The organism is Curtobacterium sp. SGAir0471, from assembly GCF_005490985.1.
Taxonomy (GTDB): domain Bacteria; phylum Actinomycetota; class Actinomycetes; order Actinomycetales; family Microbacteriaceae; genus Curtobacterium.
The window spans coordinates 3309251-3366921 of sequence record NZ_CP027869.1; the positions used below are offsets into that span (position 1 = coordinate 3309251).

At 71.1% G+C, this 57671-nt stretch carries 52 protein-coding genes (2 of these 52 running past the window's edge); 16 read left to right on the forward strand and 36 right to left on the reverse strand.

The genetic code is table 11. From position 1 onward, the window contains the following. From rplB to C1N91_RS15520, 25 genes are all read right to left on the reverse strand, one after another. Positions 1–743: the 5' portion of a 50S ribosomal protein L2 gene (gene rplB / locus C1N91_RS15400; protein ID WP_058728264.1), read on the reverse strand. 97 nt of this gene lie to the left of the window's left edge; the window shows 743 of its 840 coding nt (coding positions 1–743); the start codon lies at positions 741–743; its stop codon lies off the left edge, out of view. Between the two features lie 18 nt (positions 744–761). Beyond that, positions 762–1061, reverse strand: a complete 300-nt coding sequence (rplW, locus tag C1N91_RS15405; RefSeq protein WP_022903283.1) for a 50S ribosomal protein L23 — start codon at positions 1059–1061, stop codon at positions 762–764. Then, complete coding sequence (gene rplD, locus C1N91_RS15410) at positions 1058–1717, reverse strand: 50S ribosomal protein L4 (protein ID WP_137768414.1); 660 nt, start codon at positions 1715–1717, stop codon at positions 1058–1060. The genes rplW and rplD overlap by 4 nt, the downstream gene beginning before the upstream one ends. Positions 1718–1719: 2 nt before the next feature. Next, the gene (gene rplC, locus C1N91_RS15415) at positions 1720–2373 is read right to left on the reverse strand and encodes a 50S ribosomal protein L3 (protein ID WP_022903285.1); all 654 of its coding nucleotides are present in this window, start codon (positions 2371–2373) and stop codon (positions 1720–1722) included. A 13-nt stretch (positions 2374–2386) separates the two neighbouring features. Further along, on the reverse strand, positions 2387–2695 hold the full coding sequence (gene rpsJ, locus C1N91_RS15420; RefSeq protein ID WP_022903286.1) for a 30S ribosomal protein S10: 309 nt from the start codon (positions 2693–2695) through the stop codon (positions 2387–2389). Between the two features lie 732 nt (positions 2696–3427). Next, positions 3428–4243, reverse strand: coding sequence for a DarT ssDNA thymidine ADP-ribosyltransferase family protein (locus C1N91_RS15425; protein ID WP_175416056.1), 816 nt, complete (start codon positions 4241–4243; stop codon positions 3428–3430). 81 nt (positions 4244–4324) lie between these two features. Then, positions 4325–5302, reverse strand: a complete 978-nt coding sequence (locus C1N91_RS15430) for a DNA topoisomerase IB (protein WP_137768416.1) — start codon at positions 5300–5302, stop codon at positions 4325–4327. A 156-nt stretch (positions 5303–5458) separates the two neighbouring features. Continuing rightward, positions 5459–6646, reverse strand: coding sequence for an elongation factor Tu (gene tuf / locus C1N91_RS15435; RefSeq protein ID WP_058728450.1), 1188 nt, complete (start codon positions 6644–6646; stop codon positions 5459–5461). A gap of 136 nt (positions 6647–6782) precedes the next feature. Continuing rightward, positions 6783–8897: an elongation factor G gene (gene fusA, locus C1N91_RS15440; RefSeq protein WP_058728451.1), complete on the reverse strand. Its 2115-nt coding sequence runs from the start codon at positions 8895–8897 to the stop codon at positions 6783–6785. Between the two features lie 101 nt (positions 8898–8998). After that, positions 8999–9469, reverse strand: coding sequence for a 30S ribosomal protein S7 (rpsG, locus tag C1N91_RS15445; RefSeq protein ID WP_058728452.1), 471 nt, complete (start codon positions 9467–9469; stop codon positions 8999–9001). A gap of 5 nt (positions 9470–9474) precedes the next feature. Next, on the reverse strand, positions 9475–9843 hold the full coding sequence (gene rpsL / locus C1N91_RS15450) for a 30S ribosomal protein S12 (RefSeq protein ID WP_058728453.1): 369 nt from the start codon (positions 9841–9843) through the stop codon (positions 9475–9477). 458 nt (positions 9844–10301) lie between these two features. Continuing rightward, positions 10302–11435: a hypothetical protein gene (locus C1N91_RS16800; protein ID WP_175416057.1), complete on the reverse strand. Its 1134-nt coding sequence runs from the start codon at positions 11433–11435 to the stop codon at positions 10302–10304. A 128-nt stretch (positions 11436–11563) separates the two neighbouring features. Beyond that, positions 11564–12022 (reverse strand): DUF6121 family protein, encoded by a 459-nt coding sequence (locus C1N91_RS15460; protein WP_137768417.1) that lies wholly within the window; start codon positions 12020–12022, stop codon positions 11564–11566. A gap of 52 nt (positions 12023–12074) precedes the next feature. Continuing rightward, positions 12075–12728 (reverse strand): CBU_0592 family membrane protein, encoded by a 654-nt coding sequence (locus tag C1N91_RS15465; RefSeq protein WP_137768418.1) that lies wholly within the window; start codon positions 12726–12728, stop codon positions 12075–12077. A gap of 172 nt (positions 12729–12900) precedes the next feature. Next, positions 12901–13587, reverse strand: coding sequence for a hypothetical protein (locus C1N91_RS15470; RefSeq protein WP_137768419.1), 687 nt, complete (start codon positions 13585–13587; stop codon positions 12901–12903). Next, positions 13584–14300, reverse strand: a complete 717-nt coding sequence (locus C1N91_RS15475; RefSeq protein WP_137768420.1) for a hypothetical protein — start codon at positions 14298–14300, stop codon at positions 13584–13586. The genes C1N91_RS15470 and C1N91_RS15475 overlap by 4 nt, the downstream gene beginning before the upstream one ends. Continuing rightward, complete coding sequence (pilM, locus tag C1N91_RS15480) at positions 14297–15349, reverse strand: type IV pilus assembly protein PilM (RefSeq protein WP_137768421.1); 1053 nt, start codon at positions 15347–15349, stop codon at positions 14297–14299. Before pilM ends, C1N91_RS15475 begins: the two co-directional genes overlap by 4 nt. A 20-nt stretch (positions 15350–15369) precedes the next feature. Then, positions 15370–16230 carry a prepilin peptidase gene (locus C1N91_RS15485; RefSeq protein ID WP_254678274.1) on the reverse strand — a complete coding sequence of 287 codons (861 nt, stop codon included), beginning with the start codon at positions 16228–16230 and terminating at the stop codon, positions 15370–15372. Then, positions 16197–18071, reverse strand: a complete 1875-nt coding sequence (locus C1N91_RS15490; protein WP_137768422.1) for a hypothetical protein — start codon at positions 18069–18071, stop codon at positions 16197–16199. Before C1N91_RS15490 ends, C1N91_RS15485 begins: the two co-directional genes overlap by 34 nt. Continuing rightward, positions 18068–18763: a PulJ/GspJ family protein gene (locus C1N91_RS15495; RefSeq protein WP_137768423.1), complete on the reverse strand. Its 696-nt coding sequence runs from the start codon at positions 18761–18763 to the stop codon at positions 18068–18070. The genes C1N91_RS15490 and C1N91_RS15495 overlap by 4 nt, the downstream gene beginning before the upstream one ends. Positions 18764–18768: 5 nt before the next feature. Further along, positions 18769–20229, reverse strand: a complete 1461-nt coding sequence (locus C1N91_RS15500) for a hypothetical protein (RefSeq protein ID WP_137768424.1) — start codon at positions 20227–20229, stop codon at positions 18769–18771. Between the two features lie 73 nt (positions 20230–20302). Next, positions 20303–20725, reverse strand: coding sequence for a type II secretion system protein (locus C1N91_RS17265; protein WP_137768425.1), 423 nt, complete (start codon positions 20723–20725; stop codon positions 20303–20305). A gap of 191 nt (positions 20726–20916) precedes the next feature. Further along, positions 20917–22140: a type II secretion system F family protein gene (locus tag C1N91_RS15510; protein WP_137768426.1), complete on the reverse strand. Its 1224-nt coding sequence runs from the start codon at positions 22138–22140 to the stop codon at positions 20917–20919. Next, positions 22140–23858, reverse strand: coding sequence for a type IV pilus twitching motility protein PilT (locus tag C1N91_RS16805; RefSeq protein WP_175416058.1), 1719 nt, complete (start codon positions 23856–23858; stop codon positions 22140–22142). Before C1N91_RS16805 ends, C1N91_RS15510 begins: the two co-directional genes overlap by 1 nt. A gap of 18 nt (positions 23859–23876) precedes the next feature. Continuing rightward, the gene (locus C1N91_RS15520; RefSeq protein ID WP_137768427.1) at positions 23877–25547 is read right to left on the reverse strand and encodes a GspE/PulE family protein; all 1671 of its coding nucleotides are present in this window, start codon (positions 25545–25547) and stop codon (positions 23877–23879) included. 375 nt (positions 25548–25922) lie between these two features. Between C1N91_RS15520 and C1N91_RS15525 the strand changes: the two genes are divergently transcribed. Then, positions 25923–26288: a VOC family protein gene (locus C1N91_RS15525; RefSeq protein WP_137768428.1), complete on the forward strand. Its 366-nt coding sequence runs from the start codon at positions 25923–25925 to the stop codon at positions 26286–26288. Between the two features lie 163 nt (positions 26289–26451). Here the strand turns inward: C1N91_RS15525 and rpoC are convergent, their stop codons facing one another. The 6 genes from rpoC to C1N91_RS15555 form a co-directional block, all read right to left on the reverse strand. After that, the gene (gene rpoC, locus C1N91_RS15530) at positions 26452–30333 is read right to left on the reverse strand and encodes a DNA-directed RNA polymerase subunit beta' (protein WP_058728465.1); all 3882 of its coding nucleotides are present in this window, start codon (positions 30331–30333) and stop codon (positions 26452–26454) included. 47 nt (positions 30334–30380) lie between these two features. Then, positions 30381–33869 carry a DNA-directed RNA polymerase subunit beta gene (rpoB, locus tag C1N91_RS15535; RefSeq protein WP_137768429.1) on the reverse strand — a complete coding sequence of 1163 codons (3489 nt, stop codon included), beginning with the start codon at positions 33867–33869 and terminating at the stop codon, positions 30381–30383. 404 nt (positions 33870–34273) lie between these two features. Next, on the reverse strand, positions 34274–34867 hold the full coding sequence (locus C1N91_RS15540; protein ID WP_137768430.1) for a hypothetical protein: 594 nt from the start codon (positions 34865–34867) through the stop codon (positions 34274–34276). Positions 34868–35225: 358 nt separating this feature from the next. Continuing rightward, positions 35226–35903: a response regulator transcription factor gene (locus tag C1N91_RS15545; protein WP_137768431.1), complete on the reverse strand. Its 678-nt coding sequence runs from the start codon at positions 35901–35903 to the stop codon at positions 35226–35228. Beyond that, positions 35900–37099: a histidine kinase gene (locus C1N91_RS15550; RefSeq protein ID WP_137768432.1), complete on the reverse strand. Its 1200-nt coding sequence runs from the start codon at positions 37097–37099 to the stop codon at positions 35900–35902. The genes C1N91_RS15545 and C1N91_RS15550 overlap by 4 nt, the downstream gene beginning before the upstream one ends. Beyond that, positions 37096–37596, reverse strand: coding sequence for a hypothetical protein (locus C1N91_RS15555; RefSeq protein WP_137768433.1), 501 nt, complete (start codon positions 37594–37596; stop codon positions 37096–37098). The genes C1N91_RS15550 and C1N91_RS15555 overlap by 4 nt, the downstream gene beginning before the upstream one ends. 132 nt (positions 37597–37728) lie before the next feature. On the opposite strand from C1N91_RS15555, the gene C1N91_RS15560 reads away from it, so the two are divergent. From C1N91_RS15560 to C1N91_RS15585, 6 genes are all read left to right on the forward strand, one after another. Beyond that, on the forward strand, positions 37729–38571 hold the full coding sequence (locus C1N91_RS15560; RefSeq protein ID WP_137768434.1) for a spermidine synthase: 843 nt from the start codon (positions 37729–37731) through the stop codon (positions 38569–38571). 180 nt (positions 38572–38751) lie between these two features. Continuing rightward, a complete protein-coding gene (locus C1N91_RS15565) occupies positions 38752–39546 on the forward strand; it encodes a DUF4064 domain-containing protein (RefSeq protein WP_137768435.1) in 795 nt (264 codons plus the stop codon). 211 nt (positions 39547–39757) lie between these two features. Then, positions 39758–40633, forward strand: coding sequence for a hypothetical protein (locus tag C1N91_RS15570; protein WP_137768436.1), 876 nt, complete (start codon positions 39758–39760; stop codon positions 40631–40633). Then, on the forward strand, positions 40630–41127 hold the full coding sequence (locus tag C1N91_RS15575; RefSeq protein WP_137768437.1) for a SprT-like domain-containing protein: 498 nt from the start codon (positions 40630–40632) through the stop codon (positions 41125–41127). The genes C1N91_RS15570 and C1N91_RS15575 overlap by 4 nt, the downstream gene beginning before the upstream one ends. A 47-nt stretch (positions 41128–41174) precedes the next feature. Beyond that, entirely contained in the window at positions 41175–41876 is a 702-nt protein-coding gene (locus tag C1N91_RS15580) for a CGNR zinc finger domain-containing protein (RefSeq protein ID WP_137768438.1), read from the forward strand. Between the two features lie 74 nt (positions 41877–41950). Then, the gene (locus C1N91_RS15585; RefSeq protein WP_137768439.1) at positions 41951–43240 is read left to right on the forward strand and encodes an Nramp family divalent metal transporter; all 1290 of its coding nucleotides are present in this window, start codon (positions 41951–41953) and stop codon (positions 43238–43240) included. Positions 43241–43275: 35 nt separating this feature from the next. On the opposite strand, the gene C1N91_RS15590 is transcribed toward C1N91_RS15585, so the two are convergent. Both C1N91_RS15590 and C1N91_RS15595 read right to left on the reverse strand, forming a co-directional pair. After that, positions 43276–43578 (reverse strand): DUF427 domain-containing protein, encoded by a 303-nt coding sequence (locus C1N91_RS15590; protein WP_137768440.1) that lies wholly within the window; start codon positions 43576–43578, stop codon positions 43276–43278. Positions 43579–43633: 55 nt separating this feature from the next. Continuing rightward, a complete protein-coding gene (locus C1N91_RS15595) occupies positions 43634–44260 on the reverse strand; it encodes a hypothetical protein (RefSeq protein WP_137768441.1) in 627 nt (208 codons plus the stop codon). 108 nt (positions 44261–44368) lie between these two features. Between C1N91_RS15595 and C1N91_RS15600 the strand changes: the two genes are divergently transcribed. From C1N91_RS15600 to C1N91_RS15615, 4 genes are all read left to right on the forward strand, one after another. Beyond that, positions 44369–45001 (forward strand): GNAT family N-acetyltransferase, encoded by a 633-nt coding sequence (locus tag C1N91_RS15600; RefSeq protein WP_137768442.1) that lies wholly within the window; start codon positions 44369–44371, stop codon positions 44999–45001. 61 nt (positions 45002–45062) lie between these two features. Next, positions 45063–45545, forward strand: coding sequence for a hypothetical protein (locus C1N91_RS15605; protein WP_137768443.1), 483 nt, complete (start codon positions 45063–45065; stop codon positions 45543–45545). A 172-nt stretch (positions 45546–45717) separates the two neighbouring features. Next, positions 45718–46287: a DUF1684 domain-containing protein gene (locus C1N91_RS15610; RefSeq protein ID WP_137768867.1), complete on the forward strand. Its 570-nt coding sequence runs from the start codon at positions 45718–45720 to the stop codon at positions 46285–46287. A 46-nt stretch (positions 46288–46333) separates the two neighbouring features. After that, positions 46334–46693 carry a GntR family transcriptional regulator gene (locus tag C1N91_RS15615; protein WP_137768444.1) on the forward strand — a complete coding sequence of 120 codons (360 nt, stop codon included), beginning with the start codon at positions 46334–46336 and terminating at the stop codon, positions 46691–46693. 166 nt (positions 46694–46859) lie between these two features. Here C1N91_RS15615 and C1N91_RS15620 read toward each other — a convergent pair whose 3' ends face one another. Beyond that, positions 46860–47690, reverse strand: coding sequence for an endo alpha-1,4 polygalactosaminidase (locus C1N91_RS15620; RefSeq protein WP_137768445.1), 831 nt, complete (start codon positions 47688–47690; stop codon positions 46860–46862). A gap of 278 nt (positions 47691–47968) precedes the next feature. On the opposite strand from C1N91_RS15620, the gene C1N91_RS15625 reads away from it, so the two are divergent. After that, the gene (locus C1N91_RS15625; RefSeq protein WP_137768446.1) at positions 47969–49633 is read left to right on the forward strand and encodes a DEAD/DEAH box helicase; all 1665 of its coding nucleotides are present in this window, start codon (positions 47969–47971) and stop codon (positions 49631–49633) included. Between the two features lie 258 nt (positions 49634–49891). Further along, the gene (locus C1N91_RS15630) at positions 49892–50092 is read left to right on the forward strand and encodes a CsbD family protein (RefSeq protein ID WP_058750558.1); all 201 of its coding nucleotides are present in this window, start codon (positions 49892–49894) and stop codon (positions 50090–50092) included. A gap of 82 nt (positions 50093–50174) precedes the next feature. Here C1N91_RS15630 and C1N91_RS15635 read toward each other — a convergent pair whose 3' ends face one another. Continuing rightward, entirely contained in the window at positions 50175–50717 is a 543-nt protein-coding gene (locus C1N91_RS15635) for an NUDIX hydrolase family protein (protein ID WP_058729559.1), read from the reverse strand. A gap of 73 nt (positions 50718–50790) precedes the next feature. On the opposite strand from C1N91_RS15635, the gene C1N91_RS15640 reads away from it, so the two are divergent. Further along, positions 50791–51411 (forward strand): alpha/beta hydrolase, encoded by a 621-nt coding sequence (locus C1N91_RS15640; protein WP_175416059.1) that lies wholly within the window; start codon positions 50791–50793, stop codon positions 51409–51411. Between the two features lie 168 nt (positions 51412–51579). Here C1N91_RS15640 and C1N91_RS15645 read toward each other — a convergent pair whose 3' ends face one another. Next, positions 51580–52260, reverse strand: a complete 681-nt coding sequence (locus C1N91_RS15645) for a PadR family transcriptional regulator (protein ID WP_137768448.1) — start codon at positions 52258–52260, stop codon at positions 51580–51582. Positions 52261–52410: 150 nt separating this feature from the next. Here C1N91_RS15645 and C1N91_RS15650 point away from each other — a divergent pair, with 150 nt between their 5' ends. Both C1N91_RS15650 and C1N91_RS15655 read left to right on the forward strand, forming a co-directional pair. Further along, positions 52411–57240 (forward strand): ATP-dependent helicase, encoded by a 4830-nt coding sequence (locus tag C1N91_RS15650; protein ID WP_137768449.1) that lies wholly within the window; start codon positions 52411–52413, stop codon positions 57238–57240. Between the two features lie 65 nt (positions 57241–57305). Next, positions 57306–57671, forward strand: partial view of an Fpg/Nei family DNA glycosylase gene (locus C1N91_RS15655; protein WP_137768450.1) — the 5' end (the start) only. Its footprint extends 414 nt past the window's final position; the window shows 366 of its 780 coding nt (coding positions 1–366); it begins with the start codon at positions 57306–57308; the stop codon falls past the right edge of the window.

A 57671-nucleotide genomic window follows, 5' to 3' on the forward strand; every position in this document is an offset into this window, starting at 1 on the left:
CTGACCGGGTGACGACCACCGGACGTCTTGCCCTCACCACCACCGTGCGGGTGGTCGACCGGGTTCATCGCGACACCACGCACGGTCGGGCGGACGCCCTTCCAGCGCATGCGGCCGGCCTTGCCCCAGTTGATGTTGGACTGCTCGGCGTTGCCGACCTCGCCGATGGTGGCGCGGCAGCGGGCGTCGACGTTGCGGACCTCGCCCGACGGCAGACGGAGCTGCGCGTAGGGGCCGTCCTTGGCGACGAGGCGGACCGAGGCACCGGCCGAGCGCGCCATCTTCGCGCCGCCACCGGGGCGGAGCTCGATGGCGTGGATGACCGTACCCACGGGGATGTTGCGCAGCGGCAGGTTGTTGCCGGGCTTGATGTCAGCGCCCGGACCCTGCTCGATGACGTCGCCCTGCTTCAGCTTGTTCGGCGCGATGATGTAGCGCTTCGTGCCGTCGACGTAGTGCAGGAGTGCGATGCGCGCGGTGCGGTTCGGGTCGTACTCGATGTGTGCGACCTTGGCGTCCACGCCGTCCTTGTCGTGACGACGGAAGTCGATCACGCGGTACTGGCGCTTGTGGCCACCACCGATGTGGCGCGTGGTGATGCGGCCCGAGCTGTTGCGGCCACCGGTCTTCGGCAGCGGACGAAGCAGCGACTTCTCCGGCGTCGAACGGGTGATCTCAGCGAAGTCGGCGACCGACGAGCCGCGACGACCGGGGGTCGTCGGCTTGTAGTTACGAATAGCCATGATTTATCCCTCTGGTCCTCAGCCGACAGCCGTGAAGATGTCGATCGAACCGGACTTGAGCGTCACGATGGCGCGCTTGGTGTCCTTGCGCTTGCCCATGCCGAAACGCGTGCGACGGGTCTTGCCCGGACGGTTCAGCGTGTTGATGCTGGCGACCTTGACGTCGAAGATCTTCTCGATGGCGAGCTTGATCTCGGTCTTGTTCGAACGGGGGTCCACGATGAACGTGTACTTGCCCTGGTCGATCAGGCCGTAGCTCTTCTCCGAGACGACCGGCGAGATGATGATGTCGCGCGGGTCCTTGTTGAAGCCGCTCATGCGGAGATCTCCTTCGCGGTCTTCGACGCGATGAAGGCGTCGAGTGCGCTCTTGCTGAAGACGAGGGCGTCGGACTTGAGCACGTCGTAGGCGTTGAGCTGGCCGTACGAGAGCGCGTGGACACCCGGCAGGTTGCGGACCGACTTGAGCGCGAGCTCGTCGTCCGACTCGAGCACGACGAGCACGTTCTTGACGGGCGCGACCTTCTCGATGAGCGTGCGAGCGGTCTTGGTCGACGGCACCTCGGCCGGGACGAAGGACTCGACGGCGGCGATGCGGCCACCGCGGGCGCGGTCCGAGAGCGAGCCGAGCAGCGCCGCGGCGATCATCTTCTTCGGGGTGCGCTGCGAGTAGTCGCGCGGGGTCGGTCCGTGGACGACGCCACCGCCGGTGTGCTCCGGAGCGCGGACCGAACCCTGACGGGAGCGGCCGGTGCCCTTCTGCTTGAACGGCTTGCGACCAGCACCGCGGACCTCGCCGCGGTTCTTGGTCTTGTGGGTGCCCTGACGCGCGGCGGCGAGCTGCGCGGTGACGACCTGGTGGATCAGCGGGACGTTCGTCTCGACGTCGAAGAGCTCGGCGGGCAGCTCGATGCTGCCGGCGACGGCTCCGGTCGCGTCGAGGACGTCGATCGTGGTTGCGGTCTCGGTGGCCATGATCACTTACCCTTCACGGCGGTGCGGACGAAGACGGAGCGACCGCGAGCACCGGGGACGGCGCCCTTGACGAGCAGCAGACCCTTCTCGGCGTCGACGGCGTGCACCGTGAGGTTGAGGACGGTCACGCGCTCGCCACCCATGCGACCAGCCATGCGCATGCCCTTGAAGACGCGCGACGGGGTCGACGAAGCACCGATCGAACCGGGCTTGCGGTGGTTGCGGTGGGCACCGTGCGAAGCGGACACACCGGCGAAGCCGTGGCGCTTCATGACACCGGCGAAGCCCTTGCCCTTCGACGTCCCGACGACGTCGACCTTCTGGCCGGCCTCGAAGGTGTCGACGGTGAGCTCCTGGCCGAGCGTGTACTCGGCGGAGTCGTTGGTGCGGATCTCGGTGAGGGTGCGACGCGGGGTCACACCGGCAGCCTCGAAGTGGCCGGCGGCCGGCTTGTTCACCTTGCGCGGGTCGATGGCGCCGGCGGCGATCTGGATCGCCTCGTAGCCGTCGCGCTCGACGTTGCGGATCTGGGTGACCACGTTCGGGCCGACCTCGATCACGGTGACGGGGATGAACTTGTTGTTCTCGTCCCACACCTGGGTCATCCCGAGCTTCTTGCCGAGGAGGCCCTTGACGGTCTTGGTTGAGTTCGCCATTGGTCAGTCCCCCTTACAGCTTGATCTCGATGTTGACGTCGGCCGGGAGGTCGAGTCGCATGAGCGAGTCGACGGCCTTCGGCGTCGGGTCGACGATGTCGATGACCCGCTTGTGCGTGCGCTTCTCGAAGTGCTCGCGCGAGTCCTTGTACTTGTGGGGCGAACGGATCACGGTGACCACGTTCTTCTCGGTGGGGAGCGGCACCGGGCCGACCACGGTCGCACCGGCACGGGTCACCGTGTCGACGATCTTCCGGGCCGACGTGTCGATGACCTCGTGGTCGTACGACTTGAGCCGGATGCGGATCTTCTGTCCCGCCATGTGTCTCTCTGTCCTCTCTGCGCCGCGCACCCTCGGGCCGCCTGACGCCGCCGTCACCGTGCATTCCTGCAGGGCTTGGCTGTTTTCCTGAACCAACCGGCCGCATCCTCGGGGGATGACCGCTGTTCTCCTGTCAACCGCGCAGGGCGACCGTGGCCGTCCAGCGTGGGCATGTCGCTTCCCCGCACTCCGGGCACGGCCGTGTCTCTCGACACAGCGCTGCTCATCGCGCTTCGTGGGGATTCGATCGTGTTCTGCTGCCTGCGGCCCAACCCAGCTCCGCTGGACGGAGGGGTTGTGCACTGCCAGAGCAGTGATCCTGCGCGCGCGAACGCCCGCGGAATTCGGAACCGGACAAGTCTCCCATAGGCTCGGCATCCGTGCAACCCGGGCGTGTCGCGGGATCTGAATCGCTCCAGCGGGGCGTGCCGCCCCGGAACGGCGCGGTTCTCGTCGGTCTGGAGGCTCGTCCCACCCCGGGCGCGTCGGGCACGTCCCAGGAGCGTTCGGCTCCTCCCCCGCGCGGCCTCCGGTCGGTCCCGTGCCGCGAGCGGGCACGACACGTCGCGCGGTGGGCGCCGGCCGGGTGCGATCGGTCGCGTCGCGGCGCCGAGCGTGACGGATGTCGCCCGCTCGGCGGGGGCCGGGGGGGGCGGCGGGCCTCCCCACACAGGTCGTGCCCGCTCGGACAGGCCGAGCGGGCACGACGATGCAGTGGTCCTGGGTCTGCGGTCAGGACTCCTCGGACACCGGCGGGACGAACCACGGCGGGAAGACAGCGACCCGGGGCCCGGTGACCCGGTGCTCGGCGAGCAGCGACTTGACCTGCTGCCGGACGCGGTCGTTCGGCACACCGATGACGGCGACCGACGAGAACGGCACGCGGGGGCCGGCGAGCAGCTCGAGGCCGTGCATCTCCGGGTCGGTGAAGTCCGTCCGGCGGATCAGGTTCGTCGCCGCCTCGGGTCCCACCGCGAAGCGCACGTCGTCGGCCTCGGCGTCCTGGTCCGCGACGATCACGGACGCGCCGAAGGCGGACACCGGCACGACGAGCACGACGTACTCCGTGGCACGCGTGCGACGGGCGGCGTCCGACCAGCGGGAGCCCTCGGCCCCGCGGCGGAGTTCGTCCCAGCGCGTGGCGTCGGGCGACAGCGTGAACGACACGTGACCCGACACCGGGCCGCCGTCGGGAGCGGACGCCTCATCACGCGCGGCACGCGTCTCGGCGGAGCTGACGTCGACGGACGGCGTGGCCGTGTCGGCGGCGAGGATCGCACCTTCGGCGACGATCGACGCCAGGTTGTCGACGTGGGTGGCGTGGTGTGCCCGGAGCGACGCGAAGACGCGGGGCTCGGGCAGTTCGGGAGCGGCCGGCGAGCGGAGCGACGAGGAGCCGCGCGCGGGAGCCGGGGTGGAGCGGAGGTCGGTGGTGATGCGGGTCCGACGAGGCGTCGGCGTGGTGGGGACGGCAGGCGCCTCGGCCTGTCGGGGGGAGCAGATGTCGCAGAGTTCGGTGGGGAAACCGTGGATGCACTCGTCGGTCACGACTGGGAGGGGTCCTTCCGTGCCCGGGTGGGGGAGGTCGGGCACGGTGTCCAACCGTACGTCATGAACCGTCCCCGTCCGTCACTGTCGGTAGAGCAGGGCACGCACCTCGGACTCGGCAGCGTGCAGGCGCTCGGGATCGATGGTCTCGCCGTGCTGGTACGCGTCGAGCAGCCGCGGGTCGATGTAGCTCTGCCGACACACCGTGGGGGTGTTGCCGAGCTCCTCACTGGCGGCCTTGACGGCGTGCGAGACGGCCTTCTTGCGCTTCGCCTCGCTCGGCTGTGGGCCGGTCCGTGCCAGGTCGACCGCGGCCGCAACGGTGCCGTGCAGGGTCCGGAAGTCCTTGGCCGTGAACTCGTCGCCGGCGCGTTCCTTCACGTACTCGTTGATGTCCTCGGCGGCGAGGGGCTCCCACTCGGCACCTCGTTCGGCACGGAACGACAGCAGACGGGCGTTCGGCCCGCGGCGCTTCATCCCGGCGATGACCCGCGCCAGGTCGTGGTCGTGGATGGTGGACGACCACTCCTGCCCGCTCTTGCCCGGGAAGTCGAGCTCGATGTCGTCCCCGGACACGTGGGCGTGCGCGCAGAGCAACGTCGACAGCCCGCGGCTGCCGTGCTCGGTGGCGTAGCGCTCCGACCCGACGCGGAGCGACCCCTGGTCGAGCATGCGGAACGCCGCGGCGAGGGCGCGTCGTCGATCGGGTTCCGGGCGCCGGAGGTCCTGCGTCACCATCCGACGTGCGGACGGCAGCGACTCCGCGAGGGCGAGCGCACGGTCGTACTTGATCCGGTCCATCCGTTCGCGCCAGCCCGGGTGGTACATGTACTGCCGCCGGCCGGCGCCGTCGATGCCCGTGGCCAGGATGTGCCCGTTCTCGTAGGGCGAGATCCAGACCTCGTCCCACGCAGGCGGGATCACGAGTTCGTCGAGGCGCTTCCGGACGTCCTTGTCCGTCACCGTCCTGCCGTCGGGGTCACGGTACGAGAACCCCTTGCCGCTGCGGACTCGGTGGTACCCACGACCGTTGGTCGCGGAGCGGCGGAGACGGGTCACCCGGACGATGTTGCCCGTCACTGCCTGAGACCAGTCACCGGGAGACGATCCGAGGCCGCGCCGCGGAGCGGACCGGGGCCACGCCGGGAACGACGAAGCGGGGCCGGGCCCGAAGGCCCGACCCCGCTGACGCAGTGTCTTCCGGAGAACCGGGAGTTACTTGACGATCTCCTCGACCGTACCGGCGCCGACCGTGCGGCCACCCTCACGGATGGCGAAGCGGAGGCCGGCCTCCATCGCGATCGGCTGGATCAGCTCGACCGACATGGCGACGGTGTCGCCCGGCATGACCATCTCGGTGCCCTCGGGCAGCGTGATGACGCCGGTGACGTCCGTGGTGCGGAAGTAGAACTGCGGACGGTAGTTCGCGTAGAACGGGTTGTGACGACCGCCCTCTTCCTTGGTCAGGATGTACGCGTTCGCCTTGAACTCGGTGTGCGGCGTGACCGAACCCGGCTTCACGACGACCTGGCCGCGCTCGACGTCCTCGCGCTTGAGGCCACGGATGAGGAGACCGGTGTTGTCGCCCGCCTCCGCCTTGTCCAGCAGCTTGCGGAACATCTCGATGCCCGTGACCGTGGTCTTCTGCGTCGGGCGGATGCCGACGATCTCGACCTCGGAGTTGAGGTCCAGCGTGCCACGCTCGACACGACCGGTGACGACGGTGCCACGACCGGTGATCGTGAAGACGTCCTCGATCGGCATGAGGAACGGCTGGTCGGTGGCGCGCACCGGGTCCGGGACGTTCTCGTCGACGGCGGACATCAGGTCCTGGACGGACTTGACCCACTTCTCGTCGCCCTCGAGCGCCTTGAGCGCCGAGACCTGCACGACGGGGGCGTCCTCGTCGAACTCCTGCGAGCCGAGGAGCTCACGGACCTCGAGCTCGACGAGCTCCAGGATCTCCTCGTCGTCCACCATGTCGGACTTGTTCAGCGCGACGACGATGTAGGGGACGCCGACCTGGCGGGCGAGCAGCACGTGCTCACGCGTCTGGGGCATCGGGCCGTCGGTGGCGGCGACCACGAGGATCGCGCCGTCCATCTGGGCCGCACCGGTGATCATGTTTTTGACGTAGTCGGCGTGACCCGGAGCGTCGACGTGCGCGTAGTGGCGCTTGTCGGTCTGGTACTCGACGTGCGAGATGTTGATCGTGATGCCGCGGTCGCGCTCCTCGGGAGCGCTGTCGATCTGAGCGAAGTCACGGGCCTCGTTGAGGTCCGGGTACTGGTCGTGCAGAACCTTGGTGATCGCCGCCGTGAGCGTGGTCTTGCCGTGGTCGACGTGACCGATGGTTCCGATGTTGACGTGCGGCTTGGTCCGCTCGAACTTGGCCTTGGCCACTGTGGGTCCTCCTCAGGACTCGGAGAGCATGCCCCCGGTTCTCGACCGTTGGCGTGCAGGGTGTGTGTCTTACATTACTTGGTGGCGAGGGGCCCGTCGCCGGGCGCCCCCGCCTGTGGAGAAGACGCTCAGAGCGTCAGTTCCCCTTGCCCTTCTCGATGATCTCCTCTTCGACCTTCTTCGGGACCTGTGCGTAGGTCTCGAAGGTCATCGAGTAGACGGCACGACCGGAGGTCTTCGAACGAAGGTCGCCGACGTAGCCGAACATCTCGGACAGCGGCACGCTCGCGCGGACCACCTTGACGCCCGAGGCGTCCTCCATCGAGGCGATCTGGCCACGACGGGAGTTCAGGTCACCGATGACGTCGCCCATGTACTCCTCCGGAGTACGGACCTCGACGGCCATGATCGGCTCGAGGATGACGGGGCCGGCCTTGCGGGCAGCCTCCTTGTACGCCATCGAACCGGCGATCTTGAACGCCATCTCGGACGAGTCGACGTCGTGCGACTGACCGTCCTTGAGGATGGCCTTCACACCGACGGTCGGGTACCCGGCGAGGATACCGACCTGCATGGCGTCCTGGATACCGGCGTCGACCGACGGGATGTACTCACGCGGGACGCGGCCACCGGTGACGGCGTTCTCGAACTCGTAGACCTTCTCGGCCGTGACCTCGATCGGCTCGAGCGCGATCTGCACCTTCGCGAACTGACCGGAACCACCGGTCTGCTTCTTGTGGGTGTAGTCGTAGCGCTCGACCGGCTTGGTCAGCGTCTCGCGGTAGGCGACCTGCGGCTTGCCGACCGACGCCTCGACCTTGAACTCGCGCTTCATGCGGTCGACCAGGATGTCGAGGTGGAGCTCGCCCATGCCCTTGATGGTGGTCTGGCCGGTCTCGGCGTTGAGCTCGACGCGGAACGTCGGGTCCTCTTCGGCGAGCTTCTGGATGGCCGTGGAGAGCTTCTCCTGGTCGGCCTTCGTGTTCGGCTCGATGGCGACCTCGATCACCGGCTCCGGGAACGTCATCGACTCGAGGACGACCTGGTCGGTCGGGTCGCAGAGCGTGTCACCGGTGGTGGTGTCCTTGAGGCCGATCACCGCGTAGATGTGGCCCGCGGTCACGTTGTCGACCGGGTTCTCCTTGTTGGAGTGCATCTGGAAGATCTTGCCGATGCGCTCCTTCTTGCCCTTGGTCGAGTTGATGACCTGGGCACCGGACTCGATCGAGCCGGAGTACACGCGGACGTAGGTCAGACGACCGAAGAACGGGTGCACCGCGACCTTGAACGCCAGCGCCGAGAACGGCTCGGTGGCGTCGGGCTTGCGGATGATCTCCTTCTCCTCGTCCTTGACGTCGTGGCCGATCATCGGCGGAACGTCGAGCGGAGACGGGAGGTACGAGATGACGGCGTCGAGCATCGGCTGGACGCCGCGGTTCTTGAACGCCGAGCCGCACAGGACGGGGTAGACCTCGGACGCGATCGTGAGCTTGCGGATGCCGGCGCGGATCTCGTCCTTCGTCAGCTCCTGGCCGTCGAAGAACTTCTCGAGCAGGGCATCGTCGGACTCCGCGACGCGCTCGACGAGCTTGGCGCGGTACTCCTCGGCACGGGCCTGGAGGTCCGCGGGGATCTCCTGGACCTCGTACTGCGCGCCCATGGTCACGTCACCCTTGGCGTCGCCGGGCCAGACCTTGGCGTGCATCTCGATGAGGTCGACGACACCGATGAAGTCGTTCTCGGCACCGATCGGGAGCTGGAGCACGAGCGGCTCCGCGCCGAGACGGTTGATGATCGTGTCGACGGTGAAGTAGAAGTCCGCGCCGAGCTTGTCCATCTTGTTGACGAAGCAGATGCGGGGGACGTTGTACTTGTCCGCCTGACGCCACACGGTCTCGGACTGGGGCTCGACGCCCTCCTTGCCGTCGAAGACGGCGACCGCACCGTCGAGGACGCGGAGCGAGCGCTCCACCTCGACCGTGAAGTCCACGTGACCGGGGGTGTCGATGATGTTGATCTGGTTGTTGTCCCAGAAGCAGGTCGTCGCGGCCGACGTGATCGTGATGCCGCGCTCCTGCTCCTGCGCCATCCAGTCCATCGTGGCAGCGCCGTCGTGGACCTCACCGATCTTGTGCGTGATGCCCGTGTAGAACAGGATGCGCTCGGTCGTCGTGGTCTTGCCGGCATCGATGTGCGCCATGATGCCGATGTTGCGGACCTTGTTCAGGTCGGTGAGCACGTCCTGTGCCACAGGTTCCTCCGGAAGAGTTGTAGGAGAGGTTGGCGGCCGGGCGGGCGTCGGCGGTGCGTGACCACCGACGCCCGATCGGAGCCGGGACTACCGGGCCGGGATTACCAGCGGTAGTGGGCGAAGGCCTTGTTCGACTCGGCCATCTTGTGGGTGTCCTCACGGCGCTTGACCGCGGCACCGAGACCGTTCGACGCGTCGAGGATCTCGTTCATGAGACGCTCGGTCATCGTCTTCTCGCGACGGGCCTTGGCGTACGAGGTGAGCCAGCGGAGCGCGAGGGTGTTCGCGCGGTGCGGCTTGACCTCGACCGGGACCTGGTAGGTCGAGCCACCGACGCGGCGGCTGCGGACCTCGAGGGTCGGACGGACGTTGTCGAGCGCCTTCTTCAGCGTCGCGACGGCGTCCTGCTGGTTCTTGGCGGAGACGCCCTCGAGTGCATCGTAGACGATGCGCTCGGCGAGGCCCTTCTTGCCGTCCAGGAGGATCTTGTTGACGAGCTGCGAGACGATCGGCGCGCCGTACACCGGGTCGGCGACGACGGGACGCTTCGGGGCGGGACCCTTACGAGGCATCTATCTCAACCCTTCTTCGCGCCGTAGCGGCTGCGGGCCTGCTTACGGTTCTTGACGGCCTGGGTGTCCAGGGCACCGCGGATGATCTTGTAGCGCACACCGGGGAGGTCCTTCACACGACCGCCGCGGACGAGCACCATCGAGTGCTCCTGCAGGTTGTGGCCCTCACCGGGGATGTAGGCCGTGACCTCGGTGCCGTTCGAGAGCTTCACACGAGCGACCTTGCGCAGGGCCGAGTTCGGCTTCTTGGGGGTGGTGGTGTAGACGCGGGTGCAGACACCACGCTGCTGGGGGTTCGCCTTCAGTGCCGGCGCCTTGGTCTTGACGACCTTGGGCGTACGACCCTTGCGAACGAGCTGCTGGATGGTAGGCAACTGTTCTCCTGGTTCTTCGCTCGTGCTCTGGCCGACGCCTTCCGTCGGCTTCCTCATCCCACGCTGATCACCGCCTGACGGCGGAGGGAGGTCGTGGGATGGATGACCCGGTACGGTCTCGTCGAGGTCGACGAGGGTGACCCGGGATTTCGGGCGCGCCCGAGGGCGCACACCCGGTAGAGACTACCCGCGTCACACGGCGAAATCAATCCGGGCGCGTCGCGCCCGGAGCGGGCCGGCGGGCGGGGGGACGGCCCTGTCCGCAGACCGGAACGCTGCTCGGCTGGCCCCGGAGCGGAGCGCGACGTGATCGCGGTGGTGGGGCGCTCCCGCGCGGCCGGTGACCGACCGTCGTGACCCGTCCGCGGTGGTGGGACGGGCCTCCCGGCCGGCGACCGTCCGACCGGACCCGTCCGCGGCGGTGGGACGGGCCTCCATGCCGATGACCGCCGCGCGCGTCAGGAACCCGTGTCGGACGATCCGTTGCCGACGGCGGACTCGAACGTCGCCCCGTCTCCGGAGAAGCCGGAGACGTACCCGCTGGCGTTGACGTTCATCGGACCTGCCTTCGCGGTGCCGACACCGTCGGGCCCGGAGATGTCGGCGGTGAAGGTGGCGCGACCGAGGGTCGTCGTCGAGACCGTCCACCCGCGCGACAACCAGCCACCGACCGTCACCTCCGGGCGCTGCTCGAGCGTCCACTTCTGGTTCGTGTAGGTGTAGGCCGGGTCCTCGCCGTAGGCGTAGAAGCTGCAACCGGCGGGGGCCGGGTCGGTGGAGGCGATGCAGCCGTCGACCCAGCGGTCGACGGCCTGCTGCGCCGCCTGCTTGCCGTCGTCGGTGAGCTCCGTCGTCATGGACACCGGGGCCGAGCTGATCCCGTCGAAGCCGTTGATGCGCGCGGTGGCACCCTCTGCCGTGAACCACTTCCCCCCGTCGACCGTCACGGCGTACGAGCCGGGCAGGGCGGTCAGGTTCGCGATCCCGTCGTCGGACGTCCGGACTCGCTGGCCGGCGACCTCGACCGGCGTCCCGCCGGGCCCGCGTACCGAGACCTGCACCCGGCCGAGGTCCGGGGCCTGGAGGTCCCACACCGGGAAGACGCCCCAGTCGGTGCCCGTGCGGTCGAGGGTGAAGGTCGATGCGACGTCCCGGCCGCCCTGTCGCAGGTACGCGCGCACGGTCGCGGTGTCGCCGTCGGTGCGCGTCGCTGCGATGCGGTAGCCGGTGACGCGGTCGGTCGCCTTCGCGTAGGCGGCGTCGGTGAGCAGGACGTCCGCGTCGTCGTGGTCGACACCCGCCAGCCGCAGTGCGTCGTCCACGTGGCCGGCGGTCAGGTCGTCGAGGAAGGCGCGCACCGGCCGGTCGGCGGAGTGCGAGGAGGACTGGACCGCGTACCCGACGACGCCCGTGGCGAGCAGCAGCACCACGGCCGCACCGCCCGCGATGATCCCCACCAGCGCGCCGCGTCGCATGCGGCGCTGCGGACGCGGCGCTGCCGCGCCGTTGACGGGCACCGGCGGCTCCTGCGTGCCGCGGAGCGTGTCGACGTGCGGGACCTGTGCCCACCCGTCCGGCTGGTTGTCGGTCATGCATCCCCCGTCGTGCCTGTGCGTGCTCCGGAATGCTACCGCCGGGCGGTGTCGCGCGACCGGGCTGTGGACAGCGGAGGACCTCTGCACAGGCGGGCCCGGGAGGGTCCGCTCGCGCGAGACCGGCCTCAGCGCCGGTCCCCCTCGCCACCGGGAGCTGCGTCCGCGGCACGCTGGCGAGCCTGGTACCGGGCGGCGGACACCCCGCCGAGGACGCAGAGCAGGGCGACGAACACCGAGCCGACGATGAAGGGACTCAGCGCGGAGCCCGCGGGGAACACGAGGAGCTCGGTGCCGTCCCCACGCGTCATCGAGTAGCCCACCGCTCCCGTCGCGAGCATCGCCAGGTAGGTGCCGGCGGCGGCGACGAGTCCGGTGACGCCGGGGTTGCCCTCGCGGATCCCCGCAGCCGTGGCGAGGAACACGACCGCGGCTGCCGCGACCACCATCGTCGGTCCGAGGTAGGGGCTCGCGTCCGGCTGCGGGATCGCCTCGACGTCGGCGAGGAGGGCTTCGAAGCCCGTCACCGCGATGACGAGCGCGATGAAGAGGATCGACGTCATCGTCGCGATCAGCCACCGGGACATGGCTCGATCGTACTGCCGGGCGCCCTGGGTGGCAGGTTCCGACGTCGCCGGGTCAGCGGGTGGTGCGCTCCGGGGCGCGCTCGGGCTCGGGCTGCTGCTCGTGCTGCTGCGCGGGCTCCTGCTGCCGCTCGTGCTGCTGCGCGGCCGCGACGAGCGCAAGCGCGATGGTCGCGGTGATGACCGGGACGGACTCGGTCATGGGGGCTACGGGGGTCGTCGCGGTGTCGTCCTGGAGGCGCGGCTCGGCGTCGTCTCGCAGGGCCGGCTCCGTCTCGTGGTCCGGGTTGGTCAGCGCCGGTCCTTGGTCCCGCAGGGCCGACTCCGCCTCGTGGTCGCGGCGGACCGACTCCGCCTCGTGGTCGCGCAGGGCCGGTCCGACGACGGGCAGGACGGCGGTCGTCGTCGGGGGCTCGACGTGCAGGGCGGAGCCCGTCGGTGCCTCGGGGACCCCTCGTCGGGCGGCCCGGCGAGCGCAGCCCATCCGCACCAGGACCACGACGGCGATGACGGCCCAGACGCCGTTCACGATCGTCGACGGGATCGCGTGGTGCGCGGCGACGTTGATGGCGACGGACAGCCCGCCGACCAGGTTGAGGGACTGGTAGAGCGGCCCGTTCGGGATCTTGCCAAGTGAGAACAGCAGGTAACCTGCGAGAACGGTTACGGCTCCGAACCAGCCGAGGAACTCCACGATTCCGACCAACACGCGCGACTCCGGGCACGACGAGGAACGGCCGTCCTGAGGCGACCGTCCGAGAGGGGTGTGAGCAGCCGCGAGTGCGGCGTCGGGAGCATCGTAGGCACACCGACGGGTGTCGCGGAAGTGGGTGCGGCGTGGCGTGTCGCACCCACTTCGCGGGGGCCTTGGGGAGCGAGTGTCAGCCGTTCGCCGAGGTGCTCGACGAGGGGTCCGTGAGGACGTAGACCGACCCGGAGAGCGACCAGGACTGCGACTGCATCGGAGGCGTGCCGTCCTCGTCTTCGCTCGCGGCGGCGATCCCCGAGACGAGGAACAGTCGGGCCCCGGTCTGCATCGACTTCGTGAACGCCAACGCCTCGTCGTAGGACCCGTGCACCGCCACCGTGACCGGCACGAGCGAGAAGTTCGTGGCGGTGATCGCCGGGTCGGTGCGGGCCTCCGCCGACGGCGCCCCGTCGTCGCCGTCCGAGGTCGTTCCGGGGGTGGCCGTCGCCGAGCTGGCCTGCTCCGCCGACGCGGGAGCGTACGGGGTGGCGTCGCCGATGGTCACGTTGGTGACCTGGACGCTGGCCGCGGCGGCGTTCGCGTCGATCTCCCGGACGAAGGACTCGGTATCGACGGTCGACGGCACGGAAGCCCGCAGCTGGTCGAGCTCCGCCTTCGTCGCGTCGAGTCCGGAGAAGGCCGCTGCGAGCCGGGTGAGTTCGGCCCGGTTCTTGTCGTTGGTCGCATCGATGGTCGTCTGCTGGGCCTGGTTCGACGCGGCCGCGGCGAGCTGCGGTTGCACGCCGAGGAACCAGCCGCCGGCGAGTACGGCGACGCCGACGACGAGGGCGATCACGAGGGACAGGTGGTGCTTCGTCATCGGCCCGTCTCCTTGCCGTACACACCGTCGTAGGCCCGAGCGTCGAGTTCGAGCTCGATGACGGAGGTGTACTCACCGCTGTCCTCGTCGAACGAGATCGACGAGATCGACGAGTCCAGGTAGCCCGCGAGTCCGGAGAGGCGGCCGGTCCAGTCCGGCACCGACGGGATGGTCGTCGACCTCGCCGTCAGCGCGAGCGTCGCGATCCTCGGCCGCGGCCCACCGTCCGTCGCCTGTCCGAACGGCTCCGTCACGGTCGCGGAGGCGATGGTCATCCCGCTGATCGCGAGGTCCGCCGGCAGGACGTCGCGGATGCCGCCGAGCGTCCCGTCCCAGTCGACCTCGGTGGATCCTCCGACGGCGCGGGCCGACTCGAGGAGGTCGGTGTCGCGCTCCGCTGCGCGCAGTTCCGCGTACCGCTGCTGCTGGGCGAGGAGCGTTGTGGTCTCCCCCTGCGCGGCGGTCAGCGAGGACGCCGTCGCCATCTGGTGCGCCACGGCGCCGCCGGTCGCGAGCACGACGGCGGCACCGATGACGACGACCCCGAGCCACGCGCGCCGCGTCAGTGCCCGCTGTCGCCGTTCGGCGTAGACCTCCGCAGGGAGGAGGTCGACGCGGGGTGCACGCCCCGCGGTCGCGTCCGTGGCCGCTCGACGCGCTCCGCGGCCCCGACGCCCCTGCGCGGTGTCCGTCCGCTCCTGTGTGCTGGTCATGCTGCCTGGCTCCCCACCGCGAGTCCGTACGCGACGGCCACCGAGTCACCGTGTGCCAGGACGTCCTCCTCGCGCACCGCGCGGCCGAAGCCCGCGTGACGGAAGGCCGACGGTGTGGTGACCGGCAGGTGCGTCGCGTCCGCGAGGGCCTCGCGGAGCCCGATGAGCCGGGCACTGCCGCCCACGAGCGCGATGCCGGCGACGACGTCGTCCGGATGGGTGTTGACGTAGTAGTTGATGGTGTTGCGGAGGCTCGTCACGAGTTCGTTCACCGTGTCGAACACCGCCGCGACGGCTCGCGCGTCGTCAGGTGTGCGGGCACCCGGACCGATCCCGAAGTGCCGCTTCACCGCCTCGGCCTGGGCGAAGGGGATGTCGAGTCGACCGGCGAGCGAGCGGGTGATGTCGTCCCCGCCAGAGGGGATGATCCGGACGAACTGCGGCACGCCGTCCGTCGCGAGCACGACGCTCGTGGTGTCCGCGCCGACCTGGATGATCGCGATCGTCCCGTGCTGCGCCTGCGTCGGACTCAGCACCCGCGTGAGGGCGAACGGGATGAGGTCCACACCGACCGGGTTGAGGCCCGCGAGCCGAACGGCGCGGACGTTGGCGAGCACGGCGTCCTTGATCGCCGCGACGAGCAGTCCGCGGATCACCGGGCCGGTCTCGTCGACGCCCTCGCTGACCGGGTAGAAGTCGAGGATCGCATCGCCCACCGGGACCGGCAGCATGTCCTGCACCTGGAACGGGAGGCTCTCGCGGATCTGCGCGAGCGGCGCATGCGGGACGGTGAGGTCGCGGGAGAGGACCCGCTGGTTCCCCATGCCGAGGACGACGTCACGCGACCGGAACCTGCCCGTCGACCAGAGCTGCCGCAGCGCGGCCCCCACGGTGTTGGGTTCGAGGACCTCGCCGCGGCTGACCGCTCCCTCGGGCGTCGGCACCTCGGCGACCCGGAGGACGACGGGGCGGTCACGGTCGGCGTCCCCGACCTCGACCGCACGGATCGACGACGCGGCGATGTCGACGCCGACGATGCTCTTTCCCATGGTGCTGCTTTCGTTGAGGGTCATGACAGGCCGAGCAGCCCGAGGTAAGCCGACCAGAGGGGCGCACCGAAGGCGATGCCGATCCAGGCCCCGACGAACATCGACGGACCGAACGGGACTCCGCTGCCGATCCGCGCGCGACCGGCGACGACGAGCGCGATCGCGACCGTACCGCCGACGAGGAAGCCACCGAAAGCTCCCACTGCGAGGGGTCCCCATCCGAGGTACGCCAGGACGAGGCCCAGCACGACGGCGAGCTTGACGTCGCCGAGCCCCATCCCGCCGGGGACGGCGAGCGCCAGGACCAGGTAGGCCCCGCCGAGCACGACCGCGCCGAGGAGGCCGCGTAGCAGAGCGCCCCAGTCCGTGGACACGGCGGAGACCACGCTGAGGAGCACGAGCAGCACGACGGCAGCCGGGTAGACGACGGCGTTCGGCAGGCGGTGCGTGTCGAGGTCGATCAGCGAGAGCGCGACACTCACCGCCATGAGGAAGAGCAGCGCGCCGAGCAGCACGGTCCGACCGAGGACCTCGCCGGTCGTTGCAGCGTCGAGCGGTCGGGGGACGACGAGGGCGACGAGCACGAACAGCACGGCGGTCGCAGCCTCGACCGCCGGGTAGCGCACCGGGATCGGAGCGGCGCAGTCGCGGCACCTCGCGCGCAGCAGCAGCCATGACAGGACCGGGACGTTGTCTCGGCGGCGGATCGGGTGGTCGCACTGCGGGCAGGCACTCGCCGGTGCCACCACCGAGAGCCCTGCGGGCACGCGGTGCACGACGACGTTGAGGAACGACCCGATCGCCAGGCCGAACACGCCGGCCAGCGCGGCCAGGACCCAGGTGGCGCTCACCGGCAGGCCCCGGCGCTCGTCTTCGCGCACGCACCGTCCACCTGGTATGCCGACTGCACCTCGACCTGCGTCGTCACGCCGTACGAGGTCGAGACGGGCTGCAGGAACTTCGGCGGGGCCGTGGTGAGCAGCCGCTGGTCGTAGACGTAGTTCTTCGAGAAGCCCGTGCCTCCGGTGGTCGCGACCGGGCCGCGCCAGTTCTGCGCGATGGAGCCGACGACCTTGAGCACACCGAGCTTCGGTCCGACGTCGTAGTTCTGGTTCCAGAACGTCCCGGCGTTGCTGGCGATGGCGCCGCTGATCGTGATGTCGTCCCCGCTCGAGCGCTTCAGCAGGGCGATCCCGGAGTTGTTGCAGGCGGCCCGGTCTGATGCGTACGACGTGCACTTCGTCGGGTTGTAGACCTCGACCGCGTTCTGGCCGACCAAGCCGAGGATGTCCGTCGTGGGGTCCGCGTACGTGACGCTGCCGGTCGCCCAGATCGTCCCCGACGAAGCGATCGTCATCGCTCCGGCGAACGGCCCGCTGACGAAGACGTCTCCGGCGGTGCACGAGTAGGTGTCCGGTGCAGACCCGGTCTGCGTCGTGTTGTTGCGACCGGCGCTCCGGCCGTTCACCCACTCCCCCGCCGCCGGGTACCCGAGTCCGTTGCTGAAGGGCTGGTTCGACTTCGTGGTCGCGCGACCGTTCGCCCCGACGGTGACGGTCGTCGTGCAGTAGGTGTTCGTGTACTTCGACGGGAACGATCCCGACCAGGTGTTCACGTTGTTCGTCGCGGACGGGACGTCCTGCACGTAGGCGAGGTTCGCGGGCAGTGTCGGGATCGTCGCGCCACCCTCGCTCTGCAGGGCGTCGATCGACCCGCAGAGCGACGCAGCCTTCGCGGTGTCCGCGCCCGCGGACACCTTGCCCGTCTTGCTGTCCACCTGGATCTGGGTCGCCTTCGACCACGGCGACCAGACGGTCATCTTGCCGCCACCGAGGAACGTCACCCGGGTCGGTCCCGTGTAGAGGCACCCGGGACGAGGCACCGTCGCAGGGAGGTCGGTCCGGGTCTCCTGGGACATGTTCGAGTTCAGCGCGGGCAGCCCGAGGTACGGTACCGGCGACGGGTCGCCTCCGAGGAACTGTCCGCTGCAGGTCCCGCTCGACGGACGCACCCGCGTGTCGTGCTGCTCCACGGTGCCGTTGAACGTCGTCGCGCACGCCGCGGTGAAGACGTCGTTCGTCCGGATCGGGCCGTTGAGGACGTCCGTCCCGGCGAACTGCACCGCCTGGCACCGGTTGGAGACCCCGTTCTGCCACTGGTAGGCGGTCGTGCAGTCGCTGCCGGAGATCGCGGGGCTCGAGGACTCGTAGTTCGTGAAGTACAGGTAGTTGATGAAGCCGTCGCCCTTGAGGTTGGCGACGAGGGACCGGACGCTGCCCCCGGACTTCCCGGTGACGCGCACGCGGAGCACGCCCTTCGACGAGTAGTCGGCGTTGTCGACCTCGTACCGGAAGAACTGGTCGGTCGAGCCCACGACGGTCGCCCACTGCGAGCCGCTGCTCGTGAACGCCGGGTTGCCGTCGTCGCCCGTGAACGTCGAACCGCTGGCCGTGCTGAACCGTGCGGCCGCGTTGCCGTACAGGGCGTAGCCGTTGTCGTTGGACAGCTTCGACTGGTAGTCGGCGAGGCCCGCGTACGCGGCGGCCATGGCGTTCTGGAAGTTCCGGTCCGTCGCGGACTTCACCGCGCCCGAGGTGGACACCGCCACCATCGTCGCGACGAGCATGAGCATGACCGTGCCGAAGATCACGACGCTCGCCAGGGCCATGCCCCGCTCGTCGCCGTGCGTGCGGCGGAGGGCTGCGCTGACCCGCCCGATCACGGCGTCGCTCCGGTGCCGGTGCCGTAGGCCACGTTGAAGAGGTACAGCGTGTTCTGGATGTGGGTGTTGCCCGGGCTGTCGGCCGTCGGCGCGCCGAGCTCGAGGTTGACCCGGACGGCACGGACCGCTCCGAGCTGCGACGCGGCCAGGGAACCGTCGGCGAGGGTCGGCAGCGCTGCACCGTTCGCGCCGAGGTAGGTGAAGAGCGGGTCGCCGTCGCCGGTCGGGGACGACACCGCTCCACCGAGGACGGTGGACGTGGTCGGCGGCTGGGTCGGGGCGGGGAAGGTCGTGAAGCCCTTCGTCGTGGTGCCCGTCCAGCGGTCGAGGACGAGCCCCTTCGCCCGGTTCAGCGAGTACCGCACCTGGACCGGGACGTCGGTGGCGTTGCCGTCGAGGTTCACGAAGGCGGTGAACGTCATCGTCGAGCCGCCCGCCTGCGTCACCGCGGTGGCGTAGGTGCCGTCCGCCACCGGCAGGAGACTCGCGGCGTGGACGTATCGGGTGAGGGAGTTCATGACGATCGACGCGGAGCGGGCGTTCTGGTCGGATCGGGTGTTCGTCGATCCGGCCCGCAGGGTCGCGGTGAAGAACCCGCCGACCGCGACGAGGATCACCATCGAGATGCTCATCGCGACGATGAGCTCCATGAGGCCGACGCCCTCGTCCTCGCGTCCGAGCCTGCCCAGCACCCGCCTCACGAGGTCTGCCCGCGCGGATCGAGGGTAAGCGTGTTGTCGTAGCTGATGACGATGAGCGCGGTCTTCCGGTTGACCGTCCCCGGCGTGACCGGCGAGACGTTGGCGGCGTTCGTGGCGATCTCGTTGCGCGAGGTCGAACCGAACGTCGTGCCGGACGAGATCGTCCACGTGCCGAAGGGCAGGGCGATCGTCGCAGTGTCCGAGGTCGACACCGGGAACCTCATCGTCATGCCCGCCGCGCAGCCCGGATCGCCCGGCCCGGGGTTCGCGGAGGAGACCGCGGTGACGTAGCGACCCTTCACGCCCTTGATCGTCGCGACGCCCATGCGGACGGAGCCACTCGCGGGCTCTCCCGCGCTCGTCGTGATCACGCCCGGGCTGGCGCCGACCGCACCGTCCGGGTTCGGCGTGTTCCAGGCGGTGGAGCTCGGACTGAGGCAGTTCACCTTGGCGTTGGGGCTGTTCGAGTAGGGGCCGGCGTAGGCCGTGTACCCGGAGGTGAAGGGGAAGACCGGGAGTGACGGCGACGAGGCCGACGTGATAGCGAGCGACGTGCTCGTGGTGTCCCAGGGCGTCACCGTGTCGAGTCCGCCGCCGGTGCTCGAAAGCACGGTGGGCATGTTCGTGGGGAGCGTCGCGCCGTACGACGGTGCGTACCGGAGGGTCAGCTGGCTCGCGCGGTCGTAGACGAACGGGACGGGGGCGCTCGCACCGGCAGCGACCGTGATCGGGCTCTGCTGCGAGGGCTGCTTCTGCTCGGTGTCGATGCCGCCGGCGGCCGTGGCGGTGACGGTGTAGTCCCCAGGGGCCACGTTGACCGCGTACGAGCAGCCCTGGGAGTCGGTCGGCAGCGGAGCGGTGCTCGGTGCGACGGCGCCGGTCCCCGTGATCGGCTTCAGCGACACGGCCACGCCGGGGAACGGTGCACCGGACGCGTTCGCGACCGAGACGATCACGGTGCCGTAGCCCGGGTCGGTGACGGCGTCGCTCGGCGCGATCGCCGAGGTCATGGAGGTCGAGGACGTACCGCCTCGGGCGTTCGGCCACGACACCGTCGCGACGACGCTCTTGTACGCGAGCTTGCCGTTCGAGGTGCCGCACGCGCCGCTCGCGCCGTCGCTCTGCACCCACCGGACGGACCGGTCGATCTGGTAGGTCACGCCGCCCAGGGTCTTCGTGTTGGTGGCGCCGGATGCGCTCACCACCTTGAAGATGCCGGATGTCGTCGCCGCAGCCGTCTGCCGCATGGAGTCGATGTCCTGCGAGGCGAGCGCCACGGCGGTCTCGCGGCCGCGACTCGTCTGGGTGAGCTGGAGGGTGTTGGCGATGCCGTAGGCGATCCCGACGCTCATCACGGCGAAGACCATCATGGCGACCATGACCTCGATGACCGAGAGGCCCGTTTCACGGGTCGACGGGTCGACCGGGCGCAGCACGTGCTGCAGTCTGCGGATCACGGTCACCTCCTCACGAGCAGTGGATACGAAAGGCGGCTCGCAGACGCGAGCCGCCTTCATGCGGATCGTCAGATCAGCACTTTCCTTCTTCGGCGGCCGTCGTGTCCTTGATGTTGAACGCCGTTCCGGTAGCACCCGTGCCCTGGATGCAGAAGGTGCTTCCGGACGGGCTGTAGACGAACACCGTCTCCTTGCTCTGCGTGAAGCCGTACGGCTTCATCGTGTCGAGGTTCTTGAACTCCGCGTCCGTCGGCAGCTTCCCGTTCTTGTCCGTCTGGAACGCGATCACCGCCGTCTTCGCGTTCGCCAGGTCGGACTTCACCGACGCGTCCTTCGCGTTGTTCTGCACGTTCAGGTACACCGGGATGGCGATCGCGGCGAGGATGCCGATGATGATCACGACGACCAGGAGTTCGATGAGCGTGAAGCCCTTCTCCTTGTCCTCGAGGAGGCCCTTGCGGCGAGCGTCGAGCTTGCCCATGAGAGCGAAGTACATGGTGGTTCCGTTCTTCTCGGGAGTGCGATGGGGTTGTGCCGCAGACTGCTCCGCCGCCGCTGGTAAGCGTATTGACGGCGTTTTCGGGGCATAATCCCGAGAACGGGGGTGATCTGTGTTGCGAATTGCCCCCAGTACCGGGGGTGCGGAATTCCTGACGGACCCCCGAACGGAGGGCGCGCGCCGTCGAGTTACTTGACCAGCGAGGAGATCTGGAAGATCGGCAGGTAGAGCGCGACGATCATCCCGCCGACCACCACGCCGAGGAATGCGATGAGCAACGGTTCGATGAGCGAGGTCAGGGATTCCGTGGTCGATTCCACTTCGGAATCGTAGAAGATCGCGATCTTCTCGAGCATCACCTCGAGCGAACCGGCGTCCTCACCCACCGCGATCATCTGCGCGACCATTGCCGGGAACACTGATTCCTTGGCGAGGGGATCGGCGATCGATTCGCCTTTCCGGACACTTTCCGCAACGCGCGTCAGTGCTTTCTGCACGACGAAGTTGTTCGACACCTCGCCGACGATCTGCAGCGCCTGCAGGATCGGCACCCCGGCACCGATCATGTTCGAGAAGTTCCGGGCGAAACGGGCGATGACGATCTTCCGCGTCAGCTGTCCGAAGACCGGCATCCGGAGCAGGATCGGATCGCGGACAGCGCGGAACCGATCGGTGTTCTTGTTGCCGCGGTACCAGAGCCAGCCGACGACGACCAGCACCGCCAGGATCGGGCCGGCCCAGCGCATCGCGTGCGACAACTGCACGAGGATCCGCGTCGGCAGGGGCAGCTGCCCGCCGAGCGACGCGAACATGTCCTGGAAGATCGGCACGATGAACACGAGCATCACGACGACCGCGACGAGCGACATCACGAGGACCACGACCGGGTAGGTCATCGCCGACTTGATCGTCGAGCGGAGCTTGTGCTCCTTCTCGAAGTTCGTCGCGATCGAGTCCATCGCCTGGTCGAGGAAGCCGCCGGTCTCCCCTGCCCGGATCATGTTGATCATGATCGGCGGGAAGTCGACCGGGTACTTCGCCACGGCGTCGGAGAACGAGACACCGCGCTCGACGTCGTCGCGGACCTTGCCGAGGATGTCCTTGAGCTTCTTGTTGTCCGTCTGGTCGGCCAGGATCGTGAGTGCACGGAGCAGCGAGAGCCCGGACGACAGCATGGTCGAGGCCTGGCGCGACATGATCGCCAGGTCCTTGAGCCCGACGCCCTTCTCGAACCCCGGGATCTTGATCTCGGTCTGCAGCCCGGTGCCGGGCTTCGCCTCGGTGATCGCGATCGGCGAGACGCCCATCGTCCGGAGCCGCTGCACGACGGCACCCTCGGATGCCGCGTCGAGCCGACCCTTGACGAGCTTGCCGGCGCCGTCGCGGCCCCGGTAGTCGAACGCGAGTGACATCAGTGGCCCCCGGAGTACTTGTCGCCGAAGTCGATCTCGGAGGCGGCGATCGCCGCTGCGGACGAGTCGGACGGCGACTCGACGCGCTGCACGAGCCGGTCGAAGCCGTCCTCGTCGTGCACCTTCTCCATCGCCGCGGCCCGGGTGACGGTACCGACGTTGACGAGCTCGGCGAGGTCCTGGTCCATCGTGTGCATCCCGGCGTCGCGCCCGGCCTGCATCGCCGAGGTGATCTGGTAGGTCTTGCCCTCGCGCACCAGGTTCGCGATCGCCGGCGTCGTCTTCATGATCTCGGTGGCGACGACACGGCCGGACCCGTTCGCCTTCGGCACGAGGGTCTGGCAGACGACCCCCTCGAGCGTCGCCGCGAGCTGGGTGCGGATCTGCCCCTGCTGGTGCGGCGGGAACACGTCGATGACGCGGTCGATGGTGCCGGGAGCACTCTGCGTGTGCAGGGTCGCGAAGACCAGGTGCCCGGTCTCGGCGGCGGTCAGCGCCACGGAGATGGTCTCGAGGTCGCGGAGCTCACCGATCAGGATGACATCGGGGTCCTGACGGAGCACGTGCTTCAGCGCGGCGGCGAACGAGTGGGTGTCCGCCCCGACCTCGCGCTGGTTGATGATCGCCTTCTTGTGCTCGTGCATGAACTCGATCGGGTCCTCGACCGTCACGATGTGGTCGGCACGGGTCTCGTTGACCAGGTCGATGAGCGCGGCGAGGGTCGTCGACTTGCCGGAGCCGGTCGGCCCGGTCACGAGCACGAGTCCGCGGGGCAGCTTCGCGAACTCCCCGACGTGCGCGGGGATGCCGAGCTGCTTGAGCGTCTTGATCTTCGTCGGGATGATGCGGAACGCCGCGCCCCAGTTGCCGCGCTGCTGGTAGTAGTTCACGCGGAAGCGGAACTCCGGCGACAACGAGTACGCGAAGTCGAGCTCCTGCTCGTGGTCGAACTGCCCGGCCTGCTCGGGCGTGAGCAGCGTCTTCAGTGCGGCGATGACCTTGTTGCGTGCCCACGGTCCCCCGGGTACCGCGGGACGCAGTGACCCGTCGACCCGCACGGTGGGCGGGGCGTCCGCGGTGACGTGGAGGTCGGACGCTCCCTGGTACACGACCTGCGACAGCGCCGTGATGAGGTCGCCGTCGGCGACCTCGCGAGCGTGGCGCGTGAAGCCGATCTCGGGGTGCGACGCAGGGTCGACCGCGGGCCCGGAGACAGCGGGTCCGGTGATCGTGCGACCGGACACCGCCGGGGCGACGGTCTGGAGGCTCGTGGTCGCCACCGCGGGCGCCACCGGCAGGTGCTCGGTCACCGCATCCGCGTACCCGTACGCCGCGGTCGACGGTGGGACCGCCGCCGGGGGCGTGGCCGGCGTGGCCTGCGGCTGCGCCACCGGCACGGCGACGGGGTCACCGGCGGGCGGCGGCCACGACGACGCACCGGCCGGGATCGTCCCCGTGGCCCCTGCGCCGGTCGGGTCGTCCCAGGCAGCCGGCGCACCCCAGCCGCCCTCGGTCGACAGGTCGTAGACGGCGTTGCTCGACGTCGGCACAACGGGGTGGTCTGTCGGCGTCACCGCGTGCGCCGACGCCGCCGCGGCCGCAGCAGCCGCCGCGAGCCGCGCAGCCCGACGGCCACCGACCTCGTTGCCCGGGCTCCCGGGGTGCCACCCGGCGACGGGGTCGTTCCCTGCTTCGATGTCGTACACCGATTCGTTCATCGTCCTCGTGCTCCCGGGCTACGCGACCACGCGCAGGATCTCGTCGACGCTGGTCAGGCCGAGCTTGACCTTCTCCCACCCGTCCTGCCGGAGCGTGAGCATGCCCTGCTGCTGGGCGACGCGGCTGATCTCGGCGCTCGAGGCCCGCGCGACCGCGAGGCGCTCGATCTCCTCGGTCACGGTCATGACCTCGTGCAGGGCGATGCGGCCGCGGTACCCGGTGTTCGAGCAGACGGCGCAGCCGATCGGTGCGAAGAACTCCGGCACGGCCGCGTCCGGACGGTCGAGGAACCCGAGCGCGTGCAGCTGCTCGGCCTCGTACACGGCGGGGGCCTTGCACCGGTCGCAGAGCCGGCGGGCCAGACGCTGGGCGACCACCGAGTCGAGCGCGGACCCGACCAGGAAGGGTTCGATGTCCATCTCGGTCAGACGGGTGACGGCCGACGGGGCGTCGTTCGTGTGCAGGGTGGAGAGCACCAGGTGGCCGGTGAGCGAGGCCTCGATCGCGATCTGCGCGGTCTCGTGGTCGCGGATCTCACCGAGGAGCACCACGTCCGGGTCGGAGCGCAGGATCGACCGCAGCGCCGACGCGAAGGTCAGGCCGGCCTTCGGGTTGACCTGCACCTGGTTGATCCCGGCCATCCGGTACTCGACCGGGTCCTCGACCGTGATGACGTTGATCTCCGGCTTCGCGACGGCGTTGAGCGTCGTGTACAGCGTGGTCGACTTGCCCGAACCGGTGGGCCCGGTGACCAGGATCATGCCGTACGGCTTCGAGTAGGACCGCTGGTACGCCTGGAAGTTCTGCTCGAGCAGGTTGAGGTCCTTGAGCGTCAGCGACGTGTTCGTGTTGTCGAGGATGCGCATGACGACCTTCTCGCCCCACACCGTGGGCAGGGTGGCCACGCGCAGGTCGATCTGCCGACCGCCGTGGCGCACGGACATCCGGCCGTCCTGCGGCTTCCGCCGCTCGGCGATGTCGATGTCGCTCATGATCTTGAGCCGGCTGATCACGCCGTTCTGGATGTTCTTCGGGGCCGGCGCCATCTCGTGCAGCACGCCGTCGATGCGGTAGCGCACCCGGACCTCGTGCTCGCCCGGCTCGATGTGGATGTCCGACGCGTGGTCCTGGATCGCCTGCGAGACGAGCAGGTTGACGAAGCGGACGATCGGGACGTCGTCGAGCGCGCCGTCGGTCAGGTCCACCTGCTGCTGGGTCTGCGCGGCCGACTGGTCCTCGAGCGACGACGTCAGGTCGTTCAGCTCGTCGTCCGCTCGCAGGTACCGGTCGAGGGCGCTGACGAGGTCGCGCTCCTCCACCTGGAGCGGCTTGATCGCGCGACCCGATGCGGTGCGCGCGTCGTCGATCGCGAGCACGTTCGACGGGTTCACCATCGCGAGCACGAGCGTCTCGCCCTCGAACCCGATGCCGAGCACTCCGTGGCGACGGCAGAGCGCCGCGGGCAGCATCGACACCGCGGTCCCGTCGACCGGGTAGTCGGTCAGCGGCACGGTGTGGGAGTTGTTCGAGGCCGCTCGAGCCGTGATGTACTGCGCCTCGCTCACCACGCCCTGGTCCACCAGGGAGCGGATGGCACGCTCGTCGATCGCCTCGTCGCCGGTCATGGAGTCGAGGTGTTCGATCGGCAGTGCGCCGTTGAGGATGAGGATCTCGGACAGGGTGGCCATGTGTCCCGGGGCCTCCTTCGGGTCGAGACCGGGTCGTGGGGGTGTGCCCCGCAGCGGCGCGGCGCCCGTCCACGCTACGGCCGCCCGGTGCGGCCCTCGCAGTCCCACAACGAGGGGGCGACGGGGTGGCGTGTGCCCCCAGTGCTGGGGTACCGGCGGGTACCGAGAGGCGCGTCTCGCGGTCGTCATGCGTCGATGCTCCGGCTCCGCCACGTCGGCGCGGGGTCCGAACCGGGTGTCGGTGGACGGGACGTCGACGGCCGTGCCCTGTGCAGGAAGGCGCCGGCAGCCGCGGGGCGAACGGTCCAGCACCGTCTGGGGTGCGTGCACGAGGAACCCCTCGACGCGCGGGGCCGCTGCGCGCCATGATGAGACATGGACATCACGAGCGTGACCGTGGGGCTCCCCGTCTCCGACATCGAGGCGTCCTGCCTCTGGTACGGCGCTGTGTTCCAGCGGGCAGACCCCGACCTCGAGCCCGAGGACGGCGTGGTCGAGTACGAGATCGGTGGCATCTGGTTGCAGCTGTACCGCGACGCCGACGCCGAGCGACGCCCCGCGACCGTCCGCTTCGGCGTCGACGACGTCCGCTCGCAGCACGCCCGCATCGGCTCGCTCGGCATCGACGTCGGCCCGGTCGAGTGCGTCGACGGTGCCGTCGACTGGTTCGACGTCCGCGACCCCGACGGCAACGTCCTCAGCCTGTACTCGCTGGTCGACGAGAAGGGCCGCACCGCCTGAGACCGGACCACCGGCGGACGGGAGGCGCGGGGCGGGCCCGCCACGAGCCTCCCGTCCGCCAGCGTCCCCCTCACCACACGCGGTCCAGCAACGAGGAAGGCCCCCGCATCCGAGGATGCGGGGGCCTTCCGGGTTCAGCTCAGGCTCAGTCGGCCGTGCCTGTTCAGTTGTAGGTCCCAGGGGTGAAGTCGTCCGACGAGAAGCTGTCGAAGTCGACGAAGCTCAGGTCGGCGTCCGAGAACGAGGAGTCGTCGGCGAAGATGCGGTTGGGGTACCGCTCCGCCTTGGCTTCCTCGGTCGCGGCGACGTCCACGTCACGGTACCGGCTGAGGCCCGTCCCGGCGGGGATGAGCTTACCGATGATGACGTTCTCCTTGAGGCCGACGAGGTGGTCCTGCTTGCCCTCCATGGCCGCCTGCGTGAGGACGCGGGTGGTCTCCTGGAAGGACGCGGCGGACAGCCACGACTCGGTCGCGAGGGACGCCTTCGTGATGCCCATGACCTCCTGGCGAGCCGAGGCGGTCTTGCGACCCTCCTGCAGCGCCGCACGGTTCAGCGCGTTGTAGCGCGACCGGTCGACGAGCTCACCCGGCAGCAGGTCGGTGTCGCCGTGGTCGACGACGGTGACCTTGCGGAGCATCTGGCGGACGATGACCTCGATGTGCTTGTCGTGGATCGGCACGCCCTGCGAGCCGTACACGTCCTGCACACCGTTGACGAGGTGCTTCTGGACCTCGCGCACACCCTTGACCCGGAGGACCTCCTTCGGGTCCACCGTGCCGGCGATGAACTGCTCGCCGAGCTCGACGTGCTGGCCGTCCTCGATGAGGAGGGTCGCACGCTTGAGCACCGGGTAGATGAACGGCTCGTCGCCGTTGTCCGGCGTGAGGATGATCCGACGACCCTTGTCCGTGTCCTCGATCGTGACGCGGCCGGGGGCCTCGGCGATCGGGGACGCGCCCTTCGGGGTGCGGGCCTCGAAGAGCTCGGTCACGCGGGGCAGACCCTGCGTGATGTCGTCGGCCGAGGCCGAACCACCCGTGTGGAAGGTACGCATCGTCAGCTGGGTACCGGGCTCACCGATGGACTGGGCGGCGATGATGCCGACCGCCTCGCCGATGTCGACGAGGTTGCCCGTGGCGAGCGAACGGCCGTAGCACTTCGCGCAGACACCGACGGCGGACTCGCAGGTCAGGACCGAGCGCACCTTGATGCTCTCGACACCCGCCTCGAGCAGCGTGTCCAGCAGGACGTCACCGACGTCCGAGCCGGCCTCGGCGACCACGGTGCCGTTCGCGTCCACGGCCTCGACGGCCAGGGTGCGCGAGTACACCGTGTTCTCGACGCGCGGGTCGCGGACGAGCTTGCCGTCCTCGCCCTTGGTCGCGATCGGGAGCTCGAGGCCACGGGTCGTCCCGCAGTCGTCCTCACGGATGATGACGTCCTGCGACACGTCGACGAGACGACGGGTCAGGTAGCCCGAGTCGGCGGTCCGGAGAGCCGTGTCCGCCAGACCCTTGCGGGCACCGTGCGTGGCGATGAAGTACTCCGCCACGGTCAGGCCCTCGCGGTACGAGTTGATGATCGGGCGGGCGATGATCTCACCCTTCGGGTTGTTCACCAGACCACGCATACCGGCGATGTTGCGCACCTGCAGCCAGTTACCACGAGCACCCGACGACACCATGCGGTTGATGGTGTTGTCGATCGGGAAGTTGTCGCGCATCTCCTGCGCGATCTCGTTCGTGGCCTCGGTCCAGATCTTGATCAGGTCGGCGCGGCGCTCCGCGTCGGTGATCAGACCCTTGTCGAACTCGCCCTGGACCTTGGCGGCCTGGACCTCGTAGCCCGCGATGATCTCCTTCTTGCGCGGCGGCGTCACGACGTCCGACAGCGCCACGGTCACACCGGAGCGCGTGCCCCAGTAGAAGCCTGCGTCCTTGATCCGGTCCAGCGCGGCGGCCGTCTCGGTCTTGGAGTAGCGCTCGGCGAGGTCGTTGACGATCGCGGAGAGGGTGCCCTTGTCGGTGACGCGCTGGACGAACGGGTAGTCCGCCGGCAGCGTCTCGTTGAAGAGCGCACGGCCCAGGGTGGTCTCGAGGAGGATCGGCTGACCGACCTCGTAGCCCTCCGGCGCCTCGCCCTCGGCGAAGTGGACACCCGACATGCGGATCTTCACCATCGCGTTGAGGTGCAGCGTGTTCTGGTCCTTGGCCAGGATCGCCTCGGCGACCGACGAGAACGCACGGCCCTCGCCGAGCGCGCCCTCGCGGACGGTCGTCAGGTGGTGCAGACCGATGATCATGTCCTGTGCGGGCAGGGTCACCGGACGGCCGTCCGACGGCTTGAGGATGTTGTTCGAGGCGAGCATCAGGATGCGTGCCTCGGCCTGGGCCTCGACCGACAGCGGCAGGTGCACGGCCATCTGGTCACCGTCGAAGTCCGCGTTGAACGCAGCACACACGAGCGGGTGGAGCTGGATGGCCTTGCCCTCGACGAGCTGCGGCTCGAACGCCTGGATGCCCAGACGGTGCAGCGTCGGCGCACGGTTCAGCAGGACGGGGCGCTCGCGGATGATCTCCTCGAGCACGTCCCACACCTGCGGACGCGAACGCTCGACCATGCGCTTGGCCGACTTGATGTTCTGCGCGTGCGACAGGTCGATGAGGCGCTTGATGACGAACGGCTTGAACAGCTCGAGCGCCATCTGCTTCGGCAGACCGCACTGGTGCAGCTTGAGCTGCGGGCCGACGATGATGACCGAACGGCCCGAGTAGTCGACGCGCTTGCCGAGCAGGTTCTGACGGAAGCGACCCTGCTTGCCCTTGAGCATGTCGCTCAGGGACTTCAGGGCGCGGTTGCCGGTACCCGTGACCGGACGACCACGACGACCGTTGTCGAACAGCGCGTCGACGGCCTCCTGCAGCATGCGCTTCTCGTTGTTCACGATGATCTCGGGGGCACCGAGGTCGAGCAGGCGGCGGAGACGGTTGTTGCGGTTGATCACACGACGGTAGAGGTCGTTGAGGTCCGACGTGGCGAAGCGGCCACCGTCGAGCTGCACCATCGGGCGGAGCTCCGGCGGGATGACCGGCACGACGTCGAGCACCATCGCGGCCGGCGAGTTGCCGGTGGCGAGGAAGGAGCTGACGACGCGCAGACGCTTGATCGCGCGGATCTTCTTCTGGCCCTTGCCCTCGGCGATCTGCAGGCGCAGCGACTCGGCCTCGGCGGCCAGGTCGAACGCCTCGAGCCGCAGCTTGATCGCCTCGGCGCCCATGTAGGCGTCGAAGTAGATCCCGAAGCGGTCCTGCAGCTCGTGGAACACCGCGTCCTCGGGCTTGAGGTCGCCGACCTTGAGGTTGCGGAAGTCCTCCCACACGCGCTCGAGGCGGGTGATGTCCTCGTCGAAGGACTTGCGGACCTGGGACATCTCCTTCTCGGCGGTGTCCTTGGTCCGTCGCTTCACGTCGGCCTTGGCGCCCTCTTCCTCGAGCGCTGCGAGGTCGTCCTCGAGCTTCTTGAGGCGGTCGGCGATGATCGAGTCGCGCTGACCCTCGAGGTTCTTGATCTCGAGGCGCATCTCGTTCTCGAGACCGGGCATGTCGGCATGACGGCCCTCTTCATCGATGTCGATGATCATGTACGCCGCGAAGTAGATGACCTTCTCGAGGTCCTTCGGCGCCATGTCGAGGAGGTACCCGAGGCGCGACGGGACGCCCTTGAAGTACCAGATGTGCGTGACGGGTGCGGCGAGCTCGATGTGGCCCATGCGCTCACGACGGACCGAGGACTTGGTGACCTCGACGCCGCAGCGCTCGCAGACGATGCCCTTGAAGCGGACACGCTTGTACTTGCCGCAGGCGCACTCCCAGTCGCGGGACGGACCGAAGATCTGCTCGCCGAACAGACCGTCCTTCTCGGGCTTCAGGGTGCGGTAGTTGATGGTCTCCGGCTTCTTGACCTCGCCGTACGACCACTGACGGATGTCCTCGGCGGTCGCGAGGCCGATCCGGATGGCGTCAAATGACGTTGCTTCGAGCAATGTTCTTCTCTCTTGCTGAGTTCGAAACGTGTTCGGTACGGGCCGGCTCAGATGTCGTCGACGGACGACGACTCGAACCGCGAGGAGATGTTGATGCCGAGCTCTTCAGCGGCACGGAAGACCTCGTCGTCCGTGTCGCGGAGGCTGACCGCCTGGCCGTCGGCCGAGAGGACCTCGACGTTCAGGCAGAGCGACTGCATCTCCTTCATGAGGACCTTGAACGACTCGGGGATGCCGGGCTCCTGGATGTTCTCGCCCTTGACGATCGCCTCGTAGACCTTCACGCGGCCGAGGATGTCGTCGGACTTGATCGTCAGGAGCTCCTGGAGGGCGTAGGCGGCGCCGTACGCCTCGAGCGCCCACACCTCCATCTCGCCGAACCGCTGTCCACCGAACTGCGCCTTACCACCCAGCGGCTGCTGCGTGATCATCGAGTACGGACCGGTCGAACGCGCGTGGATCTTGTCGTCGACCAGGTGGTGCAGCTTGAGGATGTACATGTAGCCGACCGAGACGGGCTCCGGGAACGGCTCGCCGGAGCGGCCGTCGAAGAGCTGCGCCTTGCCGGAGGAACCGATCAAGCGCTCGCCGTCGCGATTCGGGAGCGTCGAGTCGAGGAGACCCTCGATCTCGCGCTCGTAGGCACCGTCGAACACCGGAGTGGCGACCTTCGTGCCGGGCTCCGCGTGACGGGCGGCCTCGGGGAGGGCGGACGCCCACTCCTGGATGCCCTCGACGTTCCAACCCTGCTTCGCGAGCCACCCGAGGTGGATCTCGAGGACCTGGCCGAAGTTCATGCGGCCGGGGACGCCGAGCGGGTTGAGCACGATGTCGACCGGGGTGCCGTCCGCGAGGAACGGCATGTCCTCGACCGGCAGGATCGTCGAGATGACGCCCTTGTTGCCGTGACGACCGGCGAGCTTGTCACCCGCGGTGATCTTGCGCTTCTGGGCGATGTAGACGACCACACGCTGGTTGACGCCCGAGCCGAGCTCGTCGTCCCCGTCCTGCGCGTCGAACACCTTGACGCCGATGATCGTGCCCTCTTCACCGTGGGGCACCTTCAGCGAGGTGTCGCGCACCTCGCGCGACTTCTCGTTGAAGATCGCGCGGAGCAGGCGCTCCTCGGCCGAGAGCTCGGTCTCGCCCTTCGGCGTGACCTTGCCGACCAGGATGTCGCCGGGGCGGACCTCGGCACCGATGCGGATGATGCCGCGCTCGTCGAGGTCGGCCAGGAGGTCCGGGCTGACGTTCGGGAGGTCGCGGGTGATCTCCTCCTTGCCGAGCTTCGTGTCGCGGGCGTCGACCTCGTACTCCTCGATGTGGATCGAGGAGAGCGTGTCGTCCTTCACGAGGTTCTGCGACAGGATCATCGCGTCCTCGTAGTTGTAGCCCTCCCACGGCATGAACGCGACGAGGAGGTTCTTGCCGAGCGCGAGCTCGCCGTTCTCCGTCGCGGGGCCGTCGGCGATGACCTCGCCCTGCTCCACGCGCTCGCCTGCGGAGACGATGACGCGGTGGTTGTAGCTCGTGCCCTGGTTCGAGCGGTCGAACTTGCGCAGGTAGTAGGTCTGCGTGCCGCCCTCGTCGAGCTGCAGGGTCACGGCGTCGGCCGAGACCTCGGAGACCACACCGGCCTTGTCGGCGGTGACGACGTCACCGGCGTCGATCGCCGTGTAGCCCTCCATGCCGGTGCCGACGAGCGGCGACTCGGAACGGAGCAGCGGGACGGCCTGACGCTGCATGTTCGCACCCATGAGGGCGCGGTTCGCGTCGTCGTGCTCGAGGAACGGGATGAGCGAGGTCGCGACCGACACCATCTGTCGCGGCGAGACGTCCATGTAGTCGACCTCGTCCTTGCCGACGAGCTCGACCTCGCCGCCCTTCTTCCGGACGAGCACCTTGTCGTCCTGGAAGTGGAAGTCGTCGGTCAGCGGCGCGTTGGCCTGGGCGACGACGAAGTCGTCCTCCTCCGACGCGGTCAGGTAGTCGATCTGCGTCGTGACCTGGCCGCCCACGACCCGGCGGTACGGCGTCTCGATGAAGCCGAACGAGTTGATCCGACCGAACGACGCGAGCGAGCCGATCAGGCCGATGTTCGGGCCTTCCGGGGTCTCGATCGGGCACATGCGGCCGTAGTGCGACGGGTGCACGTCGCGGACCTCGACGCCGGCACGCTCACGGGACAGACCACCCGGGCCGAGGGCCGACAGGCGACGCTTGTGCGTCAGACCCGCGAGCGGGTTGTTCTGGTCCATGAACTGCGACAGCTGCGAGGTGCCGAAGAACTCCTTGATCGCGGCGACGACGGGTCGCACGTTGATCAGGGTCTGCGGGGTGATCGCCTCGATGTCCTGCGTGGTCATGCGCTCGCGGACGACGCGCTCCATGCGGGACAGACCCGTGCGGACCTGGTTCTGGATGAGCTCGCCGACGGCGCGGATGCGACGGTTGCCGAAGTGGTCGATGTCGTCCACGTCGAGGCGCAGCTGGACGGGCTCGCCGTCGCGGACACCGTTCAGCGTGGTCTTCTCGGCGTGCAGCGAGACGAGGTACTTGATCGTGCGGACGATGTCCTGCACGGTCAGCACCGAGTCCGAGAGCTGCGCGTCGATGCCGAGCTTGCGGTTCAGCTTGTAGCGACCCACCTTGGCGAGGTCGTAGCGCTTGGGGTTGAAGTAGAAGTTGTCGAGGAGCGCACGCGCGGCCTCGGCGGCGACCTGCTCGCCCGGACGCAGCTTGCGGTAGATGTCCTTGAGCGCCTCTTCCTTGGTGAGGACGGCGTCCTTCTCGAGGGTCGACTCGATCGAGGCGAAGCCCTGGAACTCCTCCATGATCTCCTCGCTCGTCAGGCCGAGGGCCTTGAGGAAGACGGTCACGGACTGCTTGCGCTTGCGGTCGATGCGCACGCCCACCTGGTCGCGCTTGTCGATCTCGAACTCGAGCCAGGCACCACGCGAGGGGATGACGCGGGCGGAGTAGATGTCCTTATCGGACGTCTTCTCCTGCTGGCGCTCGAAGTACACGCCCGGCGAGCGGACGAGCTGCGAGACGACGACGCGCTCGGTGCCGTTGATGATGAACGTGCCGCGCTCGGTCATGAGCGGGAAGTCGCCCATGAAGACGGTCTGCGTCTTGATCTCACCGGTCATGTGGTTCATGAACTCGGCGTTGACGTACAGCGGCGCGGCGTAGGTCTTGCCACGCTCCTTGCACTCGTCGATGGAGTACTTCGGGTCCTCGAGCTCCGGGGACGTGAACGAGAGCTGCATGGTCTCGCCGAGGTCCTCGATCGGGGAGATCTCCTCGAAGATCTCCTCGAGGCCGGAGTGCAGCGCGAGGTCGGTGCGACCCTGCTCCTGTCCTTCGGCGAGGCGGGCCTTCCAGACGTCGTTGCCGACGAGCCAGTCGAAGCTCTCCGTCTGGAGGGCGAGCAGATCCGGCACCGTGAGGGTGTCCGTGATCTTGGCGAACGAGAGTCGCGAGTGGTTGCGACCGTTCTTGGGGTTGGTGGATGCGTTGGGCGCAGCAGCCAAGGGTGTGACCTCCGGTAGGCCCCGTCGGGCCGGTACTGACGAGCAGCACGTTGGTGAGTGGATTGATCGCTCGGCGCGACCCCGGGACCACCGACACGGAACGCACGACGACAACGACCGTCGAGGACCTGTGGGATGATCGGTGAGCGGGACCCGCCGCCATATACGGGACCGGCTTCACCAGGGCGCGTGTTCGACCGCAATATGACGACACACGAATGCCAGGGAGCGCGAACTGTCATCATAGGTCGCCCCGGCGCGCGCTGTCCAGTCCTGGCTTGACCGGATTCGGCGATGGCGTGTATAAGCACGCAGCCCGCCCCTGCGACGGCGTGTACGAGCACGCAGCCCGCTCCTGCGACGGCGTGTACGAGCACGCAGCCCGCCCGGACGTTCCCCCGTCGTCAGTCCGCGAGCGCGCGCAGCAGCTCCTCCGGGCGCTCCGCCCGCACGAAGGTCACCCGACCCCGGTCGTCCGTGATCCGCACGCCTCGACCGGGGGTGAGCAGGAGCGCCCGCACGCCACGGCCGAGGCGCAGCCCCACCCCGCCGAAGGTGCGCGCGTCCGCCTCGACGACCGAGACCTCCGCGATCCGACGACGGACGATGCGGCGCGCGGGCAGCGGTCGGAAGTGCAGCACCACGTCGGTGTCGGTCACCGCGATGCCGGTCCGCGCGAGCAGCAGCAGGGCGCCGGCGACGAGGGCGACCACGCCCGGCAGCAGCAGCGCGACCTCCGGCGCGTCCCCCGGCCAGCCGAGCACGGCCGCCGTCAGCGCGCCTCCGCCGAGCAGCAGGAAGGAGCCGACGGCACGCATCCAGCGGGGAGCGCGTTCACCGTCCGCGACCACCGGCCGGGAGGCACGGTGCGGGCGGGCGGGCAGGTGCACCACCGGCAGGGCGCGGCCGGCCCGGGACGCGCGGCCGGGTCGGGCCGTCCGCGCGGATCGGACCGGGGAGCCCGGTCGGAGGGTGGGCAGGCTGAGGGTGTCGGTCATCGCGGTCTCCCGGTGGAGTCGTGGGTCGTGTCGCAGCCGCGGGCGCACAGGACCGTCGGTCGGCGCACGCGTCGTGCCGTGCGCCGTCGCACGCCGGAGGGCGGCGTGCCGGGGTCGAGCGGTGGGGGTGCGGGCACGCCGACGACGGGTCGGCCGCCCGGGCGCGGTGGGGGTCGCGCGGGGCCGGTCCGGTCCACGTCGTGGTCACGTCGACGGGCGGAGCGTCGCGACCGTGCGGCCGGGCTCTCGACACCTGTCGGGTGACGACGACCAGAACGGTACGGCACCGTCCTTGGCGTCGGCTGGTCACCGGGGGACCGCCATCCGATCAGCGCCACGGTCGATCAGCGCCGCCCGATCAGCGCAGGACGCGGGCGACGGCCTCGGCACGGGTGCGGACACCGAGCTTCGCGAAGACCTGGTTCACGTAGGACTTCACGGTCGGCACGGTCAGGAAGAGCTCGGCGGCGATCTCCGGGTTCGTCCGCCCGGCGGCGATCCGCTCGAGCACGTCGGCCTCCCGCGGCGTGAGCTCCGGGAAGCGGTCGCGGACCGTGCGGGGTGCCGGCGCGGGCGGACGCTCCGCCACGTCGGGCACGGTCTGCGTCGCCGGAGCCGCACCGAGCTGTGCGACGAGCCGCGCCCCGACCCCGGCGTCGAACGTCGCCTGTCCCGAGGCCACGGCGCGCACGGCGGCCGCGAGCTCCCGTCGCCCCGCGTCCTTCGTCAGGTACCCCCGCGCCCCGGCCCGCAGCGCTCCGACGATCGAGGCGTCGTCGGCGTAGGTCGTGAGCACGAGCACGGCGACCTCCGGGTGCGCGGCCGTGATCGCCGCGGTGGCGGTCGGACCGTCGGTGCCCGGCAGCCGCAGGTCCATCAGCACGACGTCCGGCGTGTCGTCGTCCACCATCGCGACCGCCGCTGCGCCGTCAGCTGCCTCGCCGACCACCTCGAGGTCGGGCTCGAGCGACAGCACCGTCACCAGGCCGTCCCGCACGATCGCCTGGTCGTCTACCACGAGCACCCGGATCGTCACGCCCGCTCCCCTGCCTCGTCAGTCGTCGCCGGCACGCGCATCGCGACCACGAAGGACCCGTCCACGACACCGGTGGTGACCGACGAGTCGTCGCCGAGCTCCGCGAACCGCTCCCGCATCCCCGCGAGACCGAGCCCCGCACCGAATCCCGCACCGACACCGGAGGGGGCGAGACGAGGGTCGAGCGCGTTCGTGACCGTCAAGTCGACCGTCGGGCCGGCCGCGCGGACGGACAGCTCCACGGGGCGGCCGGGAGCGTGTCGACGGGCGTTGCTCAGTGCCTCCCGGGCGGCTGCGACCACGACGGCACGGTGCGCCGCACCGACCGACGGCAGACCCAGGTCGCCGCGCGTGGTGAGCACCCCGCCGAAGGCGCGGTGGGCGTCGACCAGCCCGGCCAGGTCCACCGGCTGCGACGCCGGCACCGCCGTGTCGTCGCGGAGCGCGTGCACCGCACGGCGGGCCTCGGCGAGCCCGGACGCCGCGAGTGCCCGTGCGGCGCCGGCACGCCGCGCTGCCTCGTCGACGCGACCCGCCTCGAGCAGCGCCTCGACGGCGTCGAGCTGCAGGACCAGACCGCCGAGCGAGTGGGCGAGGACGTCGTGGACCTCGCGGGCCGCGCGCGACCGGTCCGCCAGCAGCTCGGCGCGCTGCTGCTCGGCCTCGGCCTGTCGGGTGCGGTCCTCGACCAGGCGGGTCTGGCGGCGGCTGAACCCGACCACGGCCGCCAGGACGAGTCCGCCGCCGGAGCCGAGCACGAGCGTGACCGGCACGTCGGCCGGCACCGCGGTGGCCGCGACCTCGACCAGCGCCACGACCGCGGCGACGGGTCCTGCCCACGAGGGCTGCCGCGCACTCGCAGCGAGGACGACGACGCCCACGAGCGGCACCGCGACCGCCACCGCCCCCGTGGCGACGACGACGGCCGCCCCGGCGACGACCATCACCCAGGCCGCGACGAGCAGCACGCGCTCCCGTCGCGCGGCGACCCGGAGCACCCACGCGGCGAGCGCCACGGCTCCGACCGCCCACGCCCACACGGGCTGCCCGGTGGCCGTCCCGGTGCGCACGGACCAGTAGGTGACCACGAGGACGCCGAGCAGGTTGAGCGCCCTGGTGGTCACCGAGCCGGACCGGCCGCGCACGAGGTCGTCCCGCACGGCAGCGGTGCGCACCGGGTCCGGACTGCTGCTCACCGGACCATCATGCCGCTGGCGGCGCGCGGGATCCGCTGGTCGACGACCAGTGCCCGCGCGGCCCGGTTCAGCGCCAGGACGAGCAGGATCGCCCCGGTCGAGGTGAGCAGGTGTGCACCGAGGTGCCCGCCGACGACGTCGAGACCGACGCGGACGGCGATCATGAGCAGCCACAGCCCGGCGCCCGCCCAGCCGGTGCGCGACTGGAGCGTGCGGCCGTGGTCGTCCGGGCTCGGTGCCGTCCGGAAGCGGGTCATCGCCCCCATCGCCAGACCGACCGCGACCGCGAGCAGGGCCTCGACCCCGAGGAGCAGGACGTCGAGCGACGTGACCGCGGCCGAGGACTGCGCCAGCACCACGACGCCCACGACGCCGAGGACGAGCGGGGTGCGCCAGACACGTGCCGGGTCGAACGCCCGCCAGGTCGCCTGCCGGTACGCCAGGAAGCCGACGAGGACGAGGCCGATGACGGCGTTCGCGATGAGCTGGGTGGACACGGTGTGCCTTCCGTCGAGGTGTCCGGCGGGGGTCCCCGACCGGTGCTCCCAGCCTCGCGAGCCGGCGGTCGGCGGCACACCACCCTCGGGTGGTGGTCGGGGTGGGGATCACGGTGGTGTTCCATGGGGGGCATGGCTGATGCGTTCGACGGGTTCCGGATCGGTGCGGGCTGGGCGTCGGTCGAGCCGGACCGGCACCGCCCCGGGTCCTTCACGCTCGTGGTGGACAGGACGCCGCAGTCGCACGTCGACCTCGAGGACCCGACCCACCTGGCGTTCGAGTACATCCGGCGCATCGGGCACGCGATCGACCTGCTGCCGGAGGGTCCGATCACGGCGCTGCACCTCGGCGCGGGCGCGCTGACCCTGCCCCGCTACGTCGCCGTCACCCGTCCGGGCTCGCGGCAGCAGGTCGTCGAGCTGGAGCGGGACCTGGTCGAGCACGTGCGCGAGGTGCTCCCGTTCCCCCGCGGTGCGTCGATCCGCGTCCGGTACGGGGACGCCCGCGAGGTCCTCGGCAAGCTGCCGGCCGGGCTCCGCAGCACGGTCGACCTGGCGGTGGTCGACGTGTTCGGCGGCTCGCAGATCCCCGCGCACGTGACGAGCATCGAGTTCTACCGCTCGGTCGCCGAGTTCCTCTCCCCCACGGGCATCGTCGCCGTCAACGTCGCCGACGGGGCCGGACTGGCGTTCGCGCGCGGGCAGGCATCGACGCTGCAGGCGGTGCTGCCGTCGGTCGCCGCGGTCGCCGACACCGGGATGCTCAAGGGGCGGCGGTTCGGCAACATCGTGCTGCTCGGGTCGAAGACGGACCTCCCCGTGGCCGACATGCCCCGGCGGTACTCCTCCGACCCGATGCCGGCGAAGGTGGTGCACGGGCAGGAGCTCCGCGCCTTCACGGCGGGGGCGCCCATCGTCACCGACGCGACCGCGGTCGCGTCGCCCGAGCCGAACCGCAGCGTCTTCGGCGGCTGACCCCGCGCTCGCCGCGCGACCACCCACCGGACGGGAGGCTCGGTGCCGGTCCGTCACCGCGCCTCCAGGCCGCGGAACGGGTACAGGGGCACCGTGTCCCCCTGAACGCGTCGGGCATCCGGCTGCCAGGATGGGGGACAACGACCGCGCAGCCGCGCGACCGACCGAGGGAGTCCCCTGATGACGAACGACGACCGGAGCAACGAGGACCGGACGGGCGACGGCAACGCGCCGGTGTGGGGTAGTGCGCAGCAGCACGACCGCCAGGACGCACCCCGCTACGGCGAGCGCGTCGACCCGGCACCGGGCTCGGCGCCGCAGTACGGCGAGCGCGACCAGGGTCAGCCGCGGTACGGGCAGCAGCAGTACGGCGAACGCGACCAGTACGGCCAGCAGCAGCAGTACGGCCAGCAGCCGTACGGCGAGCGCGGCGGGTACGACCAGCGCGACGGCCGCCCGGACTCCCCGACGTGGGGCGAGCACCAGGGGACGCACCAGCCGTACGCGGCGTCGTCGGCACCGGCGAGCGCGGGCAGCCCGGCGTGGCAGTCCTACGAGCAGCCGAAGCCGGTGAAGAAGAAGAAGACCGTCGGCATCATCGCGTTCGCACTCGGGATCCTGTCGCTCGTGCTCGGTGTCGTCGGCGGCGCCGTGTTGGGTGCCGCAGTGGCGGGCAACGCGACGCTCGAGCAGATCGCGCGGGACGGCGGCAGCTCGGCGCAGCAGCAGGAACAGCTGCAGCAGCAGCTCATGAACGACCCAGCCGTGATGGGCCAGCTCGGTGGCGGCTCGATCGTGATCGTCATCGCGGCCGTCCTCGGCCTGTGGGCCCTCGTGCAGGGCATCATCGCGGCGGTCGCGGGCCGGGGGCGCGTCTGGGGCGTCCTCGCGATCATCCTCGCCGTCGTCGCCACCTTCGCGACCTTCATCGCCACCAGCGTCGCCGTGACCGCCGCGATCACCGGTGGCAACTGACACCGCGGCACTGCCCACGCGCCACTCCGACGGCCCGTCCCGCTGCAGCGGGGCGGGCCGTCCCGCGTCCGGGCACCCTGCCGCGTCCGGGTGCCCCGCCGCGTCCGGGTGCCCCGCTGCCCCGCTGCGTCCCGGTGCGCTGCCGCGTTCTCGCACCCCCCGTGCGCGTGGCACCGCCCGCTCACGGGAGGCCCCGGTTACCCTCGAACCGATGTCCCTCCCGCCCGACGACAGCCAGCAGCCCGACCGCGCCGACAGCGCCCGGGAACCCCGTCACGCCGCCCCGGGCGACGCCGCCCCGGTCACCGCGGGTGTGAGCCCGGGGAGCACCTTCGCGCCGATCAGCCTGCGGCCTGCCGTGGACGCCGACGCCGTGCAGCAGCGGCTGCGCGACCTCGGCCAGAGCCGCAGCACCGAGGCCCTGGCCGAACGTGCCGAGCTCCTCCGGCTGCTCGGTCGGCTCGACGAGTCGCTCGTCGTCGCCGAGGAGGTCTTCCGCCTGACGATGTTCACCGGCGAGCGGTCGGACAAGGTGGCCGCCCGCATCCGCCGCGCGCACGTGCTGCACGACCTCGGTCGCCACGAGCGCGCCGCGACCGAGGCCGCCATGGCCCGGGACACCGCCCGGACCGAGGAGTGGCCGGAGCTCGAGGGCGCCGCTGCCGAGCTCGAGGGCTGGTCGCTGTTCGAGCTGTCCCGCTTCGACGAAGCTCGCTCGGCGCTGTCGCGTGCGTACCAGGCGTTCCGCCAGGCGGGGGCGCCGTCTGAACGCACCGAAGCGCTCCGCACGGCGGTCGAGGCCGCGCTCCGGGCCTCGGTCGCGCAGCCGAAGGCCGCCGGGGACAAGCCCCGCACCGCACGCGAGGTCGCCGCCCGCCGCGCGGAGGACGACGAGCCGCAGCCGACCCGCGTCGCCGAGCCGGTGAAGCAGGTCCCGCCGGTCCGCCGTCGTGTCCTCGGCGCCCCGGACGCGGCACGCACCGACGCCGACGACATCTGGGGCCGCATCGCCGCGCGCGCGGCACAGCGGGGCCAGGCACCGCGCGACGAGCCCACCGACGACCTGCCGGGCACCGACCGCCGGTGACGACGGCGCAGCCTGCGTCCGGTTCCGCTCCCGCTCCGACGCCGGAGTGGGTCCGTGCACGGGCCGAGCAGCTCCTGGCCGCACACCTCGGTCCGGGCGGGTGGACGTTCGCGTTCGACCACGCGAAGACCCGCGCGGGGCAGTGCGACTTCGGCCGTCGACGCATCACGGTGAGCCGGCACATCGCCAGCAGGGTGTCGGCGGAGGACGTCGACCAGGTGCTGCTGCACGAGGTCGCCCACGCGCTCGCGGGCCCCCGCGCCGGGCACGGCCCCGTGTGGCGTCGCACCGCTGCCGACATCGGGTACACCGGGTCCCGCCTGTACGACGGGCCGGTCGCGTCCGAGCTCGCGCCGTGGGTCGGAACCTGCCCGGCGGGCCACGAGCACTTCCGCTACCGCACGCCCACGAGGCCGCTGGCGTGTGCCCGGTGCTCGCGGCGCTTCGATGGTCGCAACCTCATCACCTGGGAGCGTCGCGCGGCTACCGCATGATCGATCCGGCACGTGGAGGCGCGCCGGGGAGCCGTTAGCCTGGACGGATGCACACGGGGCAGCACATCCGGACGGACAGCGGGTCGTCGTGGTTCTTCGACGCCGGCCGGATCGCCCTGGACTTCGCCCACACCGGTGGGTTCGCGGACGACCCCGACGGGCGCCGCCCCCGCGCACGACTCGGGGAGCTCCTGGTGACCCCGGCCGACCTGGACGAGTGGCTCGGCGACCACACCGAACCGATCGACGTCGGCGCCACGGCACGTGAGCTGCAGGACGCCCGCGCCCTCCGGTCCGCGATCGGTCGACTGGCCGTCGCCGCGGCCCCGGCCCCCGTCGGGTCGTCCGACGCCGCTGCCCGGACCGCCGTCGCCGTCGGTCTCCGCGCGGGGACCGGCCGCACCCGGCCGGCACCGGACGACATCGACACGGTGAACCTGTTCGCGGCGCTGCCGGACGTGCCACCGAGCCTGCCCGGGGGCCGACGCCGAGCGGGCGCGAACCGGGTGCGCCTCGCCCAGGCCCTGTCGAGCGTGGCACGCGACGCCGTGGCGCTCTTCACCGAGGTCGGCTTCGACGACGTCGCCGCCGACGGACAGCCGACGCGCCTGAGCCGCTGCTCGGCCGACGACTGCGGGCTCGTGTTCTACGACTCCTCGCGTGGCGGCACCCGTCGGTGGTGCTCGATGCAGCGGTGCGGCAACCGGGCGAAGGTGCGGGCGCACCGCGCTCGTCGCGCCGCGGCCTGAGTCGCCAGCACCGCCGCGGACACGACTTCCCGAATCTGTGGATTCGGTGTACCGAAACCTGGCAGGCTGTCGGCATGACCGACACCGCCGCCGCTCGACGTGCCCACCCCGGACGGTCCGGTCCCGGTGCACCCGGTCCGGGGCGGCCACGTCGCCGTGCCGCGGGCCTGTCGCTGCTCGGGCCTGCGTTCGTCGCCGCCATCGCCTACGTCGACCCGGGCAACGTCGCCGCGAACCTGACCGCGGGCGCCCGGTACGGGTACCTGCTGCTCTGGGTGCTCGTCGCCGCGAACGCCAGCGCCGTCGTGGTGCAGTACCTCTCGGCGAAGCTCGGGGTCGTCACCGGTCGATCGCTGCCGGAACACCTCGGCCTGCGCATGCGGCGCACGCCTCGGCTCCTGTTCTGGGTGCAGGCCGAGGTCGTCGCCGCCGCCACCGACGTCGCCGAGGTCATCGGCGGCGCGCTCGCCCTGCACCTGCTGTTCGGTCTCCCGCTCGTCGCCGGCGGCGTGCTCACCGGCGTGGTGTCGATGGCGATCCTGCTCCTGCACAGCCGCCGGGGCACCCGCACGTTCGAGGCCGTGGTGACGACCATGCTCGCGATCCTGACGGTCGGCTTCTGCGCCGGCCTGCTGTTCGCGCAGGTCTCCCCCGGAGAACTGGTCAGCGGCCTGGTCCCCCGTTTCGAGGGCGCACAGTCGGTCCTCCTCGCCGCGTCGATGCTCGGCGCGACGGTGATGCCGCACGCGGTCTACCTGCACTCCGCCCTGGCTCGGGACCGCCACGGCGACGTCCCCGCCGGCCCGGAGCGCCGCCGGGTGCTCGTCGCGACGCGGTGGGACGTGGCCCTGGCCCTCGTCGTCGCGGGCGGTGTCAACGTCTGCATGCTCGTGCTCGCCGCGGCCACGCTGCCGGGGGTCGCCGGCACCGACACCATCCCCGGCGCGCAGGCCGCGATCGAGGCGAACGTCGGCCCGGTCGTCGGCGTCCTGTTCGCGGTGGGTCTGCTGGCGTCCGGCCTGGCCTCGACGTCGGTCGGCTGCATGGCCGGTGCGGAGATCATGCACGGGCTGCTGCACGTCCGCGTGCCGCTCGTGGTCCGTCGGCTCGTCACGCTGCTGCCCGCCGTGGTGCTGCTGGCCGTCGGCGCGGACCCGACGATGCTCCTCGTGCTCAGCCAGGTGGTGCTGAGCTTCGGCATCGCCTTCGCGATCGTGCCGCTCGTGGTCTACACCTCGCGACGGAGCATCATGGGGGCGGACGTCAACGCGATGACCACCCGCGTGGTCGCGGGGGTCATCGCGCTGGTGATCGTCGCGCTCAACGTGGCGCTCGTGGTGCTGACCCTGACCGGCGCCGCCTGAACCGGTCGGGCGCCGTCGGCCGGGTCACGTCCTGGTCAGTCGACGACGCGGACGTCCTTCCAGAAGGCGTAGTAGCCCGAGTAGTCCTTGCCCACCCGGTCGAACGACGACGGGATCGGCGTCGGGTACGACCAGGCGCGGTCCGGCAGTTCCTGGCCGTCGACCGTGACGGTGTAGTACTGCGTGTCGCCCTTCCACGGGCAGTGGTACTGGGTGTCGCTCTCCGAGAAGAACTCCGGCTTCACGCTCGACGGCGGGAAGTACCAGTTGCCCTCGATCTGGATGAGGTCCTCCTGCGGAGCCTCCGCGATCACGGTGTCGCCGACGACTGCCTTCATGACGTGCTCCTTGCGATCAGCGGCGTCCTCGCGACGCCTGGTGCGATCCGGAACGCTACGCCCGGACCCCGGATTCCCGCAGGACGACCAGCTCGGGCCCCGCGGCGAGCGCCGTGTGCACCGTCTCGCGGTCCAGGCCCGTCGCACCCTCGGCGGCGCTGACGAGGTGCTTCACCGCACGGCGGAGCCCCGCGTACGCCGCGCAGGCAGCGGCTGCCTCGGGGGACGTGTGGTCGATCCCGGCCGTGACCAGGGCATCGACGACCGCGCCGGCGGCGAGCAGGTCCTCGACCGCGGGCTCCGGGACCTCGGCGGTGTCGCTCGGCTCGCCGGCCGCGTCCGCGACGGTCGCGGCGCCCTCGGCGGTGCGCCCGGCGGCGACGACGGCGACGACGCACCGGTCACCGCGCTCGGCCTGGAGGCTCGTCACACGCTCCGCGACCGCCGCCGCGTTCCCGAGGTGGCCGAGCACCACCACCGGACCCTCCGGCAGCAGGGCTGCCGCGGCCCGTGCGCGCGCGGCGCGGTCGTTCCCGCGCCCCGGGTGAGCGGCGGCCGACGGCGCCCGGTCCGGCAGCACGTCCACCCACACCACCAGGTGCGTGCCGTGCGCGATGCGGTCGGCACCGGCGTTCCCCCACGCGAACCGGACCTGGTACTTCTCCTGGGTGCGTGCTGCCACTGCTCCACGATAACCGCGGTCCGCACCTGTCCGTCCCCACAGGACCGTGCTGCGCGGGGTCCGTCCGCCGACCTCGCTGTCGGTCCGGCGACCGTAGGATCGGTGACCATGGAGATCGCCACCGTCCCCACCCTGACCGGCGACCGCGTCACCCTCGAGCCCCTGGCTGCCGAGCACGCGGACGACCTGCGGGCGGCGGTGGCGGACGGCGACCTCTGGCGCACCTGGTACACCTCGGTGCCGGCTCCGGACCGGGTCGACGCCGAGATCGACCGGCGGCTCGGGGAGCACGCCGCGGGGCGGATGGTGCCCTTCGCGATCCGCGACCGTCCGACCGGTCGGGTCGTCGGCGCCACGACCTTCGCGAACATCGACACCGCCAACCGTCGCGTCGAGATCGGGTACACGTTCCTGGCGCGTGCGGCGCAGCGGAGCGGCATCAACACCGAGGCGAAGCTGCTCCTGCTCTCGCACGCGTTCGACACCTGGGACTGCATCGCGGTCGAGTTCCGGACGCACTGGCACAACCAGCAGTCGCGGGCGGCGATCGCGTCGCTCGGGGCGAAGCAGGACGGGGTCCTGCGCAGTCACTCGATCGGTCGCGACGGCACGCTGCGCGACACCGTGGTCTTCTCGATCACCGCCGCCGAGTGGCCGACGGTGCGCCTGTCGCTCACCGAGCGCCTGCTGACGCGGGACCGCGCCGAGGGCGCTCGCCGCCGGGCCGCCCGGCACGCCTGACACCTCGGCCGTCCCCCGCCGACGCGCCACCCGTCCAGAGCCTCGGCGTAGCGTCCGCCGCATGCACGTCGGTCTCCGCATCGTCCTCGACGCACCGGTCGACGCCGTCCGCGACGCCCTCCTGTCGCCGTCGGTGATGGTCGCCGTCACGAAGCCGTTCCTCGTCTACCGGTCACGGTCTCCGGAGGGGCTGCCGGAGCGCTGGACCCCCGGCGTCCCGCACCCGATCACCGCCGACGCCTTCGGGCTGGTGTCGAGCGGTGACACGCACGTGGACATCGACCTGTACGAGGTCGACGGCGTCCCGGTGCAGCGCGACAACGGGGGCGGCGTCTCGGGCCTCTTCGGCCGGATGACCATGCGGCACCGGATGGCCACCGTCGATCTCGGGGACGGACGGACCCTGCTGCTCGACCGGCTGACCTACCGGATGCGTCCAGCGGTCCTCGGCGCCGCGCTCTGGCCGGGCATGTGGGTGATCTGGCAGTGGCGTGCGCTCCGGATGCGGCAGCTCGCGCCGTCCTGGCGCCGCCCGACCCGGTGACGCCCTCGCCCGACGCGGCCCGCGGCAGTGCCGGACGCCGCTGTCCACAGGACCGGCCGGTCGCTGGCGGGTCCGGAGCGCCCGGGCGTACGCTCGTCCCGTGAGCCAGACGCAGGAGCCGAGGGCCCAGGACCGCGTGCACAGCACGCTCGCCACCGTGGACTGGCGGCGGATGACGTTCGACCTGTACCGACGGGTGCGGGCGACGGCCGACCCCGAGACCGCTCACGCGATGTGGCGCGAGACCCGCGACGCGATGTTCGCCGAGCACCCGGCCAGTCCGCTGCTCGACGAGGACGCCCGCGACTTCGAGGCGCTGCCCGTGCCGGACTACGACCCGGAGTGGCGCTTCCGTGCGCGCATCGAGTCCGCCGAGCCCCGTGCGATGGACGTCGAGACGGGCACGGACGGCATCGTGCACTTCGACCGGCTCGGCGTCGTCCGGCTGCCGGGCATCGGCACGCTCGACGTGTGGTCGCACGGCGGCTACGCGGGCGGGATCTTCGTGCCCGTCAAGGACGCCAGCGCCGGCCGGGCCCGCGGGACGTACGGCGGCGGCCGCTACCTGCTCGACACGATCAAGGGTGCGGACCTCGGCGGTGACGACGGTGAGCTCGTCCTCGACTTCAACTTCGCGTACAACCCCTCGTGCGCGTACGACCCGGCGTGGGCGTGCCCCCTCGCGCCCCCGGGCAACACCGTCGCCGTGCCGATCCCGGTCGGCGAGCAGTACGACTTCTGACACCACGCCGGTACGAGCACACGGACAGGATGCAAGGGTGGATCGCATGACGGGACTCGTGGCCCTCGACGCGGGCGGTCGGGTGCCGCCCTTCGAGCAGGTCCGTTCGCAGATCGCGGCGCAGATCGCCGCCGGGTACCTGGTGGACGGGGAGCGCCTGCCGAGTGTCCGGGCCCTCGCCGAGGAGCTCTCCCTCGCCCCGGGGACGGTCGCGAAGGCGTACCAGCTCCTCGAGGAGGCCGGGCTCGTGCACACCGCGCGGGGTGCCGGCACGCGGGTCGTGCGCCCGGCCGAGGTGCCGGACGCCGTCGCCACGGCAGCGCAGGCGTTGGCGAGCGCCGCGCGCGAGGCCGGGCTGTCCGCCGACCAGGCCGCGGCAGCCCTGCGCGACGCCTGGCCCGCCTGACCCGACCGCCCGCGGTCCGCAGCCCACGGGACGGGCGCGCCCCGAGCCTCCCGGCCGCCTGCCTCCCGCAGAACGCAACGACGGCGGGATCTCGCAGCGTCGTACCGCTGCGCCGTGCCGCCGACGTTGCGTCTTGCGGGCCGGACCGGGCCGGAGCCGAGTCTCGTCAGCAGTGCTCGAAGACGTACTCGTCCGACGACGGTGGGAGCAGGTCGCGGTCCCGCAGGATCGTCATCGCCGGACGGTCGCGCAGCCGGCAGACCGACGCCCAAGACCGGTCGAGGGTGTCGGTGTACTCGATGTCGATCACGCGCTCCCCGTACGCATCGGTGTAGGCAGAGCACTCCTCGTACTGCACGCACTCCTCGGCGACGACGAAGTCGAAGCCCGTCGACTCCCGACCGGCCTTCCCGAGCTGCGGGGTGTTCTTCTGTCCGACGGCCAGGCCGTGCTCGTGCCCGAGCCGGACGAGCGCCTCCGCGAGCGCGAGGTTCCCGGACCGGGTCAGACGCTTCCCCGAGCGCGTCCACGAGTCGAGGTTGTCGAACTCGACGGCGGCGAAGCCCCGGTCGGCGCACCGCGCGATCGACCGCGAGAGCTCCTTCGTGATCGCGGCGCGCTCCGCGGCAGTCCGGGTGTCGAGGAGCACCTCGTCCGGCCACCCCGGGTCGGTGACGGGCTGGCCTTCGTCGTCACGCAGCAGTGCTGAGGGGGCGCGGCGCTCCCAGTCGTCGAGCGTCCCCGGCTGCGTCTGGAACCCGTTGACGTAGCAGATCGAGTACGTCCCGGCGGCCGGGCGGTCGGTGCTGTCCCGCTCGACGATGGTCACGCCGGCGGGCGGTGTGTACCCACCGCCGAGCTGGTAGTCCGGAAGACCCTCGGTCGGCAGGCTCCGGTACGAGGACCCTACGGGGGCGGTGGCCTCCGCGCAGCCCGCGCTCCCGAGGACGGCGACCAGCGCGACCGCGGTGGTCAGCAGGGCGGATCGCGTGCGCACGGGAGGATCATCGCACGCCGGACGCGAACGACCCCGCCCCGTTCGCCCTCCGGAGACGGGCACCCGCTATGCTGGTGGTACTCGAGGCGCCGATCGCCTCGTGCGTCGTACGGACGCCCCCGACTCCCGACCCTCATCCGGTCGATGATCGCGCACCGTCACCCGGTGCCAGGCTCTCTGCTGCGGCGACCGCGCCAGCCACGCTGGTGCGGGGATCCCGCCCGCGCGCCGAACCCGAGCGCGCCCACGGCCGGCACGTGCCGGCTCGAAAGGTCACGATGACCGCCACTCCTTCCGACATCCGCTTCTCCGACCTCGGCGTCCCCGCGCCGATGGTCCAGTCCCTCGCCCAGCAGGGCAAGGAGACCGCGTTCCCGATCCAGGCCGACACGCTGCCCGACTCTCTGCAGGGCAAGGACGTGCTCGGTCGCGGGCGCACCGGCTCCGGCAAGACCATCGCCTTCGCGATCCCGCTGGCCGCGCGTCTCGCCGCGAGCCGTCGGCCGCGTCGCGCCGGCCGCCCCCGTGCGCTGGTGCTCGCCCCGACCCGTGAGCTCGCGACCCAGATCGACGCGACGCTCGCGCCGCTCGCGAAGTCGATGGGCCTGAACACCACGACGATCTTCGGCGGCGTCGGTCAGGGCCGTCAGGTCGACGCGCTCCGTGCCGGTGTCGACGTGGTCGTCGCCTGCCCGGGTCGCCTCGCCGACCTGATGCAGCAGGGGCACGTGAGCCTCGGCGACATCGAGGTCACCGTCCTCGACGAGGCCGACCACATGGCCGACATGGGCTTCCTGCCCGGTGTGACGAAGATCATGCAGGCGACACCGGAGCAGGGGCAGCGCCTGCTGTTCTCGGCCACGCTCGACAACGGCGTGGACAAGCTCGTCAAGAAGTTCCTGCACAGCCCGGTGATGCACTCGGTGGACGACGAGACCAGCCCGGTCGAGGCGATGACCCACCACCTGTTCGAGGTCGCCGACGCCGACGCGAAGAAGGACCTCGTCCGCACGCTCGCCTCGGGCACCGGCCGCCGCATCCTGTTCATGCGCACGAAGCACCACGCGAAGCGCCTGGCGAAGCAGCTCACCAGCCAGGGCATCCCGGCCGTCGACCTGCAGGGCAACCTGTCGCAGGGCGCCCGGGAGCGCAACCTCGCCAAGTTCTCGTCCGGCGAGGCCCTCGTGCTCGTCGCCACCGACGTCGCCGCCCGTGGTGTGCACGTCGACCACGTCGAGCTCGTCGTGCACGTCGACCCGCCGACCGAGCACAAGGCGTACCTGCACCGCTCGGGCCGCACCGCGCGTGCCGGTTCCTCGGGCGACGTCGTCACCGTGACGCTGCCGGCCGAGCGCCGCGACGTCGCGCAGATGATGCGCGCCGCGGCGATCAAGGTCACCCCGCAGCAGGTCACCGCGACCTCGCCGGCGGTCACCGCGCTCGTGGGCGAGGTCGCGCCGATCCGTCACCTCGAGCCGGAGCAGCCGGCGCAGCAGCAGCGCCAGCGGCAGCCGCGCGCGACCGAGTCGGGTCGCGCCGAGTCGGCGGGCGGCGGTCGTCGTCGTGGTCGCGGAGGACGATCGGGAGGCTCGGCGCAGGCTCCGGAGACCGCCTCGGCCGGTCGCGGCTCGGGTCGCGCCGCCGGTGGTCGCGGTGGTCGTCCGGCAGCCGCGGGTGCTCCCGCCGGTGGTGCCGGTGGTGCCGGTCGCGGGAACGGCTCGGGCGCTGCGGCGTCGGGCGGTGCGACCGGAGGCGGCCAGCGCCGTTCGGGTGGCAGCCGTCGGGCGTCGAGCGACGTCGTGCGTGGCGGGTCCGCTCCGGTGTGGTCCTCCGAGGGCGGCTACGCGGCGGGTCGGTCCGGCGCGGGTGAGTCCGGCGGCGGTCGTCGTCGCGGGGGCTCGCGTCGCGCGTCGCGTCCGGCCGGAGCTGCCGACCGCCACTGACCCGGAGCTCCGTGCTCGCGCTGCTCGGGCTGCTCGGGCCTGCTCGGGCTGCTCGGGCTGCTCGGGCTGCTCGGGCTGAGTGATCCGCCGAAGCGACAGGATGCCGCCGGTGTTCAGCGGCGTCCTGTCGCTTTCGCGTTGGCATCCGGAACCTGGACGTCCGGTGGGAGCAGCAGCAGGGCTCCCGCGTACGTTCGCCTTCACCGAAGGCGGCGCGAGCTGCCGACGGGGAATCGTCCGTCGTTGGAAGGAGACCGTATGGCTGGCAGCGAAGAGAACCACACCGGCGAGAAGCTCGTCGGCAAGGTCAAGGAGGGTCTCGGCAACCTGACCGGCAACGACAAGCTCAAGGCTGAAGGTCAGACCGACCAGGCCAAGGCGTCGGCCAAGCAGGGCGTCGACGACGTGAAGGACGCGGCGCACGGCGTCGCGGACTCCCTCCGCGACGAGAAGCACTGAAGCCGGTCCACGACCGCGCTGCGAAGCCCCCGGAACCGTACGGTTCCGGGGGCTTCGTCGTGTGTCGGTGTCGAGTGGACGGCTAGTGCAGGGCGCCGACCGAGGCGAGGCCGGCGCGCAGGAGTGCCCCGCGACCGCCCTCCATCTCCTCGGCCACCGCGTCGGATGCCGCCTCCATCGGGCTCATCCACGTGAGCTCGAGGGCGTCCTGCCGCGGCTCGCAGGTCCCGGTGACGGGGACGACGTACGCCAGGGAGATCGCGTGCTGCCGCTCGTCGGTGAACACCGAGGCACCGGGCAGCGGGAAGTACTCGGCCACCGTGAAGGGCGTCGGGCTCGCGGGCAGCTGCGGGAAGGCCATCGGGCCGAGGTCCTTCTCGAGGTGCCGGAAGAGCGCGGTGCGGATCGACTCGCCGAACATGACGCGGCCGGAGACCAGGGTGCGGGCGATCGAGCCGCTCGGCGCGACGCGGAGCAGGACGCCGACCTCGGTCACGACGCCGAGCCCGTCGGTCCGGACGGGCAGCGCCTCGACGTAGCAGATGGGCAGTCGACGACGGACGTTCGCGAGTTCCTCGTCGGACAGCCAGCCGGAGTCGGGGTCGGGGGTGCGCAGCGAGGCCATGCACCGTGTCTACCAGTCGCCCCGGCGAGTTCGGCGGAAGGCGCGGTCGCTGTGGACGGCTAGCGTTGTCCACGTGATCGATGCGGACATCGTGCAGTGGACCCGCCCGGCCGACGAGCGCGCGGGGACGCCCCTGCTCGTGACGATGCACGGGGTCGGTTCGAACGAGCGTGACCTGCTCGGCCTGGCGCCGGCGCTGCCGTCCGCGTGGACGATCGCGTCGCTCCGTGCACCGATGCCGTGGGGACCCGGGTTCTCCTGGTACCCGCTCGGCACGCCGGGGTCCCCCGCGCTCGAGCCGGTCGACGCCGCCGTCGAGGGCGTCCTCGACTGGATCGACTCGGTGGCCGCCGATCATCCGCGGATCGGGCTGCTCGGGTTCTCGCAGGGTGGCTCGATGGCGCTGCAGCTGCTCCGCGCCCGGCCCGGGGCGTTCGCCTTCGCCGTGTCGCTCTCCGGGTTCGTGGTGCCCGGGGTGACGGACTCCCGCGACGGGGCCGTCGCGACCGTCCGGCCGCGGGTCTTCCTGGGGCACGGCGATCTCGACCCGGTGATCCCGGCCGAGGCCACCGCCCGCACGCGGGCGTGGGCCGCGGCGCACACCGACGTGACCGACCGCACGTACGCCGGCCTGCCGCACGCGGTGTCCGCCGAGGAGCTCGCAGACGTGGCCACCTTCATGAATGCCTCCTGACGAGCGGACGGACGACGGAACCGCGAAGGCGACAGCCCGCCGCGGTTGGTCTGCGGTGGACTGTCGCCTTCGCGGAGGTGTCCGGGTGACCGGCTGACGGACGGGAGGCGCGTGGCGGGCCCGCCACGGGCCTCCCGTCCGACGCCGGGTCGCGCGGACCGCCGGCCGCTACTCGGCGAGGATCTGCAGCAGGTCCTTGCGGAGCTGGTCGATCTTCGCCGTCGCGGCCTTCGTCTGCTCGTCCGAGGCACTGGTGCGGTACACGTGCAGCACCCCCATGGCCTTGCGGAGTGCCTCGACGAACTCGCGCTGCGTGTCGGGCATGCCCGGCGCGGCGTCGAACGCGGCGGCGATCTCGTCCGCCTTCGCCTCGGCCTCGGCGCGGCCCGCGTCGGTGAGCTCGAAGAGCGTCTTGCGGCCGTCGCCCGTCGAGACGACGAGGTCCTCGTCGACGAGCTGCTGGAACGTCGGGTAGACCGAGCCGGGGCTCGGCTTCCAGGCGCCGCCGGTGCGCTCGGCGATGGTCTTGATCACGGCGTAGCCGTTCTGCGGGCCCTCGGCGAGCAGGCCGAGGATCGCGAGGCGGACGTCGCCGCGACGGCGGCGTTCGCGTCCGAACCCGGGGCCGCCGCCGAACCCGGGACCGAAGCCCGGGCCGAAGCCGCGTCCGCCGGGGCCGAAGCCACCGAAGCCGCCGCGACCACCGTGGTCGTGGTCGCCGCGGTCGCGGCCGGGGAAGCCGTGGCCGTGGTGCTGCCGCGCGCCGCCGAAGCGGGGGCCGCGCGGACCGGTGCCGCGGGTGCCGCGGCGGGGCGTGGTGCTGTCGAGGTCATCGTACGAGGGGCGCATGATGACTCCTTCCTGTCGTGGTGAAGTGGGCTCGCGATCAGTTGTGTACCAGTCGCGATGGCTCAACGATAGATCGGTAACTATCGTTCTGTCAAGCGTTCCCGTTCCCTCGGACCGCTGTCGGTGGCGGCGGGCAGGATGGGACGGACCATGACGGACGTCCTCGACCGCTTCTCCCCCGCGACCGCGGAGTGGTTCCGCGGCGCGTTCCCCGGCCCGACCGCTGCACAGGCCGGCGCCTGGGACGCGATCTCCACCGGGCAGCACGCGCTCGTGATCGCCCCGACCGGCTCCGGCAAGACCCTCGCGTCGTTCCTGTGGTCGATCGACCGGCTCATCAGCGCGACCGACCGACCGCCGGCGAAGCAGCGCACCCGCGTGCTGTACGTCTCCCCGCTCAAGGCGCTGGGTGTCGACGTCGAGCGGAACCTCCGCAGTCCGCTGGTCGGCATCACGCAGACCGCCAGGCGCCTCGGGACGGAACCGCCGGAGGTCACGGTGGGTGTCCGGAGCGGTGACACCCCGTCCTCCGGCCGGCAGCGGCTCCTGCGGCAGCCGCCGGACGTCCTCATCACGACGCCCGAGTCGCTCTACCTCATGCTGACGTCGCAGGCGCGCGAGACCCTGGTCAACGTCGACACGGTCATCGTGGACGAGGTCCACGCGGTCGCCTCGACCAAGCGCGGCGCACACCTGGCGGTCTCGCTCGAGCGGCTCGACGACCTGCTCGAGGAGCCCGTGCAGCGGATCGGCCTGTCCGCGACCGTGCGCCCGGCGGAGGAGGTCGCACGGTTCCTCGGCGGCCGCGCGCCGGTGTCGATCATCGCCCCGCCGGCGCAGAAGACCTTCGACCTGCGCGTCGTCGTGCCGGTCGACGACATGACCGAGCTCGGCGCCCCGCCCGTGGGTGCCGACGCCACCGAGTCGCCGACGAACGGGTCGATCTGGCCCCACGTCGAGGAGCGCGTCGTCGACCTCATCGAGGAGCACCGGTCGACGATCGTCTTCGCCAACTCGCGGCGGCTCGCGGAACGCCTGACCGCCCGTCTCAACGAGATCCACGAGGAGCGGGTGCTCGCCGACGTCGCCGGACCGGAGGCCGAGGTCGCCGCCGTCGGCGCGGCCCCGGTCACCCAGTCGCCCGGCCGGGCGTCCGCGCACGCCCCGGTCGCGCAGCCGAAGCGACCCCCGGCGCAGGTGATCGGGCAGTCCGGACAGACCGAGGGCGGCGGCTCCGACCCGGCGGTCCCCGCGCTCGCCCGCGCCCACCACGGCTCCGTCTCGAAGGACCAGCGCGCGATCATCGAGGACGACCTGAAGTCCGGGCGGCTGCGCTGCGTCGTCGCGACCAGCTCCCTCGAGCTCGGCATCGACATGGGCGAGGTCGGCCTCGTCGTGCAGGTCGAGGCACCGCCGTCGGTGGCCAGCGGCCTGCAGCGGGTCGGTCGCGCCGGGCACCAGGTCGGCGAGATCTCGCGCGGCGTGCTGTTCCCGAAGCACCGCGCCGACCTGGTCAACAGCGCGGTCACCGTCGAGCGCATGGTGTCCGGGCAGATCGAGGCGATCTCGGTGCCCGCGAACCCGCTCGACGTGCTCGCGCAGCACACCGTCGCTGCCGGCTCGGTCGACACGGTCGAGGTCGAGCACTGGTTCGAGCTCGTCCGACGGAGCGCACCGTTCAGCTCGCTGCCCCGGTCGGCGTTCGAGGCGACGCTCGACCTGGTGACCGGGCGCTACCCGAGCGACGAGTTCGCCGAGCTCCGGCCACGCCTGGTGTGGGACCGCGTGCACGGCACCCTGACCGGGCGTCCCGGCGCCCAGCGGCTCGCGGTGACGAGCGGCGGCACCATCCCCGACCGCGGCATGTTCGGCGTCTTCATGGTGGGCGAGAAGGCGTCGCGCGTCGGTGAGCTCGACGAGGAGATGGTCTACGAGTCCCGCGTCGGCGACGTCTTCGCCCTCGGCGCGACGAGCTGGCGGATCGAGGAGATCACGCACGACCGGGTGATCGTCAGCCCGGCCTTCGGGCAGCCCGGACGCGTGCCGTTCTGGAAGGGCGACGGCATCGGCCGGCCCGCGGAGCTCGGCCGGGCGACCGGCGCGTTCGTGCGCGAGGTCGACGCCGCGTCCGACGACGACGCCCGCGCGCGGGTCGCCGCCGGCGGACTCGACGAACGAGCGGTGACGAACCTGCTGACGTTCCTGCGCGACCAGCGCGCGGCCACCGGGCACGTGCCGAACGACACCACGCTCGTGGTCGAGCGGTTCCGCGACGAGCTCGGCGACTGGCGGCTCATCCTGCACTCGCCGTACGGCATGCAGGTGCACGCGCCGTGGGCCCTGGCGGTCGGTGCCCGCCTGCGCGAACGACACGGCATCGACGGCGACGCGATGGCGGCCGACGACGGCATCGTCGTGCGGATCCCCGAGACCGACGCCGAGCCACCCGGTGCCGACCTGTTCGTCTTCGAGCGCGACGACCTCGAGGCACTGGTCACCGACGAGGTCGGCGGCTCCGCGCTCTTCGCCGCCCGGTTCCGCGAGTGTGCGGCGCGCGCGCTGCTCCTGCCCCGCCGGAACCCCGGCCAGCGGTCCCCGCTCTGGCAGCAGCGCCAGCGGGCGTCGCAGCTGCTCGAGGTCGCCCGGAAGTACCCGACGTTCCCGATCGTGCTCGAGACCGTGCGCGAGGTCCTGCAGGACGTGTACGACGTCCCGGCGCTCCTCGGCATCTCGGACCAGATCGCCGAGCGCCGCATCCGCCTGGTCGAGCGCGAGACCGAGCAGCCGTCGCCGTTCGCCCGGTCGATCCTGTTCGGGTACGTCGCGGCGTTCATGTACGAGGGCGACTCGCCCCTGGCCGAACGTCGGGCGGCCGCGCTGTCGCTCGACTCCACCCTGCTCGGCGAACTGCTCGGGCGGGCGGAGCTCCGCGAGCTCCTCGACCCCGCGGTCATCGCCTCGGTCGAGCGCGACCTGCAGCGGCTCTCCCCCGACCGTCGTGCACGCGACGCCGAGGGGCTCGTCGACGTGCTGCGTCTCGTCGGCGCCCTCGAGCTGGACGAGCTCGTCGCCCGGAGCTGGGTGGCCGACAGCACGCTCCCCGCGGACGCCCTCGACCAGGACGCCGTCGAGCGCACCGCCGAGGACACCGTCGACCACGGGACCGCGGCCGCGACGGTCCGGTCAGCGCTCGAGACGCTCGAGCGCGACCGCCGGGTGCTCTCCTTCTCGCAGGGCGGTACGACGCGCTGGTCCGTGATCGAGGACGCCTCCCGCCTGCGCGACGCCCTCGGCGTCCCGCTGCCGATCGGCGTGCCGACCGCCTTCGTCGAACCCGTCGCGGACCCCCTCGGCGACCTGGTCGGCCGCTACGCCCGGTCGCACGGACCGTTCTCCGCGCAGGAGGCAGCCAGCCGGCTCGGGCTCGGCATCGCCGTCGTCCAGGACACCCTGCGCCGGCTGGTCGCCGACCGCCGAGTGGTCGAGGGCGAGTTCCGCCCGGACCGACAGGGCGCCGAGTGGTGCGACGCCGAGATGCTCCGCCGCATCCGCACGAAGTCGCTCGCGGCGCTCCGGCACGAGGTCGAGCCGGTCTCGCCGGACACCCTCGCCCGGTTCCTGCCCGCGTGGCAGCACGTCCAGGCACCGGGGACCCGCGGCGGACTCCGGGGCGTGGACGGCGTGCTGCAGGTCATCGACCAGCTGGCCGGGGTCGCCCTGCCCGCGAGCGCGTGGGAGACCCTGGTGCTGCCGTCCCGCGTCACCGACTACTCCACGAGCATGCTCGACGAGCTGACCGCCACCGGCGAGGTCCTCTGGTCCGGCGGTGGCACCCTGCCCGGCAACGACGGGTGGGTGCGCCTGCACCTGGCCGAGACCGCATCGACGACCCTGGCGGAGCCCGACGGCGGCGAGACCACCGAGCTGCAGCGCGACGTGCTCGGGGCCCTGGCCGGCGGCGGCGCCTACTTCTTCCGGCAGCTCGGCCAGGCGGTCGGCAGCACCGACGACCAGGCGCTGACGACCGCGCTGTGGGACCTGGTGTGGGCGGGTCAGATCACGAACGACACGTTCGCACCGCTGCGGGCAATGCTCGGCGGCAAGGCGAGGTCGACCAGCGCGCCCCGCGCCCGGGCCTACCGGGGTCGCCGTCGCCCGACGCTGCCGTCGCAGTCCGGCCCGCCGTCGGTGGGTGGCCGGTGGTCGATCCTGCCGCTCGCCGAGTCCGACTCGACGCTGCGTGCGGCCGCCACCGCGGAGCAGCTGCTCGAGCGGTACGGCGTCGTGACCCGCGGCGCCGTGCAGGTCGAGGGCGTCCGGGGCGGGTTCGCCGGCGTCTACCGGGTGCTCAGCCGGTTCGAGGAGTCGGGCCGTGCACGCCGGGGGTACTTCGTCGAGGGCCTCGGGGCGGCGCAGTTCGCGACGAGCCCGACCGTCGACCGGCTCCGGACCTACGCACGGGACCTCGACGACGACGAACGGGCCGACCCGGACCGCGAGCGCCAGGCACTCACCCTGGCGGCGACGGACCCGGCCAACCCGTACGGCGCGGCACTGCCGTGGCCGTCCGACGACGCGTCGGGAGACCCGGACGCCGACCCCGCTGCCGCCGCTGCCGGGGCGGACGCCGGAGCACCCGCCGGTGGTCGTGGTGCAGCGGCGCCCGCACCCACCCGCTCGACGACCACGACCGGTCGCGGACACCGACCGGGACGCAAGGCCGGAGCCCTCGTGACCACCGTCGACGGGCGCCTCGCGGTCTACGTGGAGCGCGGCGGCAAGTCCGTCCTGACCTTCACCGACGACCCGGCGGACCTCGCGGTCGCGGCGCGGTCCATCGCCGCGACCGTCCGGAGCGGGCTGCGGAAGCTCTCGGTGGAGCGGGTGGACGGCGACTTCGTGCTCGAGACCCCGCTCGGATCGGCGTTGCGCGAGGCGGGGTTCACGGCGACCCCGCAGGGGCTGCGGCTCCGTGTCTGAGGCGACCGGGGCCTCCAGGCCGGCACTCGACCGCCCGACCGGGGCGACGCGTCCGGAGGTGGACCGTGCCCGAGGGTGACACCGTCTTCCGCGCCGCCAGGCGCCTGCACACCGCGCTCGCAGGCAAGGTCCTGACCCGCTCGGACTTCCGGGTCCCCGCGTTCGCGACCCTCGACCTGGTCGGACGGACGGTCGACGAGGTCGTGCCGCGCGGCAAGCACCTGCTGCACCGCATCGGCGACCTCACCGTGCACTCGCACCTGAAGATGGAGGGTCGCTGGGACGTCTACGCGCCCGGTGAGCGGTGGCGACGACCGGCACACCAGGCGCGCGTCGTGCTCGACGCCGCGGACGTCTCGACCGTCGGGTTCACCCTCGGGGTGCTCGAGGTCGTGCCGCGCGACCAGGAGTCCGAGGTCGTCGGGCACCTC

What these genes read in the sequence shown, in the direction of transcription:
- rplW (WP_022903283.1), bottom strand. Translation starts at nt 1,061, where the DNA reads ATGAGCGGCTTCAACAAGGACCCGCGCGACATCATCATCTCGCCGGTC.
- rplD (WP_137768414.1), bottom strand. Translation starts at nt 1,717, where the DNA reads ATGGCCACCGAGACCGCAACCACGATCGACGTCCTCGACGCGACCGGA.
- rplC (WP_022903285.1), bottom strand. Translation starts at nt 2,373, where the DNA reads ATGGCGAACTCAACCAAGACCGTCAAGGGCCTCCTCGGCAAGAAGCTC.
- rpsJ (WP_022903286.1), bottom strand. Translation starts at nt 2,695, where the DNA reads ATGGCGGGACAGAAGATCCGCATCCGGCTCAAGTCGTACGACCACGAG.
- rpsG (WP_058728452.1), bottom strand. Translation starts at nt 9,469, where the DNA reads ATGCCTCGTAAGGGTCCCGCCCCGAAGCGTCCCGTCGTCGCCGACCCG.
- C1N91_RS16800 (WP_175416057.1), bottom strand. Translation starts at nt 11,435, where the DNA reads ATGACCGACAACCAGCCGGACGGGTGGGCACAGGTCCCGCACGTCGAC.
- C1N91_RS15460 (WP_137768417.1), bottom strand. Translation starts at nt 12,022, where the DNA reads ATGTCCCGGTGGCTGATCGCGACGATGACGTCGATCCTCTTCATCGCG.
- C1N91_RS15470 (WP_137768419.1), bottom strand. Translation starts at nt 13,587, where the DNA reads ATGACGAAGCACCACCTGTCCCTCGTGATCGCCCTCGTCGTCGGCGTC.
- C1N91_RS15475 (WP_137768420.1), bottom strand. Translation starts at nt 14,300, where the DNA reads ATGACCAGCACACAGGAGCGGACGGACACCGCGCAGGGGCGTCGGGGC.
- pilM (WP_137768421.1), bottom strand. Translation starts at nt 15,349, where the DNA reads ATGGGAAAGAGCATCGTCGGCGTCGACATCGCCGCGTCGTCGATCCGT.
- C1N91_RS17265 (WP_137768425.1), bottom strand. Translation starts at nt 20,725, where the DNA reads ATGTACTTCGCTCTCATGGGCAAGCTCGACGCTCGCCGCAAGGGCCTC.
- C1N91_RS15510 (WP_137768426.1), bottom strand. Translation starts at nt 22,140, where the DNA reads ATGTCACTCGCGTTCGACTACCGGGGCCGCGACGGCGCCGGCAAGCTC.
- C1N91_RS16805 (WP_175416058.1), bottom strand. Translation starts at nt 23,858, where the DNA reads ATGAACGAATCGGTGTACGACATCGAAGCAGGGAACGACCCCGTCGCC.
- C1N91_RS15520 (WP_137768427.1), bottom strand. Translation starts at nt 25,547, where the DNA reads ATGGCCACCCTGTCCGAGATCCTCATCCTCAACGGCGCACTGCCGATC.
- C1N91_RS15525 (WP_137768428.1), top strand. Translation starts at nt 25,923, where the DNA reads ATGGACATCACGAGCGTGACCGTGGGGCTCCCCGTCTCCGACATCGAG.
- C1N91_RS15540 (WP_137768430.1), bottom strand. Translation starts at nt 34,867, where the DNA reads ATGACCGACACCCTCAGCCTGCCCACCCTCCGACCGGGCTCCCCGGTC.
- C1N91_RS15560 (WP_137768434.1), top strand. Translation starts at nt 37,729, where the DNA reads ATGGCTGATGCGTTCGACGGGTTCCGGATCGGTGCGGGCTGGGCGTCG.
- C1N91_RS15565 (WP_137768435.1), top strand. Translation starts at nt 38,752, where the DNA reads ATGACGAACGACGACCGGAGCAACGAGGACCGGACGGGCGACGGCAAC.
- C1N91_RS15570 (WP_137768436.1), top strand. Translation starts at nt 39,758, where the DNA reads ATGTCCCTCCCGCCCGACGACAGCCAGCAGCCCGACCGCGCCGACAGC.
- C1N91_RS15580 (WP_137768438.1), top strand. Translation starts at nt 41,175, where the DNA reads ATGCACACGGGGCAGCACATCCGGACGGACAGCGGGTCGTCGTGGTTC.
- C1N91_RS15585 (WP_137768439.1), top strand. Translation starts at nt 41,951, where the DNA reads ATGACCGACACCGCCGCCGCTCGACGTGCCCACCCCGGACGGTCCGGT.
- C1N91_RS15590 (WP_137768440.1), bottom strand. Translation starts at nt 43,578, where the DNA reads ATGAAGGCAGTCGTCGGCGACACCGTGATCGCGGAGGCTCCGCAGGAG.
- C1N91_RS15600 (WP_137768442.1), top strand. Translation starts at nt 44,369, where the DNA reads ATGGAGATCGCCACCGTCCCCACCCTGACCGGCGACCGCGTCACCCTC.
- C1N91_RS15605 (WP_137768443.1), top strand. Translation starts at nt 45,063, where the DNA reads ATGCACGTCGGTCTCCGCATCGTCCTCGACGCACCGGTCGACGCCGTC.
- C1N91_RS15610 (WP_137768867.1), top strand. Translation starts at nt 45,718, where the DNA reads ATGACGTTCGACCTGTACCGACGGGTGCGGGCGACGGCCGACCCCGAG.
- C1N91_RS15615 (WP_137768444.1), top strand. Translation starts at nt 46,334, where the DNA reads ATGACGGGACTCGTGGCCCTCGACGCGGGCGGTCGGGTGCCGCCCTTC.
- C1N91_RS15625 (WP_137768446.1), top strand. Translation starts at nt 47,969, where the DNA reads ATGACCGCCACTCCTTCCGACATCCGCTTCTCCGACCTCGGCGTCCCC.
- C1N91_RS15630 (WP_058750558.1), top strand. Translation starts at nt 49,892, where the DNA reads ATGGCTGGCAGCGAAGAGAACCACACCGGCGAGAAGCTCGTCGGCAAG.
- C1N91_RS15635 (WP_058729559.1), bottom strand. Translation starts at nt 50,717, where the DNA reads ATGGCCTCGCTGCGCACCCCCGACCCCGACTCCGGCTGGCTGTCCGAC.
- C1N91_RS15645 (WP_137768448.1), bottom strand. Translation starts at nt 52,260, where the DNA reads ATGCGCCCCTCGTACGATGACCTCGACAGCACCACGCCCCGCCGCGGC.
- C1N91_RS15650 (WP_137768449.1), top strand. Translation starts at nt 52,411, where the DNA reads ATGACGGACGTCCTCGACCGCTTCTCCCCCGCGACCGCGGAGTGGTTC.